We start from the raw sequence: 55,982 nt of genomic DNA, 5'->3' as shown, positions 1-55,982 counted from the left end.
GTACGCCAGACCCATGCCCAGCGCGAACGGCAGTGCCACCGAGCTCAAAGAGACCGCCACCACCTGGCGGCGCGCGCTCGGGGCCCGCAGATGGACCACGTCGAAGTGATAGCCCACGCCGAACATGAAGAGCACCAGGCCCAGTTGGGAGAGGGTCTGGAGATATGGCAGTACGGAGGGCGCGACCAGGCGCTTTTCGAGGTCGCCCGGAAAGAGGGAGAGCAGACTCGGGCCCAGCAGAATGCCGCCGATGATCTCCCCCATCACCGCCGGCTGCCGTAATCGCTGCGCCAGTCGCGCCAGTGCGAAGGCCACCGCGAGAATCAGCGCGAGGGCGAGGAGGAAGCGTCCGGTGGAGGGCGCGGCGGATCCGGCGAGTTCGAGATGCGTCTGCACGTCCGTGCTCACTCCTGTCGGGCCGCAGGGTGTCCCGCTGTTCTACCGACGGAATACGAAATCGCGCAACTTCCGTTCAACCGCGTCGACTTTGACATTGAACAGGGGTCGCCGCAGCTCTAGAATTGCGGCGATCACCGTATGAGGTGGAGGGGGTTGGCGGATGAATCGCGACGAGGAACTCCGGATCCTTGACCGTGCCCTGGAGCACCTTCGCGACAAGCGACTCCCGCTGACCGACTCGGACACCCGGGTCAGTGTCGACCGCTATCAGTCGCCCGAGTGGCACCGGGCCGAACTCGACAGGATTTTCGCCAGGCTGCCGTCGATGCTGGTGCACAGCTCCGAGATACCGGCGCCCGGCACCTTCGCGACCCTGACGCATTTCGGCAGGCCGCTGCTGGTCAGCCGGGATCAGGACGGCTCCGCGCATGTCTTCCTCAACGCCTGCCGCCATCGCGGGGCGCGCCTCGAAAAGGACCCGTCGGGCCGGCGCAAACAGTTCACCTGCGGTTATCACGCCTGGCGTTACGACCTGGACGGCACCCTCGCCGCCATCCCGAGCCCGCACTGCTTCCCGGGCGTCGAGCGGGGAAAACGCAATCTGGTGGCGGTTCCCTCGGTGGAGGCGTACGGGTTCGTCTGGCTGATGCCCGAACAGGCCCCGGGCCGGGCCGATCTCGACGCGTTCCTCGGTGACTTCCGCCCGGACATCGCCGATCTCGATCTGGCCTCGTACGAGATCTACGGCGCCGAGAGCCAGGAGTGGGAGATCAATTGGAAGCTCGTCGTCGAAGGCACGCTTGAGGGATACCATTTCCCGTTCCTTCATGCGAAGAGCGCGAACCCGCTCTTCGAGAACAGCACGTTCTTCTTCGACAGCTTCGGCCCCCATCTGCGGTCGATCCTGCCCAAGCGGTCGATAAACTTCATCTCCAGGACGGAGCGCAGCGAACGCCGCCTTCTCTCCGTCGCCAACGTGATCCACACCATCTTTCCCAACGAGACGGTGCTGCATCAGTCGGACCACTTCCTGTGGATTACCAGTCATCCGCTCGGCCCGACCCGGACGCTGGTGAAACTCCGCCTGATCGTGCCGAAGGGCTCGGTGGCGGACGGCGGCGTCGAGCGATGGGAGGAGAACCGGCAGCTGACCTATCAGGTGCAGTACGAGGACCTGGAAATCTACCGCGAGATCCAGATCGGTCTCACCAGCGGCGCCAATGACGAACACTGCTTTGGTACGCAGGAGTTCGCGCTCCAGAAGTACAACGAGGCGATCGAGGCCCAGCTGTTCGCGGAGGAACAGCAGGACGCGTGAGCCCGTTCCGGGCTTCACCCCTCACCTCACCGGCACCCACCTCTTCGCCGCATACAGCGCACCCCCCGCCACCAACCCCCAGAACGCCCCGCTGATCCCGAAGAACTGCACGCCCGACACCGTCACCACCAGCGTGACCACCGCCGCCTCCCGGTCGCCCGGCTCGGCCACCGCCCCGGCCAGCGAGTTCCCCAGCGCGCCCAGCAGCGCGAGGCCCGCCACCGCCTCGATCAGGGTGGGCGGGGCCGCGCCGACGAACGCGACCGCCGCGCCCGCGCCGAGGCCGATCAGGAGGTACGCGGCGCCGCCGATCGCCGCCGCGCGGTAGCGCTTACGCGGGTCGGGCCCCGCGTTCTCGTCGGCGCACAGGGCGGCCGTGATCGCGGCGAGGCTGACGGCATGGCCGCCGAACGGCGCCGCCGCAAGACCGAACGCCCCCGTCCAGCCGAACAGCGGGCCCGGCTCGGGGTGGTAGCCGTTGACGTTGAGGACCGCGATGCCGGGGATGTTCTGCGACGCCATGGTCACCACGTACAGCGGCAGGGCGATGCCGATCAGGGCCGCCGCCGTGAAGTGCGGGGCGACCAGGACGGGCCTGGGCCACAGCGGTCCGAGGTCGGCGGCGGAGATATGGGTGGTCGCGGTGATCAGGACGACGGCGACGACGACCGCCGCCGGTACCGCGTACAGCTTCTTGAACGTGCCGACGAGAGCCCAGACGGCCACGATGGCCAGGCCCACCGCCGGTTTCTCCTGGACCGCCTTGGCGGGAGCCAGGCACAGCGGCAGCAGGATGCCCGCGAGCATGGCGTTGGCCAGCGGTTTCGGGATGGCCGAGACCCAGCGGCCGAGCCGCTTCCACAGCCCGGTCGCCACGATCAGGACGCCGGTGACCAGGAACGCCCCGACCGCCGCGCCGAATCCGCCGTCGACCGAGGCGGAGCCCGCGAGCAGCGCGGCGCCCGGGGTGGACCAGGCGACACTGATCGGCATCCGCAGCCGGAAGCTGAGAAAGATCGCGCAGAGACCCATGGAGACCGAGAGCGCCATCAGACCGGACGCCGCCTCGGCGCGGCTCGCGCCGACGTGGGTGAGGCCTTCGAGGACGATCGCGAACGAGCTGGAGAACCCCACGAAGGCGGCGATCAGCCCCGCGGTACCGGCCCTGACCAGGTCGGACACCGCCCCCGACGGCTCCTCGGGCGGGCCCGGCGAACTCGCCTCCTCCGTCTGCGTCGTCAATGGAACTCCTCGTATCCGCTCTGTACGACGATGTCGCGCATGACCTCGCTGGCGCCCGCCGCGACCGTCGCCGCCTGGGCGTCGTGCACGATCCGCACGATGTCCGCGCCGTCCCGGAACCCCTCGGCGCCGTGCAGATGCCGGCACTCCTCGGCCACCGTCCGGGCGACTTCGGTGGCCTTCAGCTTCGCCATCGAGCACGCGGTGATCGACAGCGGGTCGCGGGCGTAGCTCCAAGCCGCGTGGTAGGCGAGCGCGCGGGTCGCCTCGACCTCGGTGAGCAGGTCGGCCATCGTGTGGCGCACGGCCTGCTTGGCGCTGAGCGTCGAGCCGAACATGCCGCGCCGCTTGAGGTGACGCCAGGTGATGTCCAGGGTGTTGGCGGCGTCACCGACCGCCGAGATCCCGGCCGCGAGCCGTTCCAGCTGCATGTTCTTCATGATCTGTACGAAGCCGGAGTTGCGCCGCCCGATCATGTTCTCCTTCGGCACCCGCACCCCGCGAAAGCCGATGTCGGCCATGCCCGAGGCCCGCCAGGCGATCGAGTCGTTGGGCAGGACCTGGACGCCCTCGGCCGTGCGGTCGACGACCACCAGGCTCAAGTCGCCCTGAAGGGACCTGACCTGTGGCCCTCCTGTCCGTACCGCCGTCACGTAGAAGTCGGCGAAGGAGCCGTTGACGATGAAGCGCTTCTCGCCGTCGATCACCAGATCGTCGCCGTCCTCGACGGCCGTCGCCGCGAGCCCGGCCAGGTCCGAGCCCGCCTGCGGCTCGGTGATCGCCAGGGCGGCGATCAGGTCGCCCGCCACGGCCGGGCGCAGATAGCGCTCCTTGAGCGCGGGCGAGCCGTTGGTGGCGAGATAGCTGGTGCCCATGTACGCGTGCAGGGCGACCGCGAAGCGCACTCCCCCGAAGCCGATCCGGCCCAGCTCCTCCAGGAAGACCACCGAGTGGAAGAAGTCCTTCTCGGCGCCGCCCGCCGACGCCGGGTGGTTGAGGCCGAGCAGCCCCTCGGCGGCGAAGGCGTGCCAGGCCGAGCGCGGCATGTGGCGGCGCCGCTCCCACTCGGCCGCGTACGGCACGATCTCCTTCTTGAAGAACGCCCGCACCGCACCCCGGAACACCTCGTGCTCCTCGGTGAGGTACGGCGACCCCTCGCTCATGCGCGCCCGCCCCCTGTCAGCCGTTCCGAGATCGCCGCGAGCACGGCCTCCTCCTCGTCGCGCGGGAAGAAGTGCCCGGCGGGGAAGGGCCGGATGGCGAACGTCCCCGTGGTGTGGTGGCGCCAGCCGATCATGTCCTCGTACGGGTCGATGTCGTCGTCATCGCCGCACAGCGCCAGGATCGGCGCCTCGACCCGGCCGGGCGAGGGCTCCCAGGTCTCGGCGAGCCGCAGATCGGCGCGGAGCACGGGCTCTAGGAGCGCCATCAGCCCGTCGTTGGCGAGGACTTCGGCCGGGACGCCGTCCATCACGCGCAGCCGCTCGTACAGCGTCGGGCCGTCCATCGAGTGCATGGGCGGCCAGCGCGGCTCCACGCCCGGCGCGCGGCAGGCGGAGACGACCAGGAGCTCCGGCGGACGGTGGCCGCCCGCGGTGAGCCGGTGGGTGAGTTCGTACGAGAGCCGGGCGCCCAGGCTGTGGCCGAAGAAGGCGTACGGCCCGCGCTCGGTCTCCGGCACCAGCGCCTCGGTCAGCGCCTCCAGCGCCTCGGGCCAGGAGTCGAAGGCCCGCTCACGGAAGCGCTGTTCGCGCCCGGGCAGCCGGATGCCGGTCACCCCGACGCCCGACGGGACCCGCGACTGCCAGCTTCGGAACACCTGCGTGCCGCCGCCCGCGTACGGGAAGCAGAGCAGCTGGACGCCGACGGGGGCGGCGCCCGAGAACCGGGCGAACAGCTCACCCGTGGGCGTGGCTGCGGGCCTGGTGGCGCGGGGTGTCGGGCGCACGGCGGGGCTACGCCATCGCCTCGTCGACGGCCTTGGCCAGACTGCTCAGCCTGGCGTCCTCGTACAGCGTCTCGGGCAGCAGGACATCGACCGCGAAGCGCTCCTCCACGCGGGAGAGGAACTTGATGGCCGTGAGCGAGTTGCCGCCGAGCTCGAAGAAGTCGTCGCCCGCGGCGACCTCGGTGATGCCGAACAGGCCACGCCAGATCTCGGCGATCGCCTGCTCGGTCGCGGACATGGGCGGGGCGCCCTGCGCCGTCTGCGCGTCGTGGGAACTCATCGTCCTCTCCTCCATCTGGTCAGTCGCGGGATGCCACCGGCTGTGCGGCCCATCGCGCGGGTGGTGGGGTGCTGCTGTCGTACGCGGCGAGCAGCGCGCGGCCGTCGACCTTGCCGGTCGCGGTGAGCGGCAGCGCCTCGCAGAGGTGGATACGGGTCGGCACCATGTACGCGGGGAGCCGGTCGCGCAGATGGCGGCGCAGCTCCGCCGGGGTGGCGTGCGGGTCGTCGCTCACCACGAAGGCCACCAGTGCCTTCCCGGTGTGCGTGGTGGCGACGGCGACATGGCTGCGCCGGACCGCCGGGTGACGGTCGAGGTGGTGGGCGATCTCGCCGAGTTCGATACGGAAACCGTTGATCTTCACCTGGTCGTCGGCGCGGCCCTGGAAGACGAGCGAGCCGTCCGGGAGCAGCGTGCCGTGGTCGCCGGTGCGGTAGAGGCGTTCGTCGACGCCGTCGACCACCCGCTCGACGAAGCGCTCGGCGGTCAGCTCCGGCATGCCCAGATAGCCGGGTGACAGACCGTCACCCGCCAGATGGATCTCCCCGGTCCGGCCCGGCTCGCACAGGGCGTCGCCGTCGATCACGTAGAGGCGGGTGTTCTGGATCGGCCGTCCGATCGGCAACAGACCGGAATCGGGGATGAGTTGGTCGACGGGGTGGTAGGTGGCGAAGGTGGTGGCCTCGGTGGGGCCGTAGACATGCACGAGGCGGCCCGGGCCGTACGCCCGCAGCGCCGCCGCCACATGCGGCATCGACTGGAGCTCGCCGCCCATCAGGACGGTCTCGGCCTGGGCGAGCGCGTCGGGCGCCTCGTCGATCACCGCGTTGAACAGGGCGGTGGTGAGGAAGACGACGGTGACGCCGTGTTCCTCGACCACCTGGCCGAGCCGGGAGAGCCGCACCAGGGCGTCCGGGTAGAGCACACAGGTGCCGCCGTTCAGCAGCGCGCCCCAGATCTCGAAGGTGGCCGCGTCGAAGGTGACGGGTGCCAGGTGCAGCAGCCGGCTGTGCGCGTCGAGCCGGGCGAACCGCGCGCCGCACACCAGCCGGGCGATGGAGCGGTGCCGGATCGGCACGCCCTTCGGCCGGCCCGTGGAGCCGGAGGTGAAGTTGATGTACGCGATCGCGTCGGCGGGCACGTCGACCGCCGGGGCGTCGTCATGGGCGTCCTGACACGGGTCCAACTCCCCGTTCACCAGCACCACTTGGCAGCCATCGGGGCGTACGGCCGACGCCTCGGACCGGATCACCCAGCGGCAGTCCGCGTCGGCGAACAGCCCCCGCAGCCGCTCCTCGGGCCAGCCCGCGTCGAACGGCAGATACGCGCCGCCGCACTTGAGGACCGCGAGCAGCGCCACGATCAGCTCGGGCGAGCGCGCCAGACAGATCCCGACGGTCGCCCCGGGGGTGTATCCCCGCCGCAGCAGCCGCCGGGCGAGCCCGTTGGAGAGCCGGTCGAGCTCGCGGTAGGTGTACGTACGGTCGCCCTGGACGACGGCGGGCGCGTCGGGACGGCGGGCGACCACGGCGGCGAAGAGGGCGGGCACCGCGCTGTCGCGCGGATAGGCGAGAGCGGTGCGGTTGATCCGGCGGTGGACGGACAGTGCCGCCTCGGTGCCGGTGAGTCGGATCCCCGTTGGTCGTTCCAGCGCAGACACCCCTCGGGATGTGTCGACGTTCTTCTGGGAGTGGGCCCGGTGGCGCTCAGCCGGCGGGCGTGAAGGGCGTGCCGTTGACGGTCCGCCCGACGAACCGGTTGTGCCCGAAGGTGTCCTGGCCGCAGACCTGCACACAGCCGAACCGGTCGAGGCTGGCCTCGCCGCCGAACTCCTGGAGGGCGTCCGAGTACGGATACACCTGCACCTGGTTGGGCAGATAGCGCGACGCGTAGCCCAGGCGCATGTCGTCGGTCAGTCCCGCGTGCGGGTGCGAGGCGTGCATCAGGGTGGACCAGAAGACGATGAACTGGCCCTGCCCCAGCACCATGGACTTGGCCTGGGACTCGTCGGGGCTCCAGTTCGGGTCCTTCTGGAGCTGGCGGTAGTCGTAGCCGAAGAAGCCGCGCCGCACGCCGCCCTTCTCGACCTTGCCGATGGAGTCCGCGTCGTACGTCATGACCTTGGACTCGTCGTAGTTCATCGTCCGGTGCGAGCCGGGGATGAACTGGAGGCAGCCCATCTCGACGCTGGCGTCGGTGAACGCCGACCAGACGGTGATGGTGCCGCCGAACTCGGAGTCCTCGGGCCAGACGATCTGGGGGTGCTTGGATCCGGCGACGTTGGAGAAGTTGTCGGCCTGGTGCCAGTCGGTGCCCTCGTCGCCGGGGTACTTCGGGAAGAACTCGGTACGCCAGCAGAGCACGTCGGGGCCGAGCAGGGAGGCGACACGATGGACGATCTCGGGGCGCGTGATGTGGGCGGCCAGGAAGTCGACATCGAGGTGGCGGTCGTAGTTGGCGAGGTTGGTGACGCCGGAGACCGCCTTCTCCTGCCCGTAGATCGCCCGCTTGGTGTTGAGCAGCTTGGGGCGCAGGGCGCGGAGGTTCTTCTCCATCTCGGCGGGCTCGTACAGGTCGAACGGGCCGATGTAGCCGTCCCGGTGGAACTGCTCGATCTCCCGCTCGCTCAGCGAGAAGTCGGTGCTCGTGGTGCCGGCCAGGTTGTCCATGCATCACCTCTGTGTAATCGACACTCCGCTGCGGCAGCGGTGGGGCAAATGCGTGCTGTTCCGGTCAACTCTCGCCAGTCCAGGGCGAGTTGCGACCTGTTTAACACACGACCACCTCCGGAAGCTCCTATTCCCCGGAGTTGCACAGGTGCTCTCGTCGCCTCGCGATTCCCGCGGGTCGCGGGGCCCGGGCGGCGGCAGGATCGTTGTAGCCGTCAAGCACCACCCGTTCGCCCGGCCGGGCGGCACACCCCGGCACACCCCGGCACGACCGCGCACAATCGGCCGCGCGCGAGAGGTTCGGACGTAAGCTCCCATAGGCAGAGAAATCCGACAGGACGCGGAGGACCGGCGCCCGGCCGGACTCCCCGTGCGCTCGCGCTCCGCGTTCGTCCGGCTCCCTCGCTCGGCCGAGCGGGAGTCGCCAGGGCGTGCGGCGGCGCCGGAAAGGGCGCGCGACTTGCGCCTTTCGGCCCTTGACGCGGCATCCCGGGGTGGAGAAGACTCTCGCTGATAATCCGCATCACTGACGATGCCCTCCGGGGCCCATTCCGGGAGGACCCAGTGCGTCTGTCCCCACCCTTAACCTCGCCCCTGCGGATCGCGGCCGCCCGCCTGTGGCTCCCGGACCGGCGGGACACGACCGAGGCCGCACTGGCGGCCGGACGGGTCGACGAGGAGACGGCGACGCGTCTGGGCTACCGCGAAGTCACCGTGAGCCCCGACCGCTCGGCGCCCGAGATGGCGGTCTCGGCGGCCACCGACGCGCTGAACGCGGCCGGGTGGGACGGCGCGAGCGTCGACATGGTGACGCACGCCTGGACCTACCACCAGGGCCATGACTTCTGGTCCCCCGCCAACTACGTCGCCCACCACATGGGCGCCTCCACCGCGACCGCCGTCGGCGTCCAGCAGATGTGCAACGGCGGAGCCGCCGCACTCGAAGTCGCCGCCGCCCGGATGATCGCCGACCCCTCGGTCGCGCGCAGCGCGGTCACCACCGGCGACCGCTTCCTCGCCCCCGCCTTCGACCGCTGGCTCGGCGACTACGAACTCGTCTACGGCGACGCGGGCACCGCCCTGCTCCTCGACCGCGAACGGGGCCCGTACGAGCTGCTGTCGGTGGCGACGGTGGTCCGTTCGGAGTACGAGACGATGCACCGCGGCGACGACGAGTTCAGCTCGATGCCGCGCACCCTGCCGCGGATCGACGTCCGCCGCACCAAGCGGGCGTTCGTCGCCTCGGGCGCCGAGCCCGCGTTCGCGGCGGCGCTCATCGAGGCCGTCCTCGAAGTGGTGAGCACCGCGCTCACCGAAGCGGGGCTCACCGCCGACGACCCGAAGGTGCGGTTCCTGACGCTGCCCCGGCTCGGCGCCGGTCCGCTGGCGGAGTTCTTCCTGCCGGCGGTGGACCGGCTCGGCCTGCGCCACGCCGAGGTCCTCAACCTCGGTGGCGGCACCGGCCACTTGGGCGCGGGCGACTCCGCCGCCAACCTGGCCACCCTGCACGCGGAGAAGCGGCTCGCCGAGGGGGAGGTGGCCCTGCTGCTCAGCCTCGGCGGCGGGTTCAGCTGGTCCTGCGTCGCCGTACGGGCGGCCGCCTGATGACGGGCAAGGCAGGGGCGCTCTCCGACCGCGCGGTCGTGGCCGTGCTGTGCGGCGGGTTCTTCCTGCTCGACTTCGACCTCGTCGTCATCAACCCCGTACTGGTCCCGGTATCCAAGGACTTCGGGGTGGGGCTCGGGACGGTGGCGTTCGCTCTGACCGGTTATCTGGCGATGGTCGGCATCATGCAGCCGGTGCACGGCTCGGTCTCGGACCGGGTGGGCCGGGTGCGCGTCCTGCGCACCGCGCTGCTCGGCCTCGGCGTCGCGGACCTGGGCGCGGCCCTCGCGCCGAACGTGGCCCTGCTGATCGTCGGGCGCGCGATCGCGGGCGGCTTCGCCGCCGCCCTCATCCCGGTGACCGTGGCGTACGTGGGCGACCACATCCCGATGGAGCGCCGCCAGCGGACGATGGCCGCGCTGATGTCGTCCAGCGCGGTCGGCGCCGCCTCCGCGACCGTCGTCGCGGGCATCCTCACCGATCTGCTCGACTGGCGCTCCCCGCTGCTGATCCCGGCCGTGGCGGCGCCGCTGCTCGCCGTGGTGTACGCCAGGCTGCCGGAGGCGCCACGGGTGCGCGAGGCCGGGCCGAGCGCCCGGGAGCGGTTCGCCCAGGTCCTCGGGGACGGCTGGTTCCGCTTCTTCATCCCGTTCACCTTCATCGAGGGCGCGGCGATGATGGGCCTGTTCAACTTCTTCAACGCCGCCCTCCAGAAGCACGGCAGCAGCGTCCTGATGTCGGGCCTGGTGACCAGCGCGTACGGCGTGGCGGCCATCGGCGGCAGTGTGGTGGTCAGAGCCGTCGACGCCCGGGCGACCGGCGCGGGCATGTTCGGCTGGGGCACCGGCCTGCTGTTCACCGGTTATCTCACGGCCGCGCTCACCCAGTCGGTCGCGGGCATCCTGATCGCCAGCGCGCTCGCCGGACTCGCCCTGGCCGTCGGCCAGTCGGCCCTCCAGGCGTGGATCCTGGAGGCGGCGGCGCCCGAGGTCCGCGGCAGCGCGACCGCGCTGATCGCGTGCTCGGTGTTCACCGGCGCCGCCATCAGCACGGCCGCCGTCGGCCCGCTCGCCGGGCGCGGCGACTTCGGGCTGCTGTTCGCCATCGCGGCCACCGCGACCGTACCGGTGTCGATCGTCGGCACCCTGGCACGGATGCGCTTCGCCCGCTCCGACCGGGCCATGACGATGCCCGCCGGACCGCCGCCGGCCGTGGACCGGGAAGCCCCCGACTCGCTCAACTGACCTTGTCTTCAACGGACTTGATCCGAGTGCAGGTACGTGACGAACCGAGGAGAAGTCGATGGCGCTGTTCGCGGTGATAGCCAAGCGGGCCCCGATCGGAATCAGCATCGAGGAGTTCCAGGAGAAGCTGGCCGAGGGCTTCCAGTACACCAAGGATCTGGAGGACAAGGGCCTGATCAAGAACCGCTGGATCCTGGTGGGGGCCTCGGCGGGGCTCAACATCTACGACGTGGAGTCGCACGAGCAGCTGATGCAGCTGCTCTACCGCAGTCCCGCCGGGCTGCACCTGGACTTCGAGGTCTATCCGCTCATCAGTCCGCCGAGCTACGACCCGACGGCCCACTGAAGAACACCTCATCGATCCGGCTCAGCGAACGGAAGTCGTCGAGGTCGAGGGTCTCGACGTCGACGGGCCGCCCGCTGAGCCGTTCGATCAGGACGATGAACTCCAAGAACCCCAGGGAGTCGATGAGCCGGCTCTCGATCAGATCGTCGTCCGGGCCGATCTCGGCCGCCTCCGGGTGGCGCCCGCTGATCCAGGCGACGACCTCCGCCAGCTCGGCGGCCCGGGCGGCGCTCACCGCTCCGCCCCGCCGAGCGCCACGGGCGCCTGCTCCAGGGCCGCCTTCTCCACGGCCACCGTCGCCGCCTCCCAGCTTCCGTACCTCGTGTGCAGCACGGACAGCCAGCGCTCCAGACCGAAGGCCGCGCAGCTGGTGTGGACGGCCTTGCCGGTGTCGGCGAGCGTGATGCCGCAGCGCTCGCCGAAGAAGTTGCGGTGGACGTTGACCGAGGCGACGGCCAGGTCGTCGACGATGAACTCGTGCTTGACGGGCGCGAGTTTCTGCAGCAGCGCCCGCTGGCCGCCCCGGTCGTAGAACGGGTCGGTCGCCGCCTCCTTGCGCATGTCCAGGCCGAGGGTCGCCGCGAGTGCGAGGACGCGCTCCTCGAACCGGCGCAGATGCTCCTGGGTGAACTCGTGCGAGCCGAGCGCCACGATCTCGCGCATATGGAACCCGAGCAGGCGCCGCAGCCCGTCGTAGTGCTCCTCGCGCCTGAAGCAGCGGCCCAGCACCGTCACCGTCGTACCGTCGTCGAGGGCGCGGCCCTCGTGGTGGAGGTAGACGGCGAAGCAGGCCGCCGAGGGAAGGCCGAAGCGGGCGGGTTCGAGAACCTGGCCCTCGAACTCCTCGTGCGGCACGCCTTGTTGATGCCGCGTCAGGTCCAGCGTGCCGACCACCAGCGCCTGGTGCGGGAAGTTGTCGTACACGTCGAGCTTGGCCAGGGAGGCGACCGGCAGCAGGGGCGGCATGATCATGGGTAAGGCGCCGCCGCCGGTCCCCCAGCCCTCGAAGAGCGCGTCGAGCCGTTGCAGCAGAACGGTCGCGCCGGGCGACAGGGCCGCGAGGCCGGGGCCGTCCGGCGGGGCCGCCGTCATGAGACGACTTCGGCGGTGGCGCCGCCGACCGCGAGCCGCAGCACGTCCTGGGCGCAGCCCCAGGACAGGCCGACCGCGATACCGCCGTGGCCGTAGTTGTGGATCACCCGGGCGGACCCGATCCGCTCCACTTCGAGGCGGGTCTGCGGCCGCGAGGCGCGCAGGCCGACCTCGACACCGGTGACCGCGGCCCCGGCGATCCGGGGCTCGACCGCGATGCAGCGGGCCAGGATCTCCTCGGTCTGCGCCGGGTCCGGGTCCATGCTCCACACCTCGCGCTCGGCGGTGCCGCCGCACACCAGACGGCGGCCGTGCGGGAAGTAGCTCGTGGAGTTCGGGCCGGGGTTCTGCTCGAAGAAGAACTCCTCGATCCCCGGGTTCTCCACGATCACGTGCTGGCCGCGCACCGGGAAGACCTTCGGGTCGTTGGCGAGTGCCCGCGCCCCGACGCCGGTGCAGTTGACGACGAGCAGCGCCTCGGCGGCCGCCGCGTCGAGCGAGGCCACCTCGCCCACCTCGACGCTGCCGCCGGCCGCGGTGACCCGGCCCGCCAGATACTCCAGATAGACCGGCATGTCGACGGTCGGCAGCTCGACCCGGAACGCCACCGGGAACCCGCCGCCCTCCTCGGCGCCGCACGGCTCGTAGCCGGGCAGATGGGCGGCCCACTCATGGCCGCCGTCGGCCTGCCGGTTGACCAGCCGCCCCCGGGTCAGATGGACACCGCTGTCCGGCTGCTTGGCCAGCGCCGTGAACTCGGCCAGGCTCGCCTGGTGCCACGGCCGGGTGATCGCCGTGGGCGCGAACTTGGCCTCCGCCTCGATCTCGTCGGCGATCGCGGGACCGCCGATGATCGCCCCGGCCACCGCCGAGGTCGTCCTGCGGGGCGGCCGCTCGGCGACCACCCGGACCGTGTAACCCCGCTCCGCCAGACATACCGCCGTGGTCAGCCCGGCCACACCGGCACCGATGACCAGGGCCTCGTTGCTCGTCGTCACTCGCCTGCACCTCTCACTGCTTCAACGGAAGGACATTCGTACGGAAAAGACGTGCCACGGCCGACGGGTGTGACGCGGTCCGTCCCACTCATGGGCCATCGCGCCTACTCATGGGCTACTCATGGGCTATCGCGACACACGACCAGGTGAAGCCGTTGCCCGCGCTCAGGAACAGCGCCACCTCGCCCGGCGCGAGCCGGTCGTCGGCCTGGAGGGTCGCGAGGTTGGCCACGGGGTCCCCGGCACCGAGGTGCCCGGTGTCGCGGCCGAGGTCGAGGATCTCGGTGTGGGGCAGGGCGAGTTCACGTACGGACGGCTCGTAGAACTGGCCGAGCGCGCCCGTGCTGAGCCGGGGCAGCACCAGACAGCGCAGCCGGGGGTCGGCCGGGGTGAGCCCGGCGTCCGCGATGGCGTCGAGCACCACGCGCTGCACCGAGCGGCGCAGTACGGCGACGAACTTCGGCCAGCCGCCGGCCGCCCGGAAGAACAGCTTGGTGCGCCGCGCGCTGATGGTGTCGTACGCGGTGCGGGGCGCGGGGGTGAAGGCGTCGCCGCCCCGGTACAGGACCTCGTACTCGGGGACGCTGACGGAGCAGATCGCGAGCAGCCGGTACGGGCCCGCCTCGCGGTCCAGGAGCAGCGCGGTCGCCGCGTCCCCGTACGCCACGTCGATGTCGCCGAACCAGCGGTCGAAGCCGGGCTCCACGAACCGGTCGGCGGTGGTCACCAGGCACCGGTCCACCGTGGGGTCGAGCGCGAGCCGGGCGGCCGCCACCTCCAGGGCCGCGACACCGCCGTTGGAGGTCTGGTGCACCCCGAGCGGGGTCGCGTGCCGGGCGCCGACGCCGTGGGCCACGTAGTGCGGCGCGGACCAGAAGTCATGGCCCTGGTGGTAGATCCAGGAATGGACGACCAGGCCGAGGTCGTCACCGGACCAGCCCGCGTCGGCGAGTGCCTTCTGGGCGGCGAGGACGGCCATTTCGGGGGCCGCGCGGTCGGGGCTCTCGCTGAGTGCGCGATAGCCGAGCCGGTCCGCGGTCTCCTGGTCGAGCCGGCCGGCCGCCACCGCCTCGTCGCGGTCGAGGCGCCGGGACGGCAGCCAGAGCACGGCGGCGGCTATGCCCGGCGGTTCGGGTAACGGCGGACTCAGTCTCACGGGCTGCCTCCTCGTACCGGCCCGACGGTTCGGGCCGCACTCCCGGACGACGCGGGCCGTCCCTCCCGGCTGCCCACTATATTGTCAGCGTTATTGATTGTCAGGCATCTGTCTCTCAACTTTCGCGCACAACCGGCGCGTTTCGCGCAGCCCGCGCCGGGTCAGCATGGGGTGTCCTGGTTCCGGAGTGTGAGGAGATACGCAGTGTCCGAACAGCCCGCCCGTCCCACCGCCGACACGGTCGTGCCGATGTCGCCGATCGGGTACGTAGTGACCGAGTACGCACGGCCCCAACAAGCCCCGCCGCAGGCGACGTTGGCGTACGAGGACCAGGGCCGGGTCGTGCTCTTCGAGCCGTACGCACCCGGCCTCGACGGGCTCGCGCCGGGCTGGTACGTCTGGCTGCTGACCTGGCTGCACGACCAGACGGAGGAGGAGACCACTCCGCTGCGGGTGGTGCCGCGGGGGTGGGAGAAGAGCGGGCGCACGACCGGCGTCTACGCCACGCGTACGCCCAATCGGCACAATCGGATCGGGCTGAGTCTGGTGCGGATCCGTGATGTCAAGGAGAACGTCCTGTACTTCGACGGGGTGGACCTTGTGGATGGCACTCCGGTGCTCGACATCAAGCCTTATTCGACTACGTCGGATACGCCGCCCGAGGAGGATTGAGCGGTTGACGTCTTGCGGCTGCGGACCGTGGGGGGCTGGTCGCGCCCACGCGGCGGAGCCGCACATGTCACAGCCCCGCGCCCCTTGAGCCGGACCACCGGAAGCGTGACCGTGCCTGCTGCCAGGAACAACGTGCCCAGGAGCAGCCAGCCCGGGGCGCCGCCCCGCGTCACCAGTGTGGCCACGAGGAGGGGGCCTCCGGCTCTGGCCAGGTCGGAGCCCAGGCTCCAGGCGCCCAGGAACTCGCCCTGGCGGTGGGGGTCGGCGAGGCCGTACGAGATGCCCCAGCCGCTGGCCGAGGACAAGAGCTCGCCCGCCGTCAGCAGGGCCACGCCCACCGCGAGGACGACGACCGCCCATGCCGACGGCAGGGTCGCGGTCGTCGCGGTCACCGCGCAGGCCGCGAGCAGCGCCCACCCCGCGCGCCGGCCCGCCACGGCCGCGCCGGTGACGGTGTCGCTGCCCCGGGCGGCGCGCACCTGGAGCAGGATCGCGAGCGCGGTGTTGAGCAGCATCAGCACCGCGATCGACCAGGTGGGCGCGTGCGTACGCTGCGAAATCCAGAGCGGGAGGCCGAGGTTGAGGACGTCGGCGTTGATGTAGAGCAGCCCGGAGAGCGCGGCGAGGACGAGGAAGCGGCGGTCGCGCAGCGCGCGCCGGCGGGGGCCGCCGCGTTCGGCCTGCCGGGCGGGCGGCTCGCCGTCGGGCATGCGCGCCACGATGAGGGCGACGACCACGTACGAGGCGCAGTTGCCGACGACGAGCGCCGCGTATCCCGTACGGGAGTCGGCGGCCAGGGCGGCGCCCGCGCCCAGACTCCCCAGCGAGAAGCCGATGTTGAGCATCACCCTGCTGTACGCGCTGGCCGCGACCAGTGCCGAGGAGTCGGCGAGCCGGGCCAGGTAGGCGCTCCTGACCGGCCGGGACGCGCTCTCGGCGAGCGCGATCACGCACACGACGGCGAGGAAGCCGGCGAAGTCGTCGACGAGGAGATATCCCGCGAAGGCGACGGCCCGTACGAGCACGGTGGCGAGATAGACGCGGCGGTGGCCGAACCGGTCGCCGAGCCGTCCGGCCGGGACGGCGACGGCGGGGCCGAGCAGTGCGGCGATCGTGAGGCCGAGGCCGACCTGGGTGGCGGCGAGCCCGACGACGCGGGTGAAGAAGAGGGCGGCGCCGGTGTGGAAGAGGCCGTTGCCGATCCAGTCGGCGAGCGTGGTGGCGGCGTACGCGCGCAGCGGACCGCGGGGTGGCAGCACGGCTGCCACCCCGGAGGAGGTGGAGGACATGCGTCCACCCAACGCCCTTCCGTGCCGGGCGGACAGAGATTTAGGCTATGGCTCAATGCTCAGCTACCGATTCGGCGTCGACGACCTCGCCGACATGCGCTTCGCCTGCTCACCGCTGCTGGAGACGGCGACGAGTCTGTGGGCGCTGCGGCGTCCGGACAAGTACGCGCTGCATCTGCCGTGGATCCGCCGCACCCGCACGGCGCTGGCCGCCGCGGGCCTCGACACGTCGCTGTTGGGCGAGTTGGCGGTGGGGGGCAGCGGCTGGATCCCGGACTTCCTCACGCCGCGCCCGGACTCCCCGCTGCCGGACGTCGAGGACGAGCTGAGACGGGTACGGGCGACGCCGCCGCAGAAGGCGCTGGCGGACGTGCGGGCGGCGTACGCGAGGCGTGCCCTGCCGCCACGGCTGTCCGAACTGGCCGCGAATCCGGCCGAGTTGCGGAACGCGATGGCGGACGTGGTCGAGTCGTACTGGCACACGGCCATCGCCCCGCACTGGGGGCGGATGAGGTCGGTCCTTGAGGCGGACATGGTGTGGCGGGCCCAGCTGCTGGCCCGCGACGGGGCGGCGGCGCTGCTCACCTCGCTCGACCCGACGGCGGTGTGGCGGGCGGGCGAGCTGACCCTGTTCGTCCACCGGGATCTGGAGCTGGGGGCGGCGGTGGACGGGCGGGGGCTGTGGCTGGTGCCGACGCTGTTCGCACGGCATGCGATCAGTCCGGTGGGGCCGGACGAGCCGCCGACGATCGCGTATCCGGCGCGGGGTCTTGGCACCCTGTGGGAGTCCCGGCCGCCGCGTCCGCCGGGCGCGCTCGCGTCGCTGGTGGGGGCGCCCAAGGCGGCCCTGCTGGCGTCCCTGGACGGCCCGGCGTCGACGACGGAACTGGCCCGCCGCCTGGCCGTCACCCCGAGCGCGGTCTCCCACCACCTGTCCGTCCTGCACCGCACGGGCCTGGTGAGCCGGGCTCGGGCGGGGAGGGTGGTGCTGTATGCGCGGACGGGGTTGGGGGACGCGCTGATGTCCCCGGAGGCGTGAATCCCCCACCCCGCCCGTTCCCTTGACCCTCCGGGGGTGGGTGGGGGGTGAAGGTGGTCTCCCGGGGGCTGCGCCCCCGGACCCCTCCGCGGGGCCTGCGGCCCCTGCACCCCGCCTCGTTCGGCTGCGGACCGTGCTGGGTTGCTCGCGCCCACGCGGCGGAGCCGCAAATGTCACAGCCCCGCGCCCCTTGGATGGGCCCTTCGGGCCCTCCTGTAGGGGCGCGGGGAACTGCGCGACCAGCCCAAGACGGCCCGCAGAAAATTACGCCACCGAACCTATCCGGCCCGTCGGGCCGTCCCCGCGCTCGTGGTGGATCGGGGTGTGCGCACCCGTGAGCGACACCCCACTGCCCCCGCGCCGATTCGCCACGATCTCCGCCGCGATCGACAACGCCGTCTCCTCCGGCGTACGCGCGCCGAGGTCGAGGCCGATCGGCGAGCGCAGACGGGCCAGCTCCAGCTCCGTCACGCCCACCTCGCGCAGGCGCGCGTTGCGGTCCTCGTGGGTGCGGCGCGAGCCCATCGCGCCCACGTACGCCACCGGCAGCCGCAGCGCCGCCTCAAGGAGCGGGACGTCGAACTTCGCGTCGTGGGTCAGGACGCACAGCACCGTGCGCGCGTCCACCTCCGTCGACGCCAGGTACTTGTGCGGCCACTCCACCACGATCTCGTCCGCCTCCGGGAAGCGCGTCCTCGTGGCGAACACGGGGCGCGCGTCGCACACCGTGACGCGGTAGCCGAGGAACTTGCCCACCCGCACCAGCGCCGCCGCGAAGTCGATCGCGCCGAAGACGATCATGCGCGGGGGCGGCACGCTCGACTCGACCAGGACCGTGAGCGGCCGCCCGCACAGGCGGCCGTCGGCGCCCAGGGTCAGCGTGCCCGTGCGCCCCGCGTCCAGCATCGCCCGGGCCTCCTCCGCCACCGCCCGGTCGAGCTCGGGGTGGCCGCCGAGGGCGCCCTCGTACGTACCGTCGGGATACACCAGGAGGGGGCGGCCGACCAGGTCGGACGGGCCCTCGGTGATGCGGGCCAGGGCCGCCGCCTCGTCGCGCGCCGCAGCCTCCAGGGCGGTGGCGAACACCTCCCGCGCGGGGGAGTCGGCGGGCACCGGCGTGACCAGGATGTCGATGACGCCGCCGCAGGTCAGGCCGACCGCGAAGGCGTCCTCGTCGCTGTAGCCGAAACGTTCGAGCACGGGTTCGCCGTCCGCCAGCGCCTGCTGGCACAGCTCGTACACCGCGCCCTCCACACACCCGCCCGAGACCGAGCCGATCGCCGTGCCCTCGCCGTCGACGGCGAGGGCCGCACCCGGCTGCCGGGGCGCGCTGCCGCCGACGGCCACCACGGTGGCGACGGCGAAGGCGCGGCCCTGCTCGACCCACCGGTTGAGCTCTTCGGCGATGTCCAGCATGTCGGTCTCCTTACGGAACGGATCAGTGGAGGGCGACGGTCGTACGCCCGATGGTGACCTACTTGACGCCCAGCCAGCTCTCAATGGGACTCAGCGCGAAGTAGACGAGGAAAATGCCCGACAGCGCCCACATGAACCCGCCGATTTCCCGCCATTTGCCCTGGGACGCCTTGATGACGGTGTAGGCGATGACGCCCGCGCCGACACCGGCCGTGATGTTGTACGTGAACGGCATCAGGACCACGGTGAGGAACACCGGGATCGACACCGCGCGGTCGTTCCAGTCCACGTGCCTGGCGGCGCTCATCATCATCGAGCCGATCACGACCAGCGCGGCGGCGGCCACCTGGGCCGGAACCAGCTGGGTGAGCGGGGTGAAGAAGAGACAGGCCGCGAAGAACAGGCCGGTGACGACCGAGGAGAGGCCGGTACGGGCGCCCTCACCGGCGCCGGTCGCGGACTCGATGAAGACGGTCTGGCCGGAGGCGCCGGAGACGCCGCCGATCGCGCCGCCCGCGCCGTCGATGAACAGCGCCTTGGACAGGCCCGGCATCCGGCCCTTGTCGTCGGCGAGCTTGGCCTCCTGGCCGACGCCGATGATGGTGGCCATCGCGTCGAAGAAGCCGGCGAGCACCAGGGTGAAGACGATCATGCCGACGCTGATCGCGCCGATCTGGCCCCAGCCGCCGAACTCGACATGGCCGAAGAGTCCGAAGTCCGGCTTGGAGACCGCGCTGCCGCTCAGGCCGGGGGCGGCTCCGCCCCAGTCCTTGTCGGTCAGACCGCCGACCTTGGTGACGACGAGCGAGAGGACCGTGCCGGTCACGATGCCGATCAGGATCGCGCCGGGAACGTTGCGCGACTGGAGGGCGAAGATCAGGAGCAGGGTCACCGCGAAGAAGAGGACCGGCCAGCCGACCAGTTCGCCCGTGGCGCCGAGGGTGACGGGGCCGCCCTTGCCGCGCCCCACGAACCCGGCCTTCACCAGGCCGAGCAGGGCGACGAACATGCCGATGCCCATGGTGATCGCGTGCTTGAGGGGCAGCGGGATGGCGTTCATGATCATCTCACGGAGGCCGGTGACGACCAGCAGCATGATGACCACGCCGTACATGACGCACATGCCCATGGCCTGCGGCCAGGTCATGTTGGGGACCACCTGGGTGGTCAGGGCCGCGGAGACGTTGAGTCCGGCGGCGAGTGCGAGCGGGACCTTGCCGATGAAGCCCATCAGCAGCGTGCTGACCGCGGCCGCGAGCGCGGTGGCGGTCACCAGGCCCGCATGGCCCAGCGTGTGCTTGTCGACGTCGGGCGTCGACAGGATCAGCGGGTTGAGCAGGAGGATGTAGCACATCGCCATGAAGGTGGTGATGCCGCCGCGCACCTCCTGCGCGACCGACGATCCTCGGTCCGTTATGTGGAAGTACCGGTCGAGCCAAGATCTGCCGGCGGGGACGCGCGAGCCGGAGCCCGCGTCCTCGGCGGTGGTCTTGGGCTCCAGGGACTGCTGGGTCATGGTGCCTACTCCCAAGGTTCAAAGGGGCACCCGCATAAGACTTGGGGATCTCAGTCAGACAAGCTGCGGGATTTGGGATGGTGCGTGGGCTGCACGACCCGGGGGACGGCCCGAGACGAACGTTTCCGCGGACTGCGGGGGTACCGGTTCCTTTCCGGTACCGCAGGGCGGGGGCGGTGCTGGTCATTCGGGTACTGCTGGGGATGGTGGTGCGGGTGGTGCTGGTGGTGCGAAGGACCGCGAGCGGTGCGGTACTCCTGTACTCCGGGCGGCGCGGGCGGTGGGGAAGTGTGACGTTCCTGGGATGCACGCACCGCCCGGAGGGCTTTTCAGAGGGGGCCCGGGGGACGCAAGTCCCCCGGAATCTTTCTTTCACCCCCACCCCGGCCAGGGGCTACGTACCCGTGAGGTGTTCGGGGCGTACCGGGGTCCTGTTGAGCTCCAGACCCGTCGCGTTCCGGATCGCCGCGAGGACGGCCGGGGTGGACGAGAGGGTCGGGGCCTCACCGATGCCGCGCAGCCCGTACGGGGCGTGCTCGTCGGCGAGTTCGAGCACGTCGACGGGGATGGTCGGCGTGTCGAGGATGGTGGGGATGAGGTAGTCCGTGAAGGAGGGGTTGCGCACCTTCGCGGTCTTCGGGTCGACGATGATCTCCTCCATGACCGCCACGCCCAGGCCCTGGGTGGTACCACCCTGGATCTGGCCGACTACGGACAGCGGGTTGAGCGCCTTGCCGACGTCCTGGGCGACCGAGAGCTCGACGACCTTGACCAGGCCGAGCTCGGTGTCCACCTCGACGACCGCGCGGTGCGCGGCGAACGAGTACTGGACATGGCCGTTGCCCTGGCCGGTACGCAGGTCGAACGCCTCGGTGGGCCGGTGGCGCCACTCCAGCTCCAGCTCCACCGCCTCGTCCTCCAGGACGTCCACGATGTCCGCGAGGACCTCGCCGCCGTCGGTGACGACCTTGCCGCCCTCCAGGAGGAGTTCGGCCGTCGCCCAGGCCGGGTGGTACGAACCGAACTTGCGCCGGCCGATCTCCAGGACCGCCTCGCGGACGTGCTCGCAGGTGTTCTTGACCGCGCCGCCGGTGACGTACGTCTGACGCGAGGCCGACGTCGAACCGGCGGAGCCGACCTGGGTGTCGGCCGGGTGGATGGTCACCTGGGTGACGCCGAGCTCGGTGCGGGCGATCTGCGCGTGGACGGTGACACCGCCCTGGCCGACCTCCGCCATCGCGGTGTGCACGGTCGCGACCGGCTCGCCGTTGATGACCTCCATGCGCACCTTGGCGGTGGAGTAGTCGTCGAAGCCCTCGGAGAAGCCGACGTTCTTGATGCCGACCGCGTAGCCCACACCCCGTACGACACCCTCGCCGTGCGTGGTGTTGGAGAGACCGCCGGGCAGCGCGCGGACGTCCGCCGCCTCGCCCGCCGCCAGCCACTGCTGCTCGGGCGGCAGCGGGCGGGCCTTGACGCGGCGCAGCAGTTCGGCGACCGGGGCTGGGGAGTCGACCGGCTGGCCGGTCGGCATGATCGTGCCCTGCTCCATGGCGTTCAGCTGGCGGAACTCGACCGGGTCCATGCCCAGCTTGGCCGCCAGCTTGTCCATCTGGGCCTCGTACGCGAAGCACGCCTGGACCGCGCCGAAGCCGCGCATGGCGCCGCAGGGCGGGTTGTTCGAGTAGAGCGCGATGGCCTCGATGTCGACGTCGTCGATCACGTACGGGCCGACGCTCAGCGAGGAGGCGTTGCCGACGACCGCCGGGGAGGCCGACGCGTAGGCGCCGCCGTCCAGGACGATCTTGCACTTCATGTGCGTGAGCTTGCCGTCCTTGGTGGCGCCGTGCTCGTAGTAGAGCTTCGCCGGGTGGCGGTGGACGTGGCCGAAGAAGGACTCGAACCGGTTGTAGACGATCTTGACCGGCTTGCCGGTGCGCAGCGCGAGCAGGCACGCGTGGATCTGCATCGAGATGTCCTCGCGGCCGCCGAAGGCACCGCCGACGCCGGAGAGCGTCATGCGCACCTTCTCCTCGGGCAGGCCGAGGACGGGGGCGATCTGCTTGAGGTCCGAGTGCAGCCACTGGGTGGCCACGTACAGCTCGACGCCGCCGTCCTCGGACGGCACGGCCAGGCCCGACTCCGGGCCGAGGAAGGCCTGGTCCTGCATGCCGAAGGTGTACTCGCCCTTGACGATCACGTCGGCGCGCTTGGCGGCCTCGTCGGCGTTGCCGCGCACGATCGGCTGGCGGTGCACGATGTTCGGGTGCGGGACGTGGCCGATGTGGTGGTCGTCGCGGCCCTCGTGGACCAGGACCGCGTCGGGGGCGGTCGCGGACGCCTCGTCCGTGATGACCGGCAGCTCGACGTACTCGATCTTGATCTTGGCGGCGGCGCGGCGCGCGGTCTCCGGGTGGTCGGCGGCGACCAGCGCCACCGGCTCGCCGTGGTGGCGTACCTTGCCGTGCGCGAGGACCGGGGTGTCCTGGATCTCCAGGCCGTAGTTCTTCACGTCGGTCGGCAGGTCGTCGTAGGTCAGCACGGCGTAGACGCCGGGCATCGCGACGGCCTCGGAGATGTCGATCGACTTGATCTCGGCGTGGGCGACCGTGGAGCGCAGGGTCTGGCCCCAGAGCATGTCCTCGTGCCACATGTCCGAGGAGTACGCGAACTCACCGGTGACCTTGAGGGTGCCGTCCGGGCGCAGCGTCGACTCGCCGATGCCGCCCTTGGTCTTGGAGCCCTGGGTGATGTTGGTGGGAGTACCAGTGGTGGCCATGATCGTCAGACCGCCTCTTCCTGACGGGCGGCCGCGAGGCGGACCGCGTCGAGGATCTTCTCGTAACCGGTGCAGCGGCAGAGGTTGCCGGAGAGGGCCTCGCGGATGTCCTGGTCGGACGGGGAGGCGTTGCGCTCCAGGAGCTCGTCGGCCGCGACCAGCAGACCCGGGGTGCAGAAACCGCACTGCACGGCGCCGGCGTCGATGAACGCCTGCTGGATCGGGGAGAGCTCGCCGGACTCGGCGCTGCGGCCGTCGGCCGGCTTGGCCTGCCAGCGCTGGGCGGCGTCCACCGAGGTGCCGCAGGCCCCGGAGGCGCAGGCACCGCCCGGGTGGGCGTCGTCCCGGTGCTTGGCGTAGTCGGCCAGGCCCTCGACGGTGACGACCTCGCGGCCCTCGACCTGACCGGCCGCGACCAGGCAGGAACACACCGGCACACCGTCCAGGCGGACCGTGCAGGAGCCGCATTCGCCCTGCTCACAGGCGTTCTTCGAACCCGGAAGACCCATGCGCTCGCGCAGGACGTAGAGAAGGCTCTCGCCCTCCCAGACGTCGTCGGCTTCCTGCTTGCGGCCGTTGACCGTGAAATTGACGCGCATGGTTATGCAGCTCCTTCAAGCGAGCGGCCGGTGCCGCGGTACTGCTCCCAGGTCCAGCCGAGGGTGCGGCGGGCCATGATGCCCACGGCGTGCCGGCGGTACTTGGCGGTGCCTCGTACGTCGTCGATCGGGTTGCAGGAGGCGGAGGCGAGCTCGGCGAACTGCTTGGCGATCGAGGGAGTGATGATCTTGCCGCTCTCCCAGAAGCCGCCCTCGTCGAGCGCGGCGTTCAGGAACTCCTCGGCGGCCTTGGCCCGGACGGGGGTCGGGGCGGCGGAGCCGATGCCGGTGCGGACCGTGCGGGTCTCGGGGTGCAGGGCCAGGCCGAAGGCGCACACCGCGATGACCATCGCGTTGCGGGTGCCGACCTTGGAGTACTGCTGGGGGCCGTCCGCCTTCTTGATGTGCACCGTCTTGATGAGCTCGTCCGGCGCCATCGCGTTGCGCTTCACACCGGTGTAGAACTCGTCGATCGGGATCAGGCGCGCGCCGCGCACCGACTCGACCTCGACCTCGGCGCCCGCGGCGAGCAGCGCCGGGTGGGCGTCACCGGCCGGGGACGCGGTGCCCAGGTTGCCGCCGACACCGCCGCGGTTGCGGATCTGCGGGGAGGCCACGGTGTGCGAGGCGAGCGCCAGTCCCGGCAGCTCGGCCCGCAGGTTCTCCATGATCTGCGTGTACGAAACGGACGCGCCGAGTCGTACGGTCTCCTCGCCGACCTCCCACGCGCGCAGCAGCTCGATGCGGTTCAGGTCCAGAAGGTACTCGGGCCGGCGGTGGTCGAAGTTGATCTCGACCATCACATCGGTGCCACCCGCAATGGGCACAGCCGTGGGGTGCTCGGCCTTGGCGGCGAGCGCCTCCTCCCAGCTGGCGGGGCGAAGGAAGTCCATGAGTGGCTCTCTTCTTCTCAATCGGGGTCGTTCGCGCGGGTCCCGGTGACGGCAGGGCCTGGGCTTCAAAGTCGTTCATGTGCTGTTAACGCTGTGTGGCCCCAGTACACAAGCCTCGCTCCGCCGGGTGCAGTCACCGAAACCATGAAGGAGTTGGCTGGTCTCCATCTACGTCTTGTAGATTCGTATGAAAGGCGGTGCTCAGTAACCCCACCGCTTTCCACCGGCAACAACAAGACAGATCGGCGGCGACACGCGATGCGGCTGCGCGCACTTCTGGAGACCGACGCGCTGGGGCTGCGGCTGCTCGGCGGCGAGGACGAGCTGGACCGCACCGTACGCGGTGTGATGACCACTGACCTGCGCGATCCGAGCCGCTACCTCTCCGGCGGCGAGCTCGTTCTCACCGGGCTCGCCTGGCGCCGGGACGCCGACGATTCCGAGCCATTCGTACGGATCCTGGCCGGCGCCGGGGTGGTCGGCCTGGCGGCCGGCGAGGCCGAGCTGGGCGCGATCCCGGACGACCTGATCCGTGCGTGTACACAGCACCGGCTGCCGCTGTTCGCGGTGAACGAGTCGGTCGCCTTCGCGACCATCACCGAGCACGTGGTGCGCCAGGTGTCCGGCGAGCGGGCCGGGGACCTGGCGGCGGTCGTCGACCGGCACCGGCGGCTGATGACCTCGGGCCCGGCGGGCGGCGGCCCGGAGGTCGTCCTCGACCTGCTCGGCTCCGACCTGGACCTGCGGGCCTGGGTGCTCTCCCCCACCGGGCGGCAGATCGCGGGCGCGGGCGACCCGCTCGACCCGGCGGTCGGCGCCACTCTCGCGGGTGAACATCTCGGCGCGACCCGCACCGGCCGCCGCGGCCCCCACCGGGCCGTGCTGAACGGCACCACGTACTCGCTGTTCCCGATCCGCCACAGCGGGCGCGGGGCGGCCCCCGCCGCCCGTGACGTGCGCGAGACGGTCCTGTCGGACTGGCTGCTCGCGGTCGAGGCGGACGCGGGCGACTGGCCCGCCGCCCGGCTCGATCTGCTCCAGGGCGTCACCCAGCTGATCGCCGTGGAGCGCGACCGCCGCGACGCGGCCCGCGCGGTACGCCGACGGCTCGCCCAGGAGGTCCTGGAGCTGGTGCAGACCGGTGCCGCGCCCGCCGAGATCGCGGCCCGGCTGCGGGTCGCCGCGCCCGTGCTGCTGCCGGGCCTCGGCTCGGCGCCGCACTGGCAGGTCATCGTGGCCCGGGTCGACTGGAGCCAGTCCGCCACCGGGGCGGCCGAGATCGCGGGCGGCCCGGTCGCCCAGGCGCTCCTGGAGGAAATACTGGTCGACCCGGCGGTGTCCGGATCCGACTCCTCGGACCGGATCGCGGTCGCCCACGCGGGCGACGAGGCGATCGCCCTGGTGCCGCTGCCCGCCGTGGGCCCCGAAGGTGCCGAGAGCGGGCTGCACGCCGACGCGCTGCTCGCCGCCGTCCAGGCGCCGCTCTCGGCGGGCCTCGCCGACGACGGGCGGCTGACACTGGGTGTCAGCGCGGCCGTGCACTCGGCGGAGGGCCTGCGCGGCGCCCTGGAGGAGGCCCGGCACGCCCGCCGGGTCGCGGCCGCCCGGCCCGGCCGGGTCTGCGCGGCCGGCCACCACGAGCTGGCCTCGCACGTCCTGCTGCTGCCGTTCGTCCCGGACGACGTGCGCCGCGCCTTCACCGCCCGGCTGCTCGACCCGCTGCGCGACTACGACCGGCGCCACCGGGCCGAGCTGATCCCGACCCTGGAGGCGTTCCTCGACTGCGACGGCTCCTGGACCCGCTGTGCCACCCGGCTGCATCTGCACGTCAACACCTTGCGCTACCGGGTCGGCCGGATCGAGCAACTGACGGGGCGTGACCTTTCGCGTCTGGAGGACAAGCTGGACTTCTTCCTGGCCCTGCGGATGAGCTGAGAGGGCGCGAAAGCGGCGCGGACGGCCGGGAACACCACCCCGACGCACCGCAACCCGCCGTTTGTGAAGGAATTCACGCATGGCCCTTGGCCCGGCGTGCCAATCCGTGCTGAGATGCGGCCACGACGTTTGGCCCGCGACTCATCAGCTCAATGGCGCGCTCGGGGAGGGCAACGTGGCGTATCCCGCCATGTCTGGTTCCGGAACGACTGCAGATGACGGGGATCCGCTTCAGACCGCGGTGTGGCGGCTGCGCTCGCGCGGCTGCTGGACGGACGCGGCCGCCCTGCTTGAGCCACATTGCGCCGAGCCCGCCGCGGCCCTCCAGCGGGCCGCGCTGCTCACCGAGCGCTGTCTGTACACCGAGAGCGGCTGGGCCGAGGCCGAGGAGGCGCTGCGCGGCGCCGAGGCGGTGGCCGGGGACGACGAGGAACGCGGGGCGGCGGCCTGCGAGCGGGGCCAACTCGCGTACGCGTCAACGCTGTTGGGCGTACGGGACCGGGCCGACGAGGCCCGTTCGGCGTTCGGCCGGGCGGCCGCGCTGATCGCCCCGGCCGCGCGCAGCCGGGCACTACTGGACTTCCGGCGCGGGCTGCTCGCCGAGAACGTCGCCGACTCGCCCCAGGCGGCCCGGGCCGCCTACCGCCGCGCCCACGCGGGCGCCACCGCGCACGGGGACACGCTGCTGCTCTCGTTCACCTGGCGCCAGCTGGCCGGACTCGCCCTGCGCGACGGTGAGTTGGCGGAGGCGCGGCACGGCTTCGCCGAGTCGCTGCGGATCCGGGAGGAGCTGGGGTATCTGGTCGGCACCGCCCCGGCGCTGGCCGCGCTCGCCGAGGCGGAGCCGGAGCCGGAGGCGACGCGGCTCCGCACGGAGGCGGCGCGTTTGTTCCGTCTCCTGGGCGGAGTGCCGACGTGGCTCGCGGCGCATCTGGCACCGGCGCCGGCGACGACCTGACCCGTTGGGGGCGCCCCTATTTCTGCTTGTCTGCGGACCGTGCTGGGCTGGTCGCGCAGTTCCCCGCGCCCCTAAATGGGCCCTTCGGGCCCTCCTGTAGGGGCGCGGGGAACTGCGCGAGCAACCCCCACCGGCCCGCACCCGCCGCACAGCGCAGCGTTACAGCGCAGCGTTACAGCGCAGACCCCGTGAAATGCTCCCGCACCAGGGACTGGACAACCACCAGATCCTGGGCGATCAACGCGTCCAGCAACGCCATGTGCTCCGCCGCGTCCGCGACCAACTCCGCATGGCGAGCGACCGGCGCGGCGGTCACCGTGAGCGGCCACTGCGAGCGCCGGTGCAGATCCTCGGCGACCTGGAGCAGCTGCTGGTTCCCGGCCAGCGCCAGCACCGCGCGATGGAAGGCGCGGTCCGACTCCGCGTACCCCGCCCGGTCGCCGACCGCCGCCGCCTGGGTGGTCGCCTCGGCGAGCGGGCGCAGATCGGCCCAGCGCGCGGCCGGGACGGAACGCGCGAGCCGCAGCATCACCGGCACCTCGATCAGCGCCCGCACCTCGGCCAGCTCCGCGAGCTCGACGGCACTGCGCTCGGTGACCCGGAAACCCCGGTTCGGCACGACCTCGACGGCACCCTCGGAGGCCAGGCGCTGCATGGCCTCGCGTACCGGAGTCGCCGAGACGCCGAAGCGCTCGCCGAGCGCCACCGCCGAGTACACCTCGCCCGGCACCAGCTCGCCGTCGACCAGCGCGGCCCGCAGCGCCTCCAGGATCTGGCCGCGCACCGAGTGCCGCCGGACCTGGTGCTGCGGGGCGGGCGGCTCGCTGTGGGTGTGCTCACCGCGTGCGCTGGGGTCGCCCTCGGCACGGGCCTGCGCGGGCACGCGGGGCAACCCGAACGGCGCCACCGCCGCTTCGCGCTCTCTGCCCTGCTCCACCCCAGGCCCTCCTACCGTTCGGTATCTCCCCAGCACCATAGGCGGACAAAGCGACAGTTCAAACCTCGCACTCATCCGCTAAGGTAAGCCTTACCTGCAAACGATCGTGATTCGGTGGTCCCTGCATGACTGTGTCGACGCTGCTCCCGAGCCCGCTTGCGGCGTCCTACGCGCGCCTCGCCGAGGTCTACCCGGGCCTGCGGGTGGCGGAGCACGCGGACGGCGAGCCGCTGCCGGACTCCCCCGGGTGGGTCGGCGCGCACCAGCTCGCCGAGGGCGGGTCCGCCCTGGACGCCTTCCTCGGCTGGGACGAGGAGCAGGTCCTGCGGGACTACGGGCAGCGGGCCCGCCCCGACGTGATCGCGTCGTTCGGCTTCCACCGCTACGCCTGGCCGGCCTGTCTGCTCATCACGGTCCCCTGGTTTCTGCACCGCCGCGTACCTCGCGTACCCGTCGAGGACGTGGCCTTCCAGCGCACGCTCGGGCGACTGACCGTCCGGGTGCGGGAGTTCGCGTGCCTGCCCGGCGACCCGGCGGGCGCGCTGCCCGGCGCCCGGGTCGTCCCGGACGAGGAGGCGCTGCGCGCCGAGGTGCGCGCGGCCGTGGCCGAGCACATCGGCCCGGTGCTCGACGGCTTCGGACCCCGGATGCGACGGGGCCGGCGGGCGCTGTGGGGCATGGCGACCGACGAGATCGTCGAGGGCCTGTGGTACGTGGCGGCGCTGCTCGGCGAGGAGCCGCGCGCGATGGGCGAGCTGGAGCGGCTGCTGCCGGGCTCGACCAAGCCGTATGTCGGCGGCGCCGGGTTCCGTGAGCTGACGGGACCGGCGGGCGAGCCGCTGCCGACCCGCGACCGGGCCAGCTGCTGCCTCTTCTACACCCTGCGTCCCGAGGACACCTGCGTCACCTGTCCGCGTACCTGCGACGCCGACCGGGTGGCCAAGCTCGGCACGGCGTCCTGAATCCACACGCGCCACGCCACCCGTCGGAGTGAGTCGCATTCGAACTCAACTCGCTCTGCGGCCACGCAAGTTCGATCAGATCGCACCTATCCGAATGCCACGGGCGTCCAATGGCGGTCTCTTGCCCCGAAAACCCCCTGCGGCCCCGTACGGCAGGAGCACTATGGCGCCCGAGATGCCTTACGTGATTCAAGGGACACCGCATGCGACTGACCGACATATCTCTGGACTGGCTGCTTCCGGGCGGCGTGATGATCGTGGGGGTCGTCGTGGCGTTGGTCGTCCTCGCGCGCGGCAAGCGCGTCGGCGGTGAGGGCTCGTCCGGCGACGACAGCTGGGAACGCAGCGAGGATCGCCGCAGAAGGAAGGAGGCCGTGTACGGCACGGCCTCCTATGGACTGCTGTTCTGCTGCGCGGCCGTCGCCGCCGCGCTCTCCTTCCACGGCCTGGTCGGCTTCGGTCGGCAGAACCTGGGCCTGACCGACGGCTGGGAGTACCTGGTCCCGTTCGGCCTCGACGGCGCCGCGATGTTCTGCTCGGTGCTCGCCGTGCGCGAGGCCAGCCACGGCGACGCGGCACTCGGCTCGCGCCTGCTCGTGTGGACGTTCGCGGGGGCCGCCGCCTGGTTCAACTGGGTGCACGCGCCGCGCGGCATCGCCCACGCGGGCGCGCCGCAGTTCTTCGCCGGGATGTCGCTGTCGGCGGCGGTCCTCTTCGACCGCGCGCTGAAGCAGACCCGCCGGGCGGCACTGCGCGAACAGGGCCTGGTGCCCCGTCCGTTGCCGCAGATCCGGATCGTACGGTGGCTGCGCGCGCCCCGGGAGACGTTCGGCGCCTGGTCGCTGATGCTCCTGGAGGGCGTACGGACGCTGGACGAGGCGGTCGACGAGGTGCGCGAGGACCGACGGGCCAAGGAGCAGAACCGGCTGCGCCGGCGCGAGCAGGAGAAGCTGGAGCGGGCGCATCTGAAGGCGCTCACCCGGCAGGGCCGGGCGCTCGGCCGGGTGCGGCCCGGCGGGCGCCAGGTCGACGTCCAGTCCATCGCCGGTGGTTCGGGCTCCGCGCAGCCGAAGGCTGTCGCGGAGCCCGCCATAGCCGAGCCGGGACAACTGCCTCTACGCAACCGGCCCTCCCTGCAGGCCGTCACGGGCGCTGAGTCCGCGACCTCGCCCCGCACCGTCGACCTCACCGCCGAGGACGACACCCAGACCCTGCCCCGGCTCGACCACCTGGAGCGCAAACTGAAGGATCTTGAGCAGCAGTTCGGCTGAGGCGGTGGCCCGCGCCCCTTACGCGCCGCCCAGACTCAGTTCGAACCAGACCACCTTTCCCGCCTCGTGCACGCGAACGCCCCAGGCGTCCGCGAGTGCCTGTACCAACAGCAGGCCCCTGCCGTGCGTACCGTCGTCGGCGGACGGTACGTGCGGCCCGGGCAGCGCGGCCATGAAGTCATGGACCTCGACGCGGAGCCCGGCCGACGCGACCGTGGCCGTCACCACCGCCCCGTGGTCCGTATGGATGAGGGCGTTGGTCACCAGCTCGCACGTCAGCAGCTCGGCCACGTCGGCCGGCTCCGAGTGCCCCCAGTGCCTCAGCAACTCCCGCAGCGCGCGCCGCACTTCCGGCACCGCCGTGAGATCCGACCGCCCCACCCGGCGCCGCAGCTGACCCTGGAGCGCGGCGCGCGCACCTGTCCCCTGGAGCGATCCCGTATCGGATCCAGCCCCTCCCTGACGTCCTGTCATGACCCCCACCCGCACGTCGCAACGTCCCTTCCCGTCTCGAACACCCTCACGAGATGCATGCCCCGGTGACCCCCCGTCACGCATGGTGATTCCGCAACGACCGACGGAAACCGGCGCGGGAGCGGTTCCACGCCCACCGCCATCGGTTCCGTCCCGGATCCGACCGGAGCGGGCACTCGACTGCCGCACCCCTTACACACGGACGACTCACAGGGTTAAAGGGCCCATAAACCCGGGATTCGCGGGTTGAGGCGCGCGAAGCCCTGCGGTTCCGCACGCCTTCCGGCCACCCCCGCCGGAGACGGGCTGACCGCAGACAATCACCCCATCTACCGACCCGCGAGTGGACGACTTGCCTACGGGCGAGGAACGTTGCGTAGATTCGAGCGCGCCATCTGCAGCATCCGCCCGACCCCGCCGTCCAGCACGATCTTGCTCGCGGAGAGCGCGAACCCGGTCACCATCTCCGCGCTGATCTTCGGCGGGATGGAGAGCGCGTTGGGGTCGGTGACGACGTCGACCAGGGCCGGACCCTTGTGCTTGAAGGCGTCCTTGAGAGCGCCCGCGAGATGCTTGGGCTTCTCGACGCGCACCCCGTACGCCCCGGCCGCGCGGGCGATCGCCGCGAAGTCGGGGTTGCGGTTGGTCGTCCCGTACGACGGCAGCCCGGCGACCAGCATCTCCAGCTCGACCATGCCGAGGGACGAGTTGTCGAACAGCACGATCTTCACCGGCAGGTCGTACTGCACGAGGGTGAGGAAGTCCCCCATCAGCATGGCGAAACCGCCGTCGCCCGACATGGAGATCACCTGCCGGTCGCGGTCCACGAACTGCGCGCCGATCGCCTGCGGCAGCGCGTTCGCCATCGAGCCATGGCTGAACGAACCGATGATGCGCCGCTTGCCGTTGGGCGAGATGTAGCGGGCGGCCCAGACGTTGCACATCCCGGTGTCGACCGTGAACACCGCGTCGTCGGCGGCGAGTTCGTCCAGTACGGAGGCGACGTACTCGGGATGGATGGGAACGTGCTTCTCCACCTTGCGGGTGTACGCCTTGACGACGCCCTCCAGCGCGTCCGCGTGCTTCTTCAGCATCTTGTCGAGGAAGCGGCGGTCTGTCTTGGCCTTCACGCGCGGGATGAGACAGCGCAGCGTCTCGCGCGCGTCGCCCCAGACGGCGAGGTCCAGCTGGGAGCGCCGCCCCAGACGCTCCGGCCGGACGTCGATCTGCACGATCTTGACGTCGTCGGGCAGGAAGGCGTTGTACGGGAAGTCGGTGCCGATCAGGATCAGCAGATCGCACTCATGGGTGGCCTCGTAGGCGGCGCCGTAGCCGAGCAGCCCGCTCATACCGACGTCGTACGGATTGTCGTACTGGATCCATTCCTTGCCGCGCAGCGCGTGCCCCACCGGGGCCTTGATCCGCTCGGCGAACTCCATCACCTCGGCGTGCGCCCCGGCGGTGCCGCTGCCGCAGAAGAGAGTGACCCTGGCGGCCGCGTCGACGAGCCGGGCCAGCTTCTCGATCTCCGCGTCGCCGGGGCGCACCGACGGCAGGGCGGTGACCAGCGCGTGCTCGACGGCCTTGTCCGGGGCGGGCTCGGAGGCCACGTCGCCGGGCAGCGCGACCACGCTGACACCGCCCCGGCCGATCGCGTGCTGGATGGCGGTCTGGAGCAGCCGGGGCATCTGCTTCGGGCTGGAGATCAGCTCGCTGTAGTGCGAGCACTCGCGGAACAGCTGGTCGGGGTGGGTCTCCTGGAAGTAGCCGAGGCCGATCTCGGACGACGGGATGTGCGAGGCGAGGGCGAGGACCGGGGCCATCGAGCGGTGGGCGTCGTACAGCCCGTTGATGAGATGGAGGTTGCCCGGGCCGCAGGAGCCCGCGCAGGCCGCGAGGCTCCCGGTGAGCTGGGCCTCGGCCCCCGCGGCGAACGCCGCGACCTCCTCGTGGCGGACCTGGATCCACTCGACGGCGGAGTTGCGGCGGATGGCGTCGACGACGGGGTTGAGGCTGTCGCCGACGACGCCGTACATCCGCCGCACCCCGGCCCGGGCGAGGATGTCCACGAACTGCTCTGCCACGTTCTGTCTGCCCATGGCTCCATTCATGCCACGGTCGGCCGCCTCACGCCTCCCAGACCGCGACCGCCGTACGGTCGTCGGCGTAGCCCTTCACCCTCAGCTGGGTGTCGGCGAGGAAGGCGGCGAGGCCGGGCGGCTCGTCCCCGGCCCAGCGCTCGGCGAGCTCCTTGGCGAGCGCGGGCTCACCCCGCAGCGGCTCGGCCAGGCCGCCGCTGCACAGGAGCAGGGTGTCGCCCGGGCGGGCGACCGAGGCGCGGAAGCGGAACGGTTCGGCGGGCGGTGGCGGGGCATCGATGAACGGCCGGGCGGGCTCCACGGTGTGCAGGTCCATGGTGAGCCGGTCGCCCTCGACGGTCTCGGCGGGCGCGGAGCCGAACCCGACGACGGGCTCGCCGGAGACCTCCCCCGGCTCGGGCACCGCGGGCTCGATGTCCTGCCAGGCGCCGGCGCGCAGCCGGAACAGCCCGCCGTGCCCGACGCCGAAGAACACCCGGGTGCGGCAGGACGGATCGGCGGACAGCAGCAGACAGCGCAGGCTCGCGGTGTACTGCTCGGGCTCCGCGCCCAGTTCGGCGGCGCGGGCGCGCAGCCGCCCGTAACTGCGGTCGGTGAGCCGGTGCAGACCGGACTTGAGGTCGCCGCGCCGCCCCGCCCTTATGTCGTCGGCGAGCCGGGCGTGGCTGCGCCCGATGGCCCCGCCGATCCAGCGGCAGGCGTCGGCGGCGGCCAGGTGCGCGTCCTCGACGGCCCGTACGCCGCTGGCCACGGCGACGAGCACGAGGGCGTCCGGGCCGTTGCCGAACCGCGCGGTGAGCAGCGCGTCCCGCCTCGGCTCGCCCCGGTAGCGCGCGGAGTCGCCCCGCACGGACGCGGCCCGCAGCACATACGCCCCGTACCGGGCCCCGTCGAGCACGGTGTCGGCGACGAGCTCCCCGAGACTGTCGGGCCGGGCGAACGGCAGCGCGGTGGGCTCGGGGTCATAGGTGGGCGGACCATCACCCACATGGGCTACGAGAGGGCGGGGTGCGGGGGGTTCGGGGTCGGGCTGCGGTGCCGCGTCGACCACGGTCGCCGGGCCTGATTCCGGCGGGACGGGGGGCTCCGACGGGCCCGGTGCGGCGGCGGCAGGGGCGGCCGGGGGCGCCGAGGGCGGTTGCGACGGCGGCTCGGGGATCGCCCCGGGCTCGTACGCGGGCGGCGGCGGTGCCGTGGGCGGCACCGAGTCGGCGGGCTCCCACCAGGCGGCCGAGCGGCCGGCGTCGGGCGGGGCCGTGGGGGCGGGCGGCTGCCAGGGGGCCCGGGGGCCGGTCACGGCCGGGGGCGTCGCGGGCTCCTGATCCGGTGGCCGCCCCCCTTGCACCGGCGTCCGGTCCGCAGGATCGATTCGGTCATTGGCCACGGGCTGTTGGGGCACGCGCGCCGCGTGCCGGGGACCGCTGCGGCCCGACCTCGGGTCCGGCACGGCCGGACTCACCGCCTGCGCGGCCGAGTCGAAACGGTCGTCGAGGGTGTCGCCCGCCTTGGCGGGTGCGTTGTCCGGGGCGGGCTCGTCGTACAGGCGAGTCCACCAGTCGTCGTCCGAGGTGCGCCTCTCCCCCTGCTGACTCATGCCCTTATTGTCCACCGCACGGGCCGTACGAAAACGGTGCATCGGGTAAAAGTGGTCAGCACACAAATCCGCCCACCGTACGCGGACACGACCGAATCCGACCCCGGATCCGACTTCGTCGGGCGGCCCTTCCCCCCACAGGAGGGCCGCCCGACGAAGCTTTCGCGCAGCGGAGTTCCCTTCGACCCGGGTGGCGATATCGGGCGCATCGCATCTCCCCGGGTGAATCAGGAACAAAAAACCCCGCGCGCAAAACACACAAATGCCTTGTTGCCGACGGCTGTTGGTGCTGCGGTTGCGCAACCTTCGCAGAGGGACGGAAGGTGCGGGGATGATGTTGTGAGGCGGGTTTGCGCCGTGGCCGTTTTCCGCCACGCGCGGACCCCGGCGCGAGAGGGGGCGACGAGGTGCTGGGAGCGATAGGCCTCGACGAGACGCAGGAGTCGGCGTACCGGACGCTGGTGGCGGTGGGCGCGGCGGAGGTCGCGGACCTGGCGCACCGCCTGGCGCTGCCCGAGACGGAGACCGAGCGCGCGCTGCGGCGCCTGGAGCGCCAGGGCCTCGCCGCCCAGTCGTCGGCCAGGACCGGCCGCTGGGTGGCGGCCCCGCCGGGGGTCGCGCTCGGCGCCCTGCTCACCCAGCAGCGCCATGAGCTGGAGCGGGCGGAGCTGGCGGCGGCGCTGCTCGCCGAGGAGTACCGGGCCGAGGCCGCCGAGCCCGCCGTGCACGACCTGGTGGAGGTGGTGACCGGCGCGTCCGCCGTCGCCCACCGCTTCCACCAGCTCCAGCTGGGCGCGACCGAGGAGGTGTGCGCCCTGGTCACCGGCGATCCGATCGCGGTGACCGGCCTGGACAACGACTCCGAGGAGCGGGCGGCGGCCCGGGGCGTGGCCTACCGGGTGGTCATCGAGCGCGCGGTGCTGGCCGCGCCCGACGGGATCACCGAGCTGACGGCGGCGCTCGGCCGCGACGAGCAGGTACGGACGGTGGACCGGGTGCCCACCAAGCTGGTGATCGCCGACCGCACCCTCGCGATGGTCCCGCTGACCGGCCGCGGCGCGGAGCCCGCGGCCCTGGTGGTGCACGCCAGCGGCCTCCTGGAGTCCCTGGCGGGCCTGTTCGAGGCGGTCTGGCGGGACGCGCTGCCACTGCGGCTCGCGGGCGGGGGTGCGGGCATACGGGAGGAGTCGGTGGGCCCCGACGCGACGGACCTGGAGGTGTTGTCGCTGCTCCTCGCCGGGATGACGGACGCGAGCGTGGCGAAACAGCTGGAGCTCGGGCTGCGAACCGTGCAGCGCCGGGTGAAGGGCCTGATGGAGCTGACGGGCGTGACGACTCGGCTGCAGCTGGGGTGGCACGCGTATGAGCGGGGGTGGGTCGCCCGGTAGGTCTCCGGGGGCGGGATCCGGCCGTACCCGGGGTCCGCGCCTCCCGCAGAACTGCGGAAACGGTCCGTTTCCTGCACGCTGGGCAGGTGGGCGTGTGGCAGCTCCTGGAGATGGGCCTGGTGATGCTCCTCGGCCTGTTCGGCGTGCTCGTGCCCGGTGTGCCGGGGCAGGCGATCGTCTGGGCGGCCGTGGCGTGGTGGGCCCTCACCGACACGACGGGCCCGGCCTGGGCGGTGCTGGCCGGGTCCACGGCGCTGCTCCTGATCGCCCAGTCCCTCAAGCTCGTCCTGCCGCCCCGGCGCCTGAAGGAGGCGGGAGTACCCCGCCGCTCGCTCCTGACCGGCGGGATCGCCGCGATCGTCGGCTTCTTCCTGCTCCCGGTGGTGGGCGCGGTCGCGGGCTTCCTGGGCGGCCTCTACGGGGCCGAACGGGTGCGCCTGGGCAGCCACGGGGCGGGCTGGACGTCGGCCCGTACGGTGCTGCGGGCCGGTGGCTACTCGGTCCTGGTGGAGCTTCTGGCGTGCCTGCTGGTGGTGGGGGCGTGGATGGGCGTGGTCATCTGGGGCTGAGCCTGTGACGCTGGAGGCATGAGCGAATTCAGCGCGGCCGAGCGCGCGTACCTGCGGACCCAGCGCCTCGGACGGCTGGCGACCGTGGACGCCAAGGGCCAGCCGCAGGCCAACCCGGTCGGTTTCTTCCCGCAGGACGACGGCACGATCCTCATCGGCGGCCACGCCCTCGGCACGACGAAGAAGTGGCGCAACCTCCTGGCCAACCCGAGACTCGCCCTGGTCGTGGACGACGTGGTCAGCGTCCGGCCGTGGAAGGTGCGCGGAGTGGAGATCCGCGGCGAGGCCGAACTCCTCACGGGCCCGCACGAGTTGGGACCGCACTTCAGCGAGGAACTGATCCGCATCCACCCGAGGAAGATCCACAGCTGGGGCTTGGAGGAGGGCGCTTAGGGCCTGTCCGGTGGATCTGGCCGCCTTCGGTCCGGGACGCCGTTTCGGTGCTGGTGAGCGGGGGCGTGGTGCTTCCCCAAGCTCTCAACCTCGTTCGAGCAGGGGAGACCCCAATGCTGCAAGGCGGAGGAGGGCGGCGACGCGTGGGGGTGCCCCCTGGTCGAGCGGAGCCGAGAGCTTGGGGGAGTCGGCAACCGACGACAACGCGGCAGATGGGCGTGCCACACCCCCGCGTCCCAGGCAAGATCCACCGGACAGGCCCTAAGGGGCCCACCTCCCCGCGTCACCTCCGACTCGCCGGGTCGGACCCGTCGTGCGCCGCCTCGGCCAGCCGACGCAGCAACGGCCCGAGCGCGACGACGGCCCGGGCCTCCTCGTCGGCCAACGCCCCCAGCCGCCAGGCCAGCACCTCCGCCTCGGCCCGCGCGGCGTCCACCAGCGCCCGGGCGCCGTGTGACGTCAGCACGATCCGCACGGCCCGCCCGTCCGTGGGGTCGGACTGGCGCAGTACCAGCCCGGCGGCCTCAAGCCCCGCCACCGCGGCCGTCGCGGTCGGCTGGGAGCACGGCACCCGCGCCGCGAGCTCGCCGATGCGGGCGGGCCCGCTCTCGGCGAGCAGCGAGAGCACCACGATCTGGGTCGGCTGGATCCCGTCGGCGGGAGCGGCCCGGCGCAGCCCGCGCAGCAGCCGGTGCAGCGAGATCACGAGCTGCAGCGCCGCATCGTCGTCGATGATCATCGCCCGTCGCCGCCCCCGCACCGAATGGCCCGCACCCCGGGAACTCCCGGGGAAAGTCAGGCGAGTGTAATCCCGGGCGCGTACATGTCGATCCACAGCGCCAGGTCGAGCGCGTGTTCAAGCCCGGTCCGGGCCGCCTGGGTGGTCTGCGGCGCCTCGACCCGTACGGCCGCCGACAGGAGCTCGCGGTCGACGAGTGCGAAGACGGGGTGGCCGCTCCGGGAGAGCAGATCCTTGCCGTGTTCCTGGAGGGCGACGGCGTACTTGGGGTCCTGTGTCGAGGGGTACGGGCTCTTCACCCGGTCGTAGACCGACCGCGGCAGCACATCCGCCGCCGCCTCCCGCAGCAGGCTCTTCTCGCGCCCGTCGAACGACTTCAGCGACCAGGGCGCGTTGTACACGTACTCGACGAGCCGGTGGTCGCAGAACGGCACCCGCACTTCGAGGCCCACGGCCATGCTGGCGCGGTCCTTGCGGTCGAGCAGCACCCGTACGAACCGGGTCAGATGCAGGTGGCTCATCACCCGCATCCGGTACTCGAAGTCGCTCTCGCCGTCGAGGCGTTGGACCCCGGCGGCTGCCGTGTCGTAGCTGTCGCGGACGAACGACGTGAGGTCGAGCGCGGCGTTCACCTCGGGCCGCAGCAGCGAGGTCCCGTCACCGAAGTGGTCCTTGTGGCGTACGAGCCAGGGGAAGGTGCGGGCGGTGCGGGCCTCCGGGTCGAAGAACTGCCGGTAGCCGCCGAAGACCTCGTCGGCGGACTCGCCGGAGAGCGCGACCGTCGAGTGCTCGCGGACGGCCTGGAAGAGCAGGTGGAGCGAGGTGTCGAGGTCGCCGAGCCCGGTCGGCAGGTCGCGGGCGCGGATGACCCGGGCGCGCAACTCCTGGTCGGCCAGGGCGTGCGAGTCGAGGACGATGTCCTGGTGCCGGGTCCGGGCGCCGCGGGCCACGTCGTGGGCGTACGGGCTGTCGGGGGTGGGGCGCAGCTCGTCGGCGACGAAGTTCTCGGTGCGGCCCGCGAAGTCGACCGCGAAGCTGCGCACGCGCTCGCCCTTGGCGGCCAGGCGGCGGGCGGCAAGACCGGTCAGCGCCGAGGAGTCGAGCCCGCCGGAGAGCAGTACGCAGCGCGGTACGTCGGCGACGAGCTGGCGGCGCACGATGTCGTCGAGCAGGTCCCGGACATGGGTGACCGTGGCGTCCCGCCCGTCGTCGTGCGGCCGGGTAGGAAGGGACCAGTAGACGTGCCGGCGCAGGCCGTCGCGGTCGACGGTGACGACGGTGCCCGGCTCGACCTCCTTCATGCCGTCCCAGACGGCCTGGCCGGGTGTCTTGACCATGACGAACAGCTCGCGCAGCCCGTCCAGCGAGACCGTGCGGCGGGCCAGCGGGTTGGCGAGGATCGCCTTGGGCTCGGAGCCGAAGAGCACGCCGTCGGGCGTCTCGTAGTAGTAGAACGGCTTGATCCCCATCCGGTCGCGGATCATGACCAGGCGCTGCCGGGGCTCGTCCCAGACGGCGAACGCGTACATGCCGTTGAGCCGGTCGGCGACCGCCTCGCCCCATTCGAGGTAGCCGCGCAGCACGACCTCGGTGTCCGACTGGGTGGTGAACCGGTGGCCGCGCGCGGCGAGTTCGTGGCGCAGGTCGGTGAAGTTGTACGTCTCCCCCGAGTAGACGAGGACGACGCTTCCCTTCTCGGTACGGGCGGTCATCGGCTGGCGGCCGCCCGGCAGGTCGATGATCGCGAGTCGGCGGTGGCCGAGGGCCGCGGGGCCGCTGATCCAGGTGCCCCGGTCGTCGGGGCCCCGGCAGTCCATCGTCTCGGTCATCGCGTCGACGGTGTCCTGTTCGGCGCGCAGATCACGGTCGAAGGAGAGCCAGCCGGTGATGCCGCACATGCGGTGCCTCCTGCTTCCCGGCCGAGCCCGTCCCTGACCCGGCCGATTCAGATGTATCTAGCATCTATATTTCGATCGTGCGCCCACGGGCGAGGCCGCGTCAACAGGGTGGCCGCGCAGGCGAGTTGAGGAGAGGCGATAATCGGCCGCGGGTTCAGGGGCTGACCGCGAGCACCACGTATCCGGCGAAGAGGGCCAGGTGGACGCCGCCCTGCATCAGCGTGGCGCGGCCCGGGACGAAGGTCAGGATGCCCACCCCGACGGTCAGCGCGAGCAGCACCATATGGCTGGCGCCGAGCCCAAGGACCAGCGGCCCCGACAGCCAGACCGACGCCAGCGCGACGGCCGGAATGGTCAGGCCGATGCTCGCCATCGCCGAGCCGAGCGCCAGATTGAGGCTGGTCTGCACCCGGTCACGGACGGCGGCCCGGCTCGCGGCGATGGTCTCGGGCAGCAGCACGAGCAGCGCGATGACCACGCCGACGACCGAGGCGGGCAGCCCGGCGGCCGCCACCCCGCTCTCGATGGTCGGCGAGACGCCCTTGGCCAGGCCCACCACCGCGACCAGGGCCACCCCGAGCAGGCCGACGCTGATCAGCGCGGTACGGGCGGACGGCGGATCGGCGTGCTCCTCCGCCATCACCTCGCCCTGCTGGGTGACGGGCAGGAAGTAGTCACGGTGGCGCACGGTCTGGGTGGCGACGAAGAGCCCGTACAGGGCGACCGAGGCGAGGGCCGCGAAGACGAGCTGCGCGGGCGAGAACTCCGGGCCCGGCTTGCTGGTGGTGAACGTCGGCAGGACCAGACTGAGCCCGGCGAGCGTGGTGACCGTGGCGAAGGCGGCGCCGGTGCCCTCGGCGTTGAAGACGGCCAGTTTGCGGCGCAGCGCGCCGATGAGCAGACAGACGCCGACGATGCCGTTGCAGGTGATCATCACGGCGGCGAAGACGGTGTCGCGGGCGAGGGTGGCGTTCTTGTCGCCGCCGTCGGACATCAGGGTGACGATCAGCGCGACCTCGATGATCGTCACCGCGACCGCGAGCACGAGGGAGCCGAACGGCTCGCCGACCCGGTGCGCCACCACCTCGGCGTGGTGCACCGCCGCCAGCACCGCACCCGCCAGAAGACAGGCCACGAGCGCGACGATCTGGGCGGGCAGCGACCGCCCCCAGGTGAGCGCGAGCAGCACGATGGCGAGCGCCGGCACGAACGCCGACCACCGCTCCAGAGGGAGGCGGGCGAGACGGATCATGTACCGACGTTCGCAGACGGGGGCGGGGGGCGCGCGTCGGCGGGGCCGCGACGGCGGCCCGACGGGCAGTCGTGATCATGACCCGAGCCCTGTCACGCCCCTTCGCCGTGGCAGCGAGCAGGTGCGGCGGTGAGCAGGTGCCGGTGGGCGTACGAGCGCCAGGGTCGCCAGAGTTCGTCCGCGCCGCCGCCACCGCCGAAATCCACGTCCGGCTCGCCCAGCGACCGCGCCCGGACCAACGCGATCGTGGGCGCGTCGAGGCCGGGCAGCGTGCGCAGCACCCGGACGGCCTCGTCCCGGTCGGCGCCCGCGTCGAGCCGCAGGGTGGTGTCGGCGAGCGCGGTGGCGAGGGCGGCCAGGGCCGGGTCCGGGTGTGCGGCGAGCGTGGCGGGCTCGGGGAAGAGATGGGTGAGGGCGCCGCACGGCACGTCCAGGCGCTTCCCGTACGCCTCGACGAGCTCCCCCGCCGCCCGCCGGCCCACCAGCGCCCGTACCGCGTACTCGTCCGGGTCGGCGGCGCCCGGCGAGCGCAGCCCGGGGCGGGCCGCGACCAGCGGGGCCAGCCGGGGGTCGGCGGCGAGCCGCTCGTCGACGGCGTACGGATCGGCGTCCAGGTCGAACAGACGTCGCAGCCGCTGCACGGCGGTGGTGAGATCGCGCAGGTCGGTGAGGTGGATACGGGCCTCAAGCCAGCCGCCCCGGCGCGGACGCGCCTCGTCGACGGCCACGATGCCGGTGCCGTACGGCAGGCGCAGGGTGCGGCGGTAGGTGCGGGCGCCAGGGGTGCCGGTCATCTCCTCGACCCGGTCGACGGCCTCCTCGGCGAGCAGGTCGAAGACCGCGCCCGTGTCGTACGGGCCCCGGTGCGCCAGGCGCAGCGGGATCCCGGCGGCGAACGCGGCGCGCGCCCGGGTGGCCTTGGTGCCCGCCTCCTCGCGCAGCGCGCTCGGCGTACGGGCGTAGATCTGCCGGATGGTGTCGTTGAACTGCCGCACGCTGGCGAACCCGGCCGCGAAGGCGATCTCGGTGACCGGCAGCCCGGTGGTCTGGAGCAGTACGCGCGCGGTGTGGGCGCGCTGGGCCCGGGCGAGGGCGACCGGGCCCGCGCCGAGCTCGGCGGTGAGCTGGCGCTGGACCTGGCGGGTGCTGTAGCCGAGCCGCCCGGCGAGCCCGGGGACGCCCTCGCGGTCCACCACGCCGTCCCCGATGAGCCGCACGGCGCGGCCCACCACGTCGGCGCGCACGTTCCACTCCGCCGAGCCCGGCACCGCGTCCGGGCGGCAGCGGCGGCAGGCGCGGAAGCCGTGGCCCTGGGCCGCGGCGGCGGTCGGGAAGAAGCGGACGTTGCGGCGCTTGGGCGTGACGGCCGGGCAGCTCGGGCGGCAGTAGATGCCGGTGGTCGACACGGCGAAGAAGAACTCGCCGTCGAACCGGGCGTCACGACTGCTGACCGCTTCGTACCGGTTCCGGTCGGGGTCGCCGACGCCCGTGTCGTACGGGCCCTCGTCATGCGTCATAGGTCCAGTGTGCGGGGCCGGGGGCGCGTCGGCTGGCGGGAATCGGACACGGCGTTTCCCAGCGCCCTCGTGGAAGTCCGCCGCGGTCCGGCGCGCCCATCAGGGGCGCGGGGCTGTGTCGATGTGCGGCTCCGCCGCGATGGGGGTCCCCTCTGTTCGAGCGGAGCCGAGAACTTGGGGGAGCGACCACCCACGCACGGTCCGCAGCCGAACGAAGGCACTTCCAGCCCCACGCGTGGACGCCGCACCCGATTCCCGCCCCGCCCCGCACCGCGTCAGCGGCCGCGGCCCCGCTTGGCCGCCATGTTGGCGCGGCCCTCCGCCGACTTCAGGCGCCAGTCGCGGCGGATCTCGTTACGCAGCCGGGCGTCGGTCTTGGCGACGATCCGGCGGTTCTCGCGGATCAGCTTGCGGAAGCTGTCGAGGCGGCGCTCGGCCAGCGAGCCGTCCTCGATCGCCGCGAGCACCGCGCACCCCGGCTCCGCCTCGTGGGCGCAGTCGTGGAAGCGGCAGTCGCGGGCCAGCTCCTCGATCTCGGCGAAGACCTGCCCGACGCCGGTCTCGGCGTCCCACAGGCCCACCCCGCGCAGCCCGGGCGTGTCGATGAGCACGCCCCCGCCGGGCAGCGCGAGCAGGTTGCGCGTGGTGGTGGTGTGCCGGCCCTTGCCGTCGACGTCACGGATGGCCTGCACCTCCATCACGTCCGCGCCGAGCAGCGCGTTGGCCAGCGTGGACTTGCCCGCGCCGGACTGCCCGAGCAGCACGCTGGTGCCGCCCGAGACGATCGCCCGCAGCACCTCGACGCCCTCGCCGGTCTCCGAGCTGACGGCCAGCACCGAGACGCCGGGCGCGGTGGTCTCGACGTCCTGGACGAGATGGGCGAGCCCGACCGGGTCAGGCACCAGGTCGGCCTTGGTCAGGACGACGAGCGGTTGCGCGCCCGACTCCCAGGCCAGCGCCAGGAACCGCTCGATCCGGCCCAGTTCGAGCTCGGCGGCGAGCGAGACCGCGATGATGGCGTGGTCCACGTTGGCCGCGAGGATCTGTCCCTCGGACCGGTTGGACGAGGTGTTGCGGACGAAGGCGGTACGGCGCGGCAGATACGCGCGGACGAACCTCGGGTCGCCGCCGGGATCGACGGCCGCCCAGTCGCCGGTGCAGATCACCCGCATCGGGTCGTGCGGGGTGACATACGTCGTGTCGGCGCGCAGCGGCCCGCCTTCGGTGACGATGTCGCACTGGCCCCGGTCGACCCGGACGACCCGCCCGGGCAGCAGCCCGCGCTCGGCGTACGGGGCGAACTCCGCGGCCCAGGCGTCGTCCCAGCCATAAGGAGACAGCGGGTGGGCGGCCCGCGGATCGACGGGCTGTGCCACTGCGGAAAGCGGCGCTGCGGACGGGGAGTTGGAGACGTGCTGCGACTGCTGCGAAGCAGAAGAGGAAGACAAGGGGTGACCCTTCGAAGGGTGGCCCCGGCACTGCGAGAGTGTCAGCCGGCGGCCACGGGAGTGGAGGTGACGCATATCTGGATGAGGGCAGCGCCCATCGCAATGACAGCCATCAGTCACACCTCCCGTATCGATCCCAGGGTCAGTCTCTCGGCCGAGCGCGCGGGCCAACGGCCGCCGCACGGAACTCAGTCACCATAACGCCGCCCCCGAACGGCGGCCAACTGATTTTCCGCACCCGGATTCCCGCGCCCGCCGACACCCGTACGGGCCGGTCGACTCCTCAGCCGGATCAGCTCACTTGCCCAGCGCGGCCCGTCGCACTCCCACCGCGCGCGGCGCCCGGGCCGGGCGTTCCTGGGTGGCCGGGGCGGCGTCCGGCGTCGCCTCGGCGGCGGGGGCCTCGGCGGCCGAGGCCGTGCGGGCGACCAGGGACGCCTCCTCCAGGAGGCTGCGTACGCCGGGGCCGGCGGCCCGGTAGTAGATGCGGGTGCCCTCTCGACGCGAGGTCACCAGGCCCGCGGCCCGCAGCCGGGCCAGGTGCTGGGAGGTCGCGGCGACATGCGCGCCCAGGAGCTCGGCGAGGGCGCTCACCGGCAGCTCGGCGCCGCTCAGCGCCCACAGCAGCCGGTAGCGCGACGGATCGGCGACCGCCTTCAGTACCGCGACGGCACGGTCCGCGCTCTCCGTGTCCCAGCCCTCAACTTGCGCTCCCATGCAAATATCCTAACGGAGACCGCCCTCCGCGGCCCCCGGTGATTCAAGCGCGGGGCCGGGGCGCGAGGAAGACGTACCAGACCGTCGCCGTGCGCGGAGTGACCACCTTGTGGCCGGGCCAGGTGCGGGCGTACGCGGGCGGCCGCGGTCCGTACTGGACCAGGGCCAGCGGGGTGCGGCGGGCCGCCGCCAGGACGCCGGGCACGGTCGCCGTGGTGTTCCGGCGGTCGCTGGCCTGCGAGGAGCAGCCCCCGTAGAAGGCCTGCGGCTGCGACTCGTCGCCGACGATCGTGCAGGGCGGCCGGATGCCGTCGTCCGCGAGCCGGGCCACCAGCCACTGGTCGTCGGCCCGCAGGTCCTGCTGGCGTGCCGTGCGCTTGGCCATGATCGCGTACTGGCCGGAGAGCTGGAGCGCCACGCACACCGCGACCGCGACGGCCGCGACCACGCGCCACCGCCCCTGCGCCGACCGCACCGCACCGACCGCGCACTCGGCGACGACCAGCGCGAGCAGCGCGTACGCCGGGATCAGGAAGCGCGGGGCCGCGTAGCCGATGCCGAAGAGGTACGGCACCGCGAGCGCCGCCGCGCACCACACCGCGAGCAGGGCCTCACGCGCGCGCCCGACGCGGGAGGCGAGGAGCACCCCGAGTGCGGTGAGCAGGGGCAGGGCCAGCCACCACACCGCGGTGGTGTGCGGGTTGGGCCAGCCGGAGGTGCAGGGGCGGCAGAGCAGCGGGCCGTTGAGCGTCTCCAGGTTCATCCCGAGGGCGTTGTGCAGGCTGAGCCCGCCCTGCGCGTCGCCCGCGCCCTTGATCCGCTCCAGCAGACCGCCGAAGCGCGCGTACGCCTCGATCACCCAGGGCAGCACCCCGGCCGCCAGGCCCGCGAGCACGGCCACGGCCAGGCGCGGCTGCCGCCAGGCCCGTACCGCGAGGACCGCCACGAGCAGCGCGACGGCCAGATAGCCGCCGTCGTACGGCCGTACCAGGGCGGTGAACGCCACGCTCAGCGCGAGCGCGTACAGCGGGCCGCGCCGCCGGTCGGGGTCGGCCGCGCCGCGCAGGAACCACCCCGCACCCGCCGTCGCCCCGTACGCCACGTACAGATTGGGCATGACCTCGCCCGCGTAGAACTGCACCACCCACAGGCCGGCGAAGAGCACCGCCGCGGTCAGCACCACCCGGCGGCCCACCAGCGTCAGCCACGGCTGGAAGGCGATCACGAGTCCGGCGGCGGCGAGCAGCAGCATCCAGGCGCGCAGCACCGGCACCGAGCCGGTGAGCTGCGCGGCGGGCGCGGCCAGCCAGCTGACGCCGCGCGCCCTGGGCTCGCTGAAGAACGCGTCGGGCACCCGGGGGTCGACCTGGCTGACGTAGACCGTCTCGTCCCAGCCGAGCGGCAGCCGCCACGCGCCGGTGGCCAGCTGGACCGCGCCGCACACCAGCGCGAGGGCGAGGCCCACCAGGGCGAGGCGGACGGTGTCGCGGCGCAGCGGGCGGGCCGCCTCGCGGCTCGGCAGGGTCCGGGTTACTTGATCGGCGGCAGACATGCGGACACGTTACGCGGCCGGGAGCGCCGTGGCAGGACCTGTGCGCCAACGGAGTGGATCACTTTCGGCGCCCGTCCCAACACCCGCCCTAGCGGGTCCCAACCGCCGCCCTGGACGGCCCCAAAGCTTGTCAAAACTCCTGCCCCGGTCGTAACCGGCGAGCGTGCGCGGCGGGTTACGCGGGGCATGAGCCTGCTGCGCAAGATCCGTGACACCGGACGGGTGGCCGAGGACGCCCCGCCCCGGCCGGGCCCCGGGAACTTCCCGCTGCTCGCGGGGTCCGCGCAGGTGCGGTGCGTGGACGCCGGGTCGTGCAACGGGTGCGAGATCGAGATCGCGGCGGCCTTCGGGCCGGTGTACGACGCCGAGCGCTACGGCGTCCGGCTCGTCGCCTCCCCCCGGCACGCGGACGTGGCCCTGGTGACCGGCCCGGTGACCCGCAACATGGCCGGGCCGCTGCGCCGCACGGTCGCGGCGATGCCCGAGCCGGGTGTGGTGGTCGCGGTCGGCGACTGCGCGCTCGACTGCGGGGTGTTCGCCGGGGGTCACGGGGTCGAGGGCGCCGTCGCCGATGTCGTCGACGTGGACCTGACCGTCCCCGGCTGCCCGCCCCGGCCCGAGCGGATCATCGAGGCCCTGCGCACGGTGACGGGCCGGTGAGCGCGGCCGCGGCCACCGGAGGGACCCTGGCGACGGCGGGCGTCGGGGCGGCGGGCCTGGCGGCGGGCTGCGCCGCGCTGGGCGGCGCCGGGTGGTCGGCGTCGTACGCCTGGCTGCTGCCGCTCGGCGGGGTGCGCCTGGAAGTCGACGCGCTGTCCGGCCTGTTCATGGCGGTGGCGGGGGCGGTGGTCCTGGCGGTCGCGGCGTACGCGGCGGGGTTCGCGGACCGGCCGGGATCCGGCTCCCCGGCGCTGCTCCCCTGCTTCTGCGCGGTCCTCGTGCTGATCCCGGCGGCCGCCTCCGTCAGCACCTTCCTGCTGCTCTGGGAGCTGATGGCGGTCGGCTCGCTGGTCCTGGTCCTCGGGGAGCACCGCGAGCGGCGGGCCGTGCGGGAGGCCGGGGTCTGGTACGCCGTCATGACCCAGCTCGGCTTCGTGCTGCTGCTCGCCGGGCTCGGCCTGTACGCGGCGCGGTGCGGCGGCGAGACGTTCGCGGCGCTGCGGGCCGGGGCGGACGGGATGGGGCCGTTCGCACGCGGGACCGTCTTCGTCCTGCTCGCGGCCGCGTTCACCTCGAAGGCCGGGATCATCCCGCTGCACGCCTGGCTGCCGCGCGCCTACACCGAGGCACCCGGCCCCGTCTCGGCGCTGATGAGCGCGACGATGGTCAACCTCGGGGTGTACGGGATCGTCCGGTTCGGCCTCGACCTGCTCGGCGGCGGCTCGGCCTGGTGGTGGCTGGGGCTGCTCGCGGCGGGCGGGGTGAGCGCGGTGTACGGGGTGCTCCAGGCGGCGATGGCGGCCGACCTGAAGCGGCTCCTGGCGTACTCCTCCAGCGAGAACATGGGCCTGGTGCTCATCGGCGTCGGCGCGGGCGGGCTCTTCGCGGTCGACGGCGACCGCCGCCTGGCCGGACTGGCGCTCGCCGCGGCCCTGCTCCACCTCGTCAACCACTCCGCGTTCAAGGGCCTGTTGTTCTGCGCGGCGGGTTCCGTCGTACGGGCCACCGGCGTGCGGGACCTGGACGCGCTCGGCGGGCTGCGGGCGCGGATGCCCGTGACGGCGGCCTTCTTCGCGCTCGGGGCGCTCGGCGCGGTGGCGCTGCCGCCGGGCAACGGCTTCGCCGGGGAGTGGCTGCTGCTGCAGTCGCTGATCCACGGGCTCGCGGTGCCGGGCATCGCCACGGCGGTCGTGCTGCCGCTGGCCGTCGCGGTGATCGCCCTGTCGGCGGGGCTGTCGGCGGCGGTGTTCGTGAAGGCCCTTGGCGTCGGCTTCTTCGCCCGCCCGCGCGGCACGGCCGCCGCGGGCGCGTACGAGAGCCCGCCGCCGGTACTCGCCGGAATGGGGCTCCTCGCGGCGGCCTGCGCCGGACTCGCCCTGTTTCCCGGCATGTTGGGGCCCGCCCTCGACCGCGTCGTACGGGTCGTGGGCGCCGAGCCACCGCTCGGCGGTGGCGCGGGGCTGCGCCTGTCGGCGGTGTCGGCCGCGCTCTCGCCGCTGTGGGTCGCGGCGGCGCTGACGGCGGCGGTCGTGGGCACGGTGACGCTGGTACGGGTGGTGGCGCGGCGCCCCCGGCGCACCGGCGCCCGGCTGTGGGACTGCGGCGGCGGCGCGCCGACCCCGCGCATGGCGTACACCGCGACGTCGTTCGCCGAGCCGCTGCGACGCGTCTTCGACCAGGTGCTCGCGCCCGAACAGGACGTCAGTGTCACGCCCGTACGGGAATCGGCGTATCTCGTCGAGCGCGTACGGTTCCGGCACCGGGTGCCGGACCGGATCGAGCACCGGCTGTACCGGCCGGTGCTGGAGGCGATGTCCTGGGCGGGGCGGGCCTCGCGGCGCCTGGCGTCGGGCTCGGTCCACCTCTACCTCGGCTACGGCTTCTTCGGCCTGGTCTCGCTGCTGGTCGTGCTGGCGGTGGGCTGGTGAGCGACGCGCTGACTCCCCTGGGACTGACCGCGACCGTCCTCCAGGTGGGACTGGTCGCGGCGGGCGCGCCGCTGCTCACGGGTGTGATGCGGCAGGTGCGGGCGAGGCTGGAGGGACGGGTCGGGGCCGGAGTGGGCCAGCCGTGGCGGGATCTGCGCAAGCAGCTGCGCAAGCAGGCGATCACCCCGGTCGGCACCGGCCCGGCGTTCCGGACCGCGCCGGTCCTGCTCGTCGCCACCACCGCCGTGGTCGCGGCGCTGGTGCCGCTGGCGTCCACCAGGACGCCGGTGAGCGGGAGTTCGGACCTGATCGTGGTGGTGGCGCTGCTGGCGCTTGGCACGGTGACGCTGGCGCTGGCCGGGCTCGACTCCGGGACGGCGTTCGGCGGCATGGGGGCCTCGCGCGAGATGACGATCGCGGCCCTTGTGGAACCCACGATCCTGCTCTCGGTCTTCGCCCTGTCGCTGCCCGCCGGATCCACGAACCTGCCCGTGATCGTCACCGGCGCGGTACGCGACCCGGCCCGGCTCGCCTCGCCCGCCGGGCTGCTCGCCACGGCGGCGCTGGCGGTGGCCGTCCTCGCGGAAACGGGCCGGCTCCCGGTCGACAACCCCTCCACCCACCTCGAACTGACCATGGTCCACGAGGCGATGGTCCTGGAGTACGCGGGCCCCGACCTGGCGCTGGTGGAGCTGGGCGCCCAGATGCGGCTCGCGGTCCTGCTCGGTCTGCTCGTCTCGCTCTTCGCCCCCTGGGGCATCGCGACGACCGCCTCGGCGGGCGCGCTGCTCCTGGGCGCGGTGTGCTTCGCGGTGAAGGCGGTGCTGCTCGGCTCGGCGCTGGCGGCGGCCGAGGTGTTCTGGGCGAAGCTGCGACTGTTCCGCGTCCCCGAACTCCTCACCGGCTCCTTCCTGTTGTCCCTGCTCGCCGTGACCACCTCGTACTTCCTGAGCGGAGCGTGAGCCGCGTTGGGCGTCAGTGTCTTCACCCAGCTCCTCGACCTCGCCTGCGGGGCGTTCCTGCTGGCCGCGGTGGTAATGCTGTGGCGCCGCGAACTCGCGGCGGTGGTACGGGTGTTCGCCTGGCAGAGCGTCGCTCTCGCGGCGGTGGCGGCGCTGCTCGGGCTGCACGAGGCGCGGGCGGACCTGGTCGCGGTGGCGGTGGGAATCGGGGTGCTGCGGGCCGGAGTGCTCCCCTACCTCCTTCGCCGCGCGCCGAGCGGGGTCGCGGACGCGTCCGATTCGCCGCCGCTGGTGAACGGGGCGGGTTCGCTGCTCACGGCGGCGGCGCTCACGCTCCTCGCGTACGCGGTGGCGCGGCCGCTGGTGGCGCTGAACCCGACGCCGGTGACCCGGGCGCTCCCGGTGGGCCTGGCCGTGGTCCTGATCGGCTTCTTCGTCCTGGCGACGCGGCGGCACGCGGCGGCCCAGGTGATCGGCTTCCTGCTCCTGGACAACGGCATCACCGCCATCGCGTTCCTGGCGGCGTCCGGAGTACCGCTGATCGTCGAACTCGGCGTCTCGTTCGACCTGCTGCTCGCGGTGGTGGTGCTGCACATCCTCGCGGTGCGGATGCGGGAGGCGTTCGGGTCGGTGGCGCATATCGACGATCTGCACGAACTGCACGACTGACGGCTTCGCCGTCCCTTTCCGGATTTCTGGAGGTGCCCATGTTCCCCGAGCTACTGCTGACGGCTCCGGTGGCCGTGCCGCTCGGGGTGGCGGCGGTGTACGCGGTGGCGGCGCAGCGGGCGGACGCGCGGGTGCGGATTCCGGCCGCGCGGTCTGCCGGCGCGGGCCCCGCCGGCGTGTCGTGCGACCGCGGGCCGGTCGGGGCCAGTCCCGCGGTTCCCCGGGCCCCTGAAGAAGTGCGGGGCGCGGGGGCCGCTGGCGTGTTGTTTGACTGCGGGCCCGTGGGGGCTGGGCGCGCAGTTCCCCGCGCCCCTGAAGACGTGCGGCCACAGAGCGAGGTGCGGGGCGCCGGGGCCGCCGGGATGTCGTTTGACCGCGGGCCGGTGGGGGCTGGGCGCGCAGTTCCCCGCGCCCCTGAAGACGTGCGGCCACAGAGCGAGGTGCGGGGTGCGGGGGCCGCCGGGATGTCGTTCGGCTGCGGGCCCGTGGGGGCTGGGCGCGCAGTTCCCCGCGCCCCTGAAGGGGCGCGGGCCGCGGGCCGCGCCGGGGGGACGGGGCAGCCCGCAGGCCCCGTCGGGGGGCAGGGGCGGAGCCCCGAGCCGGGTGCAAGGAACGCAAGCCCCGCCTGGGGTCCGGGGCGGAGCCCCGAGCGGGGTGCAGGGGCCGCAGGCCCCGCCGGGGGGACGGGGGCGGAGCCCCCGGGAGAAGAACACCTTTACCCATTCCCCGGCCGCCCGCCCAGGGCCTTCGGGAAGGGGTGGGGTGGGGCAACTTACGCCGGGCTCATCGCGCCCGGCGTCATTCTCGGCTCCGCCCTCGGACTCGCGCGCGCGGCGCACCCCGCCGTCTCCGCCTACGGCGACACCCTCCGGGCCGACGCCCTCACGGTCTGGATGCTGCTGGTCGTCGGCGCCGTCGCCACCCTCGCCGTGGCGGCGGGCCCCGCCTACCTCGCCGGAGAACGCGCGGCCGGCCGCGCCGCCGACCGCACGGCGCACCGCTACCACCTCCTCGTGCACGCCTTCCTCGCCGCCATGTGCCTCGCCGTACTCACCGGCAACCTCGGCGTCCTGTGGGTCGCCGTCGAGGCCACGACCGTCGTCACCGCGTTCCTCGTCGGCCACCGCCGCACCCGCACCTCCGTGGAGGCCGCCTGGAAGTACGTCGTGATCTGCTCCGCCGGCATCGCGCTCGCCTTCCTCGGCACCGTCCTCGTCTACTACGCGGCCCGCCGCGCGGGAATCCCCGAGGCGGGCGCGCTCGACTGGCGCGTCCTGGTCGCGCACGCGGACCGCCTCGACCCCGACGTCACCCGGCTCGGCATCGCCCTGGTCGCCCTCGGCTACGGAGCGAAGGCCGGGCTCGTACCGCTGCACGCCTGGCTGCCGGACGCCCACAGCCAGGCGCCCGCGCCGGTCTCGGCACTGATGTCGGGCGTACTGCTCGCCGTCTCGTTCACGGCCGTGCTGCGCTACAAGGTGATCGCGGACGCCGCCCTCGGCCCCGGTTTCGTCCGCGTGCTCCTCGCCACCGCCGCCCTGCTCACGCTCGCCCTCGCCGCCGGACTGCTGCTCGCGCAGCGCGACTACAAGCGGATGCTGGCGTATTCGAGCATGGAGCACATGGGTCTGATCGCGCTCGGCGCGGCCGTCGGCGGCCCGCTCGCCACCGCCGCCGTACTGCTGCACATCGCGGGGCACGGCCTCGCCAAGACGGTCGCGTTCTGCGCCTCGGGGCAGCTGCTCCAGCTGCGCCGTACGTCCCGGATCGGCCGGGTGCGCGGGCTCATCGCCTGGGCGCCGGGGCTCGGCACGGCTCTGGCGCTCGCGGTGGTGGCCCTGCTGGGGCTGCCGCCCTTCGCCCTGTTCGCCTCCGAACTCGCCCTGGTGCGGGCGGGGTTCGCGGCCAAGATGGGGGTGCCGGTCGTCGCCGCGCTCGCCCTGGCCCTCACCGCGTACGCGGCCCTGGCCGTGCGCACGGCCCGCATGCTGCTCGGCCCGGCGCCGGACACCCACATGTCCGAAGGAACCGGAGCCGCGACCGCCGCACCCGTGCGCATCGGCCCGGCCGCCGGCGCGCCCCTCGCCCTCGGACTGTGCTGCTGCGCCGCGCTCGGACTGACCGTGCACCCCCTCGCTCAGCTGCTCACCGCGGCCGCGCACATCGCCGGAGGGCAGTGATGAACCGCACCACCACCCCCGTCACCGAGGGCGTCGACCTCTCGGTACGCGAACTCCCCGACCGTGTCGCCGACTTGCTGGCCCGCGGGCACCGGCTCGCGCTCGTCTCGGCGCACCACGACGAGGACGCCGTGCGCGTGGTGTACCTGTTCGTCACCGGCCCGCCCGACACCCGTATGGAACTCCACGTACGTCTTGATCCGGCGCGCCCCGCCGTGCCCACGCTCGCCCAACTCTCCTTCCCTGCCGGGCGGTTCGAGCGGGAGATGCGGGATCTGCACGGCGTGGTACCGCTCGGCCATCCGCTCCCCCACCGCCTGGTGCGCCACTTCCACTGGCCGCGCGGCTGGTACCCGATGCGGCCGGACGCGGGCGCCGCGCCGCCGTTCGGGGAGCAGGAGGGCCCGTACCCCTTCCTCGCCGTCGAGGGCGACGGGGTGTACGAGATCCCGGTCGGGCCGGTGCACGCGGGGCTCATCGAGCCGGGGCACTTCCGCTTCTCGGTGGTGGGCGAGACGATCATCCGGCTCAAGGCGCGGCTGTGGTTCGTCCACAAGGGCATCGAGAAGCTCTTCGAGGGGCGGACGGCCGAGGCCGGGCTGCCGCTGGCCGAGCGGGTCAGCGGGGACACGGCCGTCGGGCACGCGCTCGCGTACTGCCTGGCCGTCGAGGAGGCCACCGGCGCCGAGGTCCCGGCCGGCGCGCAGCACGCCCGGGCGCTGCTGCTCGAACTGGAGCGGCTGCACAACCACGTCACCGACCTCGGCGCGCTCTGCAACGACGTCGGCCACTCGGTCCTCAACTCCCATGCCCTGCGAGTCCGCGAGCGGCTGCTGCGGCTGAACGAGGCGACGACCGGGCACCGGCTGCTGCGCGGCGGGGTCGTGCCGGGCGGCGCCCGGCTGCGGACCGTCCCCGACCCGGCCGAGCTCGCCCGGGTGGGCGCGGACGTCCGGGAGATCGCGGACCTGGCGCTCGGGCACGCCACCGTGCGCGACCGCTTCACCGGCACGGCACGCCTGAGCGCCCAGGACGCCCGCGACCTGGGGTGCCTCGGCTATGTGGCACGCGCCAGCGGGCTCGGCACGGACGCACGCGTCGCGCACCCGTTCGCCCCTGGCGTGCGCCCGCCCGAGCTCGTGGTGCGCACGACGGGCGATGTGCTCGCGCGTTTTCTCGTACGGGCCGAGGAGGCGCGGGCCTCGGTGGCCCTCGCGGGCGCGCTGGCGGCGGAGGTGCGGGCGGGCGACACGGTGGTGGAGCTGCCCGGGCGCCCGGACCGCGCCTCGGGCACCGGCATCGTCGAGGGCTGGCGCGGCGCGATCACCACCCGCCTCGAACTCGCCCCGGACGGACGGCTGACCCGGGTGAAGGTGGTCGACCCGTCGTTCTTCAACTGGCCGGCGCTGCCGGTCGCGCTGGCGGAGACGATCGTCCCGGACTTCCCGCTGGCCAACAAGAGCTTCAACCTGTCGTACGCGGGCAACGACCTGTGACCCAGGGGGCGCGAGCGCTGTCCGATTCGTTCAAGACCGGCCCGCCGGGCCCGGCCTACGGTGACGGCATGAACGCACGATTCGACGCCATCGGCCTGGTCGTCTCCGACATGGCCGCCTCGCTCGCCTTCTACCGCCGCCTCGGCCTGGACATCCCGGCCGACGCCGACACACAACCGCATGTGGAGTACACGCTCCCGGGCGGCCACCGCATCCTGTGGGACACCGAGGACGTGGTGCGCTCCTTCGACCCCGAGTGGACCCGCCCGCAGGGCGGCGGCCGCACCGGGTTCGCCTTCGTCTGCGACAGCCCGGCCGAGGTGGACACGGCGTACGAGGCCCTGGTGGCGGCCGGGTACCCCGGCCATCTCAAGCCCTTCGACGCCTTCTGGGGCCAGCGTTACGCGACGCTCCACGACCCGGACGGGGTCGAGGTCTCCCTGTTCGCCGCCTCCGCGTAGGCCGTGAGGGTCGTGCCGGCCAGTGCGCGCATCTCCCGGGCGAGATGGGCCTGGTCGGCGCACCCGGCCGCGAGCGCCGCCTCGGCGTACGGCACCCCGGCCTGTACGAGAGCGACGGCCCGCTGGAGCCGCAGCACGCGCGCGAGGGTCTTGGGGCCGTAGCCGAAGGCGTCCAGCGAGCGGCGGTGCAGGGCGCGGGTGCCGAGCCCGACGGCCTCGGCGCTCGCGGCGACCGACCGGCCCGCGTCCAGCATCGCCACGACGGCCCGCATCCGCGGATCCGGTTCCTCGGCCCGCGCCAGCGCCACGGCCTCAAGGGCCGCCGCCGGGTCCGGCGCCTGCGCTATGCGCTCGGTGAGGCGGCGCACCTCGGCGCCGGGCCAGAGCGCGGCGAGCGCCACGCGCCGGTCGCGCAGCTCGTGCGCCGGGACACCGATGGCCGCGGGCCCCGCGCCCGGCGCGAACCGCACCCCGGCGTACCGGACCCCGGCGGCCGCGTACGGCACATACGCGTGCGTGTCCGGTCCCGCCACGAAGAGCTCCCCGTCGCGCCACAGCAGGTCCATACAGCCGTCCGGCAGGACGGGACGGGCGGCGCCCGCCTCCATCGTGCGCGCCCAGACGACGGCACCGGCCAGCCGTGACGGACGCTCTCGGTACATGTCTTCGAGGCTAACCCGGACAGGCCGTAACCCGGACAGCGGCGGTGCTGCTCCGCAACAATGGACGCCGGTCCGGCACGGTCTGCGAGGGGGCGTCGATGGGTGCGCTGATGGAGTTCCGCACGGACGACGGGGCGCAGGTGACCGTGGAGGTCGAACGGCACGCGCCCGGCGCCAAGTTGGTGCGGCGCGGCGACAACTCGGTGGCCCAGGCGGCCCGTACGTTCGACGACGCCCTGGACGGGATCCGCGCGGCCGCCGAGTCCGCGCTGCACGTCTTCCGGGACGGGCGGCTCAGACCGGACACGGTGGAGCTGGAGTTCGGCGTGAAGCTGACCGCCGAGGCGGGCGCGGTGATCGCGAAGACGGCGGTGGAGGGGCATCTGGTGGTGAAGCTGTCGTGGGCGCCGGGGGCGCGGCGGCAGGAGGCCGACCCCGTGCCCGCGGCGGATCCGGCGGTCCCGGACCCCGGAGCCACGGCAGCGCGGTGATGGCGTCACCCTCCTGGCCCGCGTACATCTCCTGCGGCGGCGCGGTCGGCGCCGGGTTTCTGTTCACCGACCGCCATGTGCTGACCTGCGCGCATGTGGTGTGGCAGGAGGAGCGGGCCGAGATCCGCCTGCCCGGGCTGGCGGGCCACGAGCCGGTCCTCGCGCGCGTGGTGGCGCGCGGCGGCTGGGCGGGCGACAGCCGGGACCCCGGCGACTGGGCGGTCCTGGAGCTGCCCGGGCCGGTGCCGGTGCGCCCCGCCCGCTTCGCCC

51 protein-coding genes (2 of these 51 cut by a window edge) are annotated in these 55,982 nt (G+C 72.8%); 22 read left to right on the top strand and 29 right to left on the bottom strand.

What is annotated here, in order from left to right:
• Positions 1-396 carry the 5' end (the start) of a cation:proton antiporter gene (locus tag ACGFRG_RS14445; RefSeq protein WP_393263890.1) on the bottom strand. The gene continues 921 nt to the left of window position 1, outside the view, so only the first 396 of its 1,317 coding nucleotides appear in the window; its start codon is at positions 394-396; the stop codon falls past the left edge of the window.
• Positions 397-559: 163 nt separating this feature from the next.
• Here ACGFRG_RS14445 and ACGFRG_RS14440 point away from each other — a divergent pair, with 163 nt between their 5' ends.
• On the top strand, positions 560-1,717 hold the full coding sequence (locus ACGFRG_RS14440; protein ID WP_361424780.1) for an SRPBCC family protein: 1,158 nt from the start codon (positions 560-562) through the stop codon (positions 1,715-1,717).
• Positions 1,718-1,738: 21 nt separating this feature from the next.
• Here the strand turns inward: ACGFRG_RS14440 and ACGFRG_RS14435 are convergent, their stop codons facing one another.
• The 6 genes from ACGFRG_RS14435 to ACGFRG_RS14410 are packed head-to-tail and all read right to left on the bottom strand — an operon-like array spanning position 1,739 to position 7,856.
• Positions 1,739-2,959, bottom strand: a complete 1,221-nt coding sequence (locus ACGFRG_RS14435; protein WP_393263888.1) for a benzoate/H(+) symporter BenE family transporter — start codon at positions 2,957-2,959, stop codon at positions 1,739-1,741.
• On the bottom strand, positions 2,956-4,122 hold the full coding sequence (locus ACGFRG_RS14430; RefSeq protein ID WP_393263886.1) for an acyl-CoA dehydrogenase family protein: 1,167 nt from the start codon (positions 4,120-4,122) through the stop codon (positions 2,956-2,958). The genes ACGFRG_RS14435 and ACGFRG_RS14430 overlap by 4 nt, the downstream gene beginning before the upstream one ends.
• Positions 4,119-4,907 carry a thioesterase II family protein gene (locus ACGFRG_RS14425; protein ID WP_393263884.1) on the bottom strand — a complete coding sequence of 263 codons (789 nt, stop codon included), beginning with the start codon at positions 4,905-4,907 and terminating at the stop codon, positions 4,119-4,121. The genes ACGFRG_RS14430 and ACGFRG_RS14425 overlap by 4 nt, the downstream gene beginning before the upstream one ends.
• 7 nt (positions 4,908-4,914) lie before the next feature.
• On the bottom strand, positions 4,915-5,187 hold the full coding sequence (locus tag ACGFRG_RS14420) for a phosphopantetheine-binding protein (protein WP_361424768.1): 273 nt from the start codon (positions 5,185-5,187) through the stop codon (positions 4,915-4,917).
• A 19-nt stretch (positions 5,188-5,206) separates the two neighbouring features.
• Positions 5,207-6,847, bottom strand: coding sequence for an amino acid adenylation domain-containing protein (locus ACGFRG_RS14415; protein ID WP_393263882.1), 1,641 nt, complete (start codon positions 6,845-6,847; stop codon positions 5,207-5,209).
• 46 nt (positions 6,848-6,893) lie between these two features.
• Positions 6,894-7,856 (bottom strand): chlorinating enzyme, encoded by a 963-nt coding sequence (locus ACGFRG_RS14410; RefSeq protein WP_361424762.1) that lies wholly within the window; start codon positions 7,854-7,856, stop codon positions 6,894-6,896.
• Positions 7,857-8,420: 564 nt separating this feature from the next.
• Between ACGFRG_RS14410 and ACGFRG_RS14405 the strand changes: the two genes are divergently transcribed.
• From ACGFRG_RS14405 to ACGFRG_RS14395, 3 genes are read left to right on the top strand one after another with little or no spacing between them, the layout of a single operon-like run.
• Positions 8,421-9,461: a 3-oxoacyl-[acyl-carrier-protein] synthase III C-terminal domain-containing protein gene (locus ACGFRG_RS14405; protein WP_361424759.1), complete on the top strand. Its 1,041-nt coding sequence runs from the start codon at positions 8,421-8,423 to the stop codon at positions 9,459-9,461.
• The gene (locus ACGFRG_RS14400; protein ID WP_393263880.1) at positions 9,461-10,705 is read left to right on the top strand and encodes an MFS transporter; all 1,245 of its coding nucleotides are present in this window, start codon (positions 9,461-9,463) and stop codon (positions 10,703-10,705) included. Before ACGFRG_RS14405 ends, ACGFRG_RS14400 begins: the two co-directional genes overlap by 1 nt.
• Positions 10,706-10,763: 58 nt before the next feature.
• Positions 10,764-11,051 carry a muconolactone Delta-isomerase family protein gene (locus ACGFRG_RS14395; RefSeq protein WP_188278740.1) on the top strand — a complete coding sequence of 96 codons (288 nt, stop codon included), beginning with the start codon at positions 10,764-10,766 and terminating at the stop codon, positions 11,049-11,051.
• Here the strand turns inward: ACGFRG_RS14395 and ACGFRG_RS14390 are convergent.
• From ACGFRG_RS14390 to ACGFRG_RS14375, 4 genes are all read right to left on the bottom strand, one after another.
• On the bottom strand, positions 11,017-11,286 hold the full coding sequence (locus ACGFRG_RS14390) for a phosphopantetheine-binding protein (protein ID WP_393263878.1): 270 nt from the start codon (positions 11,284-11,286) through the stop codon (positions 11,017-11,019). The genes ACGFRG_RS14395 and ACGFRG_RS14390 overlap by 35 nt on opposite strands.
• A complete protein-coding gene (locus ACGFRG_RS14385) occupies positions 11,283-12,143 on the bottom strand; it encodes a hypothetical protein (RefSeq protein WP_393263876.1) in 861 nt (286 codons plus the stop codon). The genes ACGFRG_RS14390 and ACGFRG_RS14385 overlap by 4 nt, the downstream gene beginning before the upstream one ends.
• Positions 12,140-13,141, bottom strand: coding sequence for an FAD-dependent oxidoreductase (locus ACGFRG_RS14380; RefSeq protein WP_393263874.1), 1,002 nt, complete (start codon positions 13,139-13,141; stop codon positions 12,140-12,142). The genes ACGFRG_RS14385 and ACGFRG_RS14380 overlap by 4 nt, the downstream gene beginning before the upstream one ends.
• A 115-nt stretch (positions 13,142-13,256) precedes the next feature.
• Entirely contained in the window at positions 13,257-14,297 is a 1,041-nt protein-coding gene (locus ACGFRG_RS14375) for a ketoacyl-ACP synthase III family protein (protein ID WP_361424744.1), read from the bottom strand.
• Between the two features lie 204 nt (positions 14,298-14,501).
• Between ACGFRG_RS14375 and tsaA the strand changes: the two genes are divergently transcribed.
• Positions 14,502-14,969, top strand: coding sequence for a tRNA (N6-threonylcarbamoyladenosine(37)-N6)-methyltransferase TrmO (tsaA, locus tag ACGFRG_RS14370; protein ID WP_361424741.1), 468 nt, complete (start codon positions 14,502-14,504; stop codon positions 14,967-14,969).
• On the opposite strand, the gene ACGFRG_RS14365 is transcribed toward tsaA, so the two are convergent.
• Entirely contained in the window at positions 14,930-16,258 is a 1,329-nt protein-coding gene (locus ACGFRG_RS14365; RefSeq protein ID WP_361424738.1) for an MFS transporter, read from the bottom strand. The two genes, tsaA and ACGFRG_RS14365, sit on opposite strands and share 40 nt — an antisense overlap.
• Positions 16,259-16,313: 55 nt before the next feature.
• On the opposite strand from ACGFRG_RS14365, the gene ACGFRG_RS14360 reads away from it, so the two are divergent.
• Positions 16,314-17,297 carry a DUF5937 family protein gene (locus ACGFRG_RS14360; protein ID WP_361424735.1) on the top strand — a complete coding sequence of 328 codons (984 nt, stop codon included), beginning with the start codon at positions 16,314-16,316 and terminating at the stop codon, positions 17,295-17,297.
• A gap of 264 nt (positions 17,298-17,561) precedes the next feature.
• Here the strand turns inward: ACGFRG_RS14360 and ACGFRG_RS14355 are convergent, their stop codons facing one another.
• From ACGFRG_RS14355 to ACGFRG_RS14335, 5 genes are all read right to left on the bottom strand, one after another.
• Complete coding sequence (locus ACGFRG_RS14355) at positions 17,562-18,713, bottom strand: XdhC/CoxI family protein (protein WP_361424732.1); 1,152 nt, start codon at positions 18,711-18,713, stop codon at positions 17,562-17,564.
• A gap of 58 nt (positions 18,714-18,771) precedes the next feature.
• Positions 18,772-20,229, bottom strand: coding sequence for an NCS2 family permease (locus tag ACGFRG_RS14350; RefSeq protein WP_361424729.1), 1,458 nt, complete (start codon positions 20,227-20,229; stop codon positions 18,772-18,774).
• A gap of 394 nt (positions 20,230-20,623) precedes the next feature.
• Positions 20,624-23,008 carry a xanthine dehydrogenase family protein molybdopterin-binding subunit gene (locus tag ACGFRG_RS14345; protein WP_393263870.1) on the bottom strand — a complete coding sequence of 795 codons (2,385 nt, stop codon included), beginning with the start codon at positions 23,006-23,008 and terminating at the stop codon, positions 20,624-20,626.
• A 5-nt stretch (positions 23,009-23,013) separates the two neighbouring features.
• Entirely contained in the window at positions 23,014-23,607 is a 594-nt protein-coding gene (locus tag ACGFRG_RS14340; RefSeq protein WP_393263868.1) for a (2Fe-2S)-binding protein, read from the bottom strand.
• A 2-nt stretch (positions 23,608-23,609) separates the two neighbouring features.
• Complete coding sequence (locus ACGFRG_RS14335; RefSeq protein WP_393263866.1) at positions 23,610-24,500, bottom strand: FAD binding domain-containing protein; 891 nt, start codon at positions 24,498-24,500, stop codon at positions 23,610-23,612.
• Positions 24,501-24,758: 258 nt separating this feature from the next.
• Between ACGFRG_RS14335 and ACGFRG_RS14330 the strand changes: the two genes are divergently transcribed.
• Both ACGFRG_RS14330 and ACGFRG_RS14325 read left to right on the top strand, forming a co-directional pair.
• Positions 24,759-26,435, top strand: coding sequence for a PucR family transcriptional regulator (locus tag ACGFRG_RS14330; protein ID WP_393263864.1), 1,677 nt, complete (start codon positions 24,759-24,761; stop codon positions 26,433-26,435).
• 190 nt (positions 26,436-26,625) lie between these two features.
• Positions 26,626-27,393 carry a hypothetical protein gene (locus tag ACGFRG_RS14325; RefSeq protein ID WP_361424714.1) on the top strand — a complete coding sequence of 256 codons (768 nt, stop codon included), beginning with the start codon at positions 26,626-26,628 and terminating at the stop codon, positions 27,391-27,393.
• Positions 27,394-27,565: 172 nt separating this feature from the next.
• Here the strand turns inward: ACGFRG_RS14325 and ACGFRG_RS14320 are convergent, their stop codons facing one another.
• Complete coding sequence (locus ACGFRG_RS14320) at positions 27,566-28,330, bottom strand: GntR family transcriptional regulator (protein WP_361424711.1); 765 nt, start codon at positions 28,328-28,330, stop codon at positions 27,566-27,568.
• 125 nt (positions 28,331-28,455) lie between these two features.
• Here ACGFRG_RS14320 and ACGFRG_RS14315 point away from each other — a divergent pair, with 125 nt between their 5' ends.
• Both ACGFRG_RS14315 and ACGFRG_RS14310 read left to right on the top strand, forming a co-directional pair.
• On the top strand, positions 28,456-29,292 hold the full coding sequence (locus tag ACGFRG_RS14315) for a (2Fe-2S)-binding protein (protein WP_393263861.1): 837 nt from the start codon (positions 28,456-28,458) through the stop codon (positions 29,290-29,292).
• A 203-nt stretch (positions 29,293-29,495) separates the two neighbouring features.
• Complete coding sequence (locus ACGFRG_RS14310) at positions 29,496-30,563, top strand: DUF2637 domain-containing protein (RefSeq protein ID WP_361424705.1); 1,068 nt, start codon at positions 29,496-29,498, stop codon at positions 30,561-30,563.
• Between the two features lie 18 nt (positions 30,564-30,581).
• Here ACGFRG_RS14310 and ACGFRG_RS14305 read toward each other — a convergent pair whose 3' ends face one another.
• From ACGFRG_RS14305 to ACGFRG_RS14295, 3 genes are all read right to left on the bottom strand, one after another.
• Complete coding sequence (locus tag ACGFRG_RS14305) at positions 30,582-31,037, bottom strand: ATP-binding protein (RefSeq protein ID WP_361424702.1); 456 nt, start codon at positions 31,035-31,037, stop codon at positions 30,582-30,584.
• A 356-nt stretch (positions 31,038-31,393) separates the two neighbouring features.
• Complete coding sequence (locus tag ACGFRG_RS14300; protein WP_393263859.1) at positions 31,394-33,136, bottom strand: pyruvate dehydrogenase; 1,743 nt, start codon at positions 33,134-33,136, stop codon at positions 31,394-31,396.
• Positions 33,137-33,164: 28 nt separating this feature from the next.
• Positions 33,165-34,730 (bottom strand): protein phosphatase 2C domain-containing protein, encoded by a 1,566-nt coding sequence (locus ACGFRG_RS14295; protein ID WP_361424696.1) that lies wholly within the window; start codon positions 34,728-34,730, stop codon positions 33,165-33,167.
• A gap of 407 nt (positions 34,731-35,137) precedes the next feature.
• On the opposite strand from ACGFRG_RS14295, the gene ACGFRG_RS14290 reads away from it, so the two are divergent.
• The 3 genes from ACGFRG_RS14290 (at position 35,138) to ACGFRG_RS14280 (ending at position 37,080) form a co-directional block, all read left to right on the top strand.
• Positions 35,138-36,118: a helix-turn-helix domain-containing protein gene (locus ACGFRG_RS14290; RefSeq protein WP_393263857.1), complete on the top strand. Its 981-nt coding sequence runs from the start codon at positions 35,138-35,140 to the stop codon at positions 36,116-36,118.
• 86 nt (positions 36,119-36,204) lie between these two features.
• Positions 36,205-36,687, top strand: coding sequence for a DUF456 domain-containing protein (locus ACGFRG_RS14285; protein WP_361424690.1), 483 nt, complete (start codon positions 36,205-36,207; stop codon positions 36,685-36,687).
• Between the two features lie 18 nt (positions 36,688-36,705).
• Positions 36,706-37,080 (top strand): PPOX class F420-dependent oxidoreductase, encoded by a 375-nt coding sequence (locus ACGFRG_RS14280; RefSeq protein ID WP_361424687.1) that lies wholly within the window; start codon positions 36,706-36,708, stop codon positions 37,078-37,080.
• A 283-nt stretch (positions 37,081-37,363) separates the two neighbouring features.
• Here ACGFRG_RS14280 and ACGFRG_RS14275 read toward each other — a convergent pair whose 3' ends face one another.
• From ACGFRG_RS14275 to ACGFRG_RS14245, 7 genes are all read right to left on the bottom strand, one after another.
• Positions 37,364-37,819 carry a MarR family winged helix-turn-helix transcriptional regulator gene (locus ACGFRG_RS14275; RefSeq protein WP_393263856.1) on the bottom strand — a complete coding sequence of 152 codons (456 nt, stop codon included), beginning with the start codon at positions 37,817-37,819 and terminating at the stop codon, positions 37,364-37,366.
• A 56-nt stretch (positions 37,820-37,875) separates the two neighbouring features.
• A complete protein-coding gene (gene asnB, locus ACGFRG_RS14270; RefSeq protein ID WP_393263855.1) occupies positions 37,876-39,717 on the bottom strand; it encodes an asparagine synthase (glutamine-hydrolyzing) in 1,842 nt (613 codons plus the stop codon).
• A 154-nt stretch (positions 39,718-39,871) separates the two neighbouring features.
• On the bottom strand, positions 39,872-40,969 hold the full coding sequence (locus ACGFRG_RS14265; protein WP_393263853.1) for a calcium:proton antiporter: 1,098 nt from the start codon (positions 40,967-40,969) through the stop codon (positions 39,872-39,874).
• 92 nt (positions 40,970-41,061) lie between these two features.
• Positions 41,062-42,486, bottom strand: a complete 1,425-nt coding sequence (locus ACGFRG_RS14260) for an AlkA N-terminal domain-containing protein (RefSeq protein ID WP_393263851.1) — start codon at positions 42,484-42,486, stop codon at positions 41,062-41,064.
• Between the two features lie 275 nt (positions 42,487-42,761).
• Positions 42,762-43,862 carry a ribosome small subunit-dependent GTPase A gene (gene rsgA, locus ACGFRG_RS14255; protein WP_393263849.1) on the bottom strand — a complete coding sequence of 367 codons (1,101 nt, stop codon included), beginning with the start codon at positions 43,860-43,862 and terminating at the stop codon, positions 42,762-42,764.
• Positions 43,863-44,231: 369 nt separating this feature from the next.
• Positions 44,232-44,651 carry an ArsR/SmtB family transcription factor gene (locus ACGFRG_RS14250; RefSeq protein ID WP_393263847.1) on the bottom strand — a complete coding sequence of 140 codons (420 nt, stop codon included), beginning with the start codon at positions 44,649-44,651 and terminating at the stop codon, positions 44,232-44,234.
• Positions 44,652-44,694: 43 nt separating this feature from the next.
• The gene (locus ACGFRG_RS14245; RefSeq protein WP_393263845.1) at positions 44,695-46,203 is read right to left on the bottom strand and encodes a hypothetical protein; all 1,509 of its coding nucleotides are present in this window, start codon (positions 46,201-46,203) and stop codon (positions 44,695-44,697) included.
• A gap of 186 nt (positions 46,204-46,389) precedes the next feature.
• Between ACGFRG_RS14245 and ACGFRG_RS14240 the strand changes: the two genes are divergently transcribed.
• The 7 genes from ACGFRG_RS14240 (at position 46,390) to ACGFRG_RS14210 (ending at position 54,559) form a co-directional block, all read left to right on the top strand.
• The gene (locus ACGFRG_RS14240; protein ID WP_361424663.1) at positions 46,390-46,863 is read left to right on the top strand and encodes an oxidoreductase; all 474 of its coding nucleotides are present in this window, start codon (positions 46,390-46,392) and stop codon (positions 46,861-46,863) included.
• The gene (locus ACGFRG_RS14235; protein WP_393263843.1) at positions 46,860-48,791 is read left to right on the top strand and encodes a proton-conducting transporter membrane subunit; all 1,932 of its coding nucleotides are present in this window, start codon (positions 46,860-46,862) and stop codon (positions 48,789-48,791) included. The genes ACGFRG_RS14240 and ACGFRG_RS14235 overlap by 4 nt, the downstream gene beginning before the upstream one ends.
• On the top strand, positions 48,788-49,753 hold the full coding sequence (locus ACGFRG_RS14230) for an NADH-quinone oxidoreductase subunit H (protein ID WP_361424657.1): 966 nt from the start codon (positions 48,788-48,790) through the stop codon (positions 49,751-49,753). The genes ACGFRG_RS14235 and ACGFRG_RS14230 overlap by 4 nt, the downstream gene beginning before the upstream one ends.
• A gap of 6 nt (positions 49,754-49,759) precedes the next feature.
• Complete coding sequence (locus ACGFRG_RS14225) at positions 49,760-50,422, top strand: hypothetical protein (RefSeq protein WP_361424654.1); 663 nt, start codon at positions 49,760-49,762, stop codon at positions 50,420-50,422.
• A gap of 893 nt (positions 50,423-51,315) precedes the next feature.
• The gene (locus tag ACGFRG_RS14220) at positions 51,316-52,602 is read left to right on the top strand and encodes a proton-conducting transporter membrane subunit (RefSeq protein WP_393263841.1); all 1,287 of its coding nucleotides are present in this window, start codon (positions 51,316-51,318) and stop codon (positions 52,600-52,602) included.
• Positions 52,602-54,098, top strand: a complete 1,497-nt coding sequence (locus ACGFRG_RS14215) for an NADH-quinone oxidoreductase subunit C (protein ID WP_393263839.1) — start codon at positions 52,602-52,604, stop codon at positions 54,096-54,098. The genes ACGFRG_RS14220 and ACGFRG_RS14215 overlap by 1 nt, the downstream gene beginning before the upstream one ends.
• Before the next feature lie 17 nt (positions 54,099-54,115).
• Positions 54,116-54,559: a VOC family protein gene (locus ACGFRG_RS14210; protein ID WP_361424989.1), complete on the top strand. Its 444-nt coding sequence runs from the start codon at positions 54,116-54,118 to the stop codon at positions 54,557-54,559.
• Here ACGFRG_RS14210 and ACGFRG_RS14205 read toward each other — a convergent pair.
• Positions 54,499-55,221 (bottom strand): DUF6597 domain-containing transcriptional factor, encoded by a 723-nt coding sequence (locus ACGFRG_RS14205; RefSeq protein WP_393263837.1) that lies wholly within the window; start codon positions 55,219-55,221, stop codon positions 54,499-54,501. The two genes, ACGFRG_RS14210 and ACGFRG_RS14205, sit on opposite strands and share 61 nt — an antisense overlap.
• Before the next feature lie 98 nt (positions 55,222-55,319).
• On the opposite strand from ACGFRG_RS14205, the gene ACGFRG_RS14200 reads away from it, so the two are divergent.
• Together ACGFRG_RS14200 and ACGFRG_RS14195 are read left to right on the top strand one after the other, a co-directional pair.
• On the top strand, positions 55,320-55,712 hold the full coding sequence (locus ACGFRG_RS14200; protein WP_361424642.1) for a CU044_2847 family protein: 393 nt from the start codon (positions 55,320-55,322) through the stop codon (positions 55,710-55,712).
• Positions 55,712-55,982, top strand: the 5' end (the start) of a protein-coding gene (locus ACGFRG_RS14195) for a trypsin-like peptidase domain-containing protein (RefSeq protein WP_361424640.1). The gene runs 1,475 nt beyond the window's last position; the window shows 271 of its 1,746 coding nt (coding positions 1-271); it begins with the start codon at positions 55,712-55,714; its stop codon lies off the right edge, out of view. Before ACGFRG_RS14200 ends, ACGFRG_RS14195 begins: the two co-directional genes overlap by 1 nt.

Source organism: Streptomyces sp. NPDC048696, from assembly GCF_043198895.1.
Lineage (GTDB): Bacteria > Actinomycetota > Actinomycetes > Streptomycetales > Streptomycetaceae > Streptomyces.
The sequence above is the reverse complement of the archived record's forward strand: the minus strand, read 5'-3'. Positions and strand labels throughout refer to the sequence as shown.

What these genes read in the sequence shown, in the direction of transcription:
- ACGFRG_RS14200 (WP_361424642.1), top strand. Translation starts at nt 55,320, where the DNA reads ATGGGTGCGCTGATGGAGTTCCGCACGGACGACGGGGCGCAGGTGACC.
- ACGFRG_RS14350 (WP_361424729.1), bottom strand. Translation starts at nt 20,229, where the DNA reads ATGACCCAGCAGTCCCTGGAGCCCAAGACCACCGCCGAGGACGCGGGC.
- ACGFRG_RS14315 (WP_393263861.1), top strand. Translation starts at nt 28,456, where the DNA reads ATGACTGTGTCGACGCTGCTCCCGAGCCCGCTTGCGGCGTCCTACGCG.
- ACGFRG_RS14275 (WP_393263856.1), bottom strand. Translation starts at nt 37,819, where the DNA reads ATGATCATCGACGACGATGCGGCGCTGCAGCTCGTGATCTCGCTGCAC.
- ACGFRG_RS14335 (WP_393263866.1), bottom strand. Translation starts at nt 24,500, where the DNA reads ATGGACTTCCTTCGCCCCGCCAGCTGGGAGGAGGCGCTCGCCGCCAAG.
- ACGFRG_RS14220 (WP_393263841.1), top strand. Translation starts at nt 51,316, where the DNA reads ATGCTGCTGGTCGTCGGCGCCGTCGCCACCCTCGCCGTGGCGGCGGGC.
- ACGFRG_RS14325 (WP_361424714.1), top strand. Translation starts at nt 26,626, where the DNA reads ATGTCTGGTTCCGGAACGACTGCAGATGACGGGGATCCGCTTCAGACC.
- ACGFRG_RS14310 (WP_361424705.1), top strand. Translation starts at nt 29,496, where the DNA reads ATGCGACTGACCGACATATCTCTGGACTGGCTGCTTCCGGGCGGCGTG.
- ACGFRG_RS14215 (WP_393263839.1), top strand. Translation starts at nt 52,602, where the DNA reads ATGAACCGCACCACCACCCCCGTCACCGAGGGCGTCGACCTCTCGGTA.
- ACGFRG_RS14250 (WP_393263847.1), bottom strand. Translation starts at nt 44,651, where the DNA reads ATGGGAGCGCAAGTTGAGGGCTGGGACACGGAGAGCGCGGACCGTGCC.
- ACGFRG_RS14280 (WP_361424687.1), top strand. Translation starts at nt 36,706, where the DNA reads ATGAGCGAATTCAGCGCGGCCGAGCGCGCGTACCTGCGGACCCAGCGC.
- ACGFRG_RS14440 (WP_361424780.1), top strand. Translation starts at nt 560, where the DNA reads ATGAATCGCGACGAGGAACTCCGGATCCTTGACCGTGCCCTGGAGCAC.
- ACGFRG_RS14420 (WP_361424768.1), bottom strand. Translation starts at nt 5,187, where the DNA reads ATGAGTTCCCACGACGCGCAGACGGCGCAGGGCGCCCCGCCCATGTCC.
- ACGFRG_RS14265 (WP_393263853.1), bottom strand. Translation starts at nt 40,969, where the DNA reads ATGATCCGTCTCGCCCGCCTCCCTCTGGAGCGGTGGTCGGCGTTCGTG.
- ACGFRG_RS14340 (WP_393263868.1), bottom strand. Translation starts at nt 23,607, where the DNA reads ATGCGCGTCAATTTCACGGTCAACGGCCGCAAGCAGGAAGCCGACGAC.
- ACGFRG_RS14260 (WP_393263851.1), bottom strand. Translation starts at nt 42,486, where the DNA reads ATGACGCATGACGAGGGCCCGTACGACACGGGCGTCGGCGACCCCGAC.
- ACGFRG_RS14365 (WP_361424738.1), bottom strand. Translation starts at nt 16,258, where the DNA reads ATGTCCTCCACCTCCTCCGGGGTGGCAGCCGTGCTGCCACCCCGCGGT.
- ACGFRG_RS14240 (WP_361424663.1), top strand. Translation starts at nt 46,390, where the DNA reads ATGAGCCTGCTGCGCAAGATCCGTGACACCGGACGGGTGGCCGAGGAC.
- ACGFRG_RS14410 (WP_361424762.1), bottom strand. Translation starts at nt 7,856, where the DNA reads ATGGACAACCTGGCCGGCACCACGAGCACCGACTTCTCGCTGAGCGAG.
- ACGFRG_RS14305 (WP_361424702.1), bottom strand. Translation starts at nt 31,037, where the DNA reads ATGACAGGACGTCAGGGAGGGGCTGGATCCGATACGGGATCGCTCCAG.
- ACGFRG_RS14400 (WP_393263880.1), top strand. Translation starts at nt 9,461, where the DNA reads ATGACGGGCAAGGCAGGGGCGCTCTCCGACCGCGCGGTCGTGGCCGTG.
- ACGFRG_RS14345 (WP_393263870.1), bottom strand. Translation starts at nt 23,008, where the DNA reads ATGGCCACCACTGGTACTCCCACCAACATCACCCAGGGCTCCAAGACC.
- ACGFRG_RS14430 (WP_393263886.1), bottom strand. Translation starts at nt 4,122, where the DNA reads ATGAGCGAGGGGTCGCCGTACCTCACCGAGGAGCACGAGGTGTTCCGG.
- ACGFRG_RS14385 (WP_393263876.1), bottom strand. Translation starts at nt 12,143, where the DNA reads ATGACGGCGGCCCCGCCGGACGGCCCCGGCCTCGCGGCCCTGTCGCCC.
- ACGFRG_RS14300 (WP_393263859.1), bottom strand. Translation starts at nt 33,136, where the DNA reads ATGGGCAGACAGAACGTGGCAGAGCAGTTCGTGGACATCCTCGCCCGG.
- ACGFRG_RS14395 (WP_188278740.1), top strand. Translation starts at nt 10,764, where the DNA reads ATGGCGCTGTTCGCGGTGATAGCCAAGCGGGCCCCGATCGGAATCAGC.
- ACGFRG_RS14245 (WP_393263845.1), bottom strand. Translation starts at nt 46,203, where the DNA reads ATGTCTGCCGCCGATCAAGTAACCCGGACCCTGCCGAGCCGCGAGGCG.
- ACGFRG_RS14205 (WP_393263837.1), bottom strand. Translation starts at nt 55,221, where the DNA reads ATGTACCGAGAGCGTCCGTCACGGCTGGCCGGTGCCGTCGTCTGGGCG.
- ACGFRG_RS14330 (WP_393263864.1), top strand. Translation starts at nt 24,759, where the DNA reads ATGCGGCTGCGCGCACTTCTGGAGACCGACGCGCTGGGGCTGCGGCTG.
- ACGFRG_RS14360 (WP_361424735.1), top strand. Translation starts at nt 16,314, where the DNA reads ATGCTCAGCTACCGATTCGGCGTCGACGACCTCGCCGACATGCGCTTC.
- asnB (WP_393263855.1), bottom strand. Translation starts at nt 39,717, where the DNA reads ATGTGCGGCATCACCGGCTGGCTCTCCTTCGACCGTGATCTGCGCGCC.
- ACGFRG_RS14355 (WP_361424732.1), bottom strand. Translation starts at nt 18,713, where the DNA reads ATGCTGGACATCGCCGAAGAGCTCAACCGGTGGGTCGAGCAGGGCCGC.
- ACGFRG_RS14295 (WP_361424696.1), bottom strand. Translation starts at nt 34,730, where the DNA reads ATGAGTCAGCAGGGGGAGAGGCGCACCTCGGACGACGACTGGTGGACT.